The organism is Marinobacterium aestuarii (assembly GCF_001651805.1).
Lineage (GTDB): Bacteria > Pseudomonadota > Gammaproteobacteria > Pseudomonadales > Balneatricaceae > Marinobacterium_A > Marinobacterium_A aestuarii.
The window spans coordinates 1,725,677-1,783,347 of the sequence record NZ_CP015839.1 but is presented as its reverse complement, the minus strand read 5'-3'; the positions used below and the strand labels follow the sequence as shown (position 1 = coordinate 1,783,347).

Sequence of the window (57,671 nt, the reverse complement as noted above, 5' to 3'; positions counted from 1 at the left end):
CAGACGCTGCGGCGCCAGCGCCAGGCGCTCCGCCAGCGCGCGCTCAAGCTGCTGCACCAGCGGCTCGATACAGGCATCCGCCAGCGCCATGATCAGGCGTTCCTTGGAACCAAAGTGATAGTTGACTGCGGCCAGGTTGACGTCGGCGCGTGCGGTAATCTGACGCAGGGTGGTGTCGTTGAAGCCTTGCTCGGCAAACAGCGATGCTGCCGCCTGCAGTATCTTGTCCGTGGTGTCGGATTGCGGCATCCGTTTCTCTCCTGTTGAACATGCCACTCGTCCCGAGGGCACGATACAGCTTGCCAGCTCTGTTAAACGCAACCCGTTTTAGCGGGACAACAGGCGGCTTTTATACAACCGGTCCCACCAGCGCAGCATCAGGCTGTCGCCGGTATGGATGGCGAAATCGCTGAGACGCTCCTGCAGGCTCTTCTTTTCTTCATAGCGCACACAGAACACATCAGCCTCGCGCGCGGCCTGCATCAGGTAATCGTCACTGGTGCAGATTTCATCGATCAGGTGCTGCTCCAGGGCGCGCTTGCCAAACCAGATTTCGCCGGTGGCCACCTTGTGAATATCAAGCTGGGGACGATAACCGGTCACAAACTCCTTGAACAGCTCATGGGTGTCTTCCAGCTCTTCAACGAATTTTTCCCGGCCCTTGTCGGTGTTCTCGCCGAACATGGTCAGGGTGCGTTTGAATTCGCCGGCGGTAAGAATTTCCATGTCGATATCATGCTTTTTCAGCAGTTTGTGAAAGTTGGGCATCTGCGCCACCACACCGATGGAGCCCAGCACAGCAAAAGGCGCGGCCATCAGCTTGTCGGCCAGACAGGCCATCATGTAACCGCCGCTGGCGGCAACACGGTCAACACAGATGGTGAGGGGGATTTTCTGGGCCCGAATGCGCTCGAGCTGCGAGGCGGCAAGGCCGTATTCATGCACCAGACCACCGGCGCTCTCCAGCCTGAGCACGACTTCATCTTCAGGACCGGCCACAGTAAGGATCGCGGTAATCTCTTCACGCAGCGGTTCAACGTCGCTGGCCTTGATATCACCATCGAAATCGAGCACGAACAACCGACGCCCGGACGAGGTTTCGACGGCTTCACCCTTTTTCAGCGCCTTTTTGCGCGCCTTGGCCTCGGCCTTTTCCCGCTTGGCCTCGTCCTTCATCTGCTGCTTGTAGCTGTCTTTGTCCATCACCGATTGCTCGATGGCGCTTTGCATATCTTCAAGCTGGTCGTTGAGGCTTGTGACGCTGATCTCCCCATCCGAACCGCCTTTGCGATTACGCCCGGCAATCAGGACAAGCCCAAGCACAAACACCAGCACAGCAACCACCAGGGTCATTGTTTTGGCCAGAAACAGGCCGTAATCAGACAGGAACGAGAGCACGTGCTTCTCCAGAAAATCTTAGATCAATGTAAGCCGGGTAATGTACCATAAAACGCTGTCGTCACGACCAGACGGTTTACTGCCCAGGACACAGTGGAATCCCATGAGCGAACAGATCAGCGTCGACCAGGTAATCGATAAACTCCCCTCCCGCTTTTGCCCCGACCAGGCGAAGGATCTGAACTGCACCTTCCAGTTCATTATCGATGACGAAAATGCCTTTTATATCGCCATCCAGGACCAGCAGTGCCAGGTAGTACGCCAGCACCACGCCGACCCTGATATCACCCTCTATGTCGGCAGCGAGGCCTTTATTCGCGTCGTGACCGGGGAGCAGGATGGCATGAGCGCTTTTTTGAAAGGCCAGCTGCGCGCCGAAGGCAACATCATGCTGGCCACGCGCCTGGGCAAGCTCTTTTCCCGCCAGCGCCAGCGCTGATACGCAGAGTTCAGTAACCCTTGGCGATCAGCCCAGCTCGCCGCGGCGGTAGCTTTCGATCAACTGACGGGAGATCGAAAAGGACGGCGGCAGGTCCGGCAGATTATCGCGACTGAACCAGTGTGCCTCCAGAATTTCCACGCCATCGGGCATCAGCTCGCCGGCCTTGTAATCGGCAAAGAAACCCAGCATGAGCGCATGGGGAAAGGGCCAGGACTGGCTCTTGAAATAGCGTACGTTCTGGACCTCGATACTGACTTCTTCCTGAATTTCCCGTGCCACGGCGGCCTCTGCGGTTTCACCGGCTTCAATGAAGCCTGCCAGGGTACTGAAACGCCCGGCGGCATAATGGGGCGCGCGGGCCAACAGACACTGATCCCCGCGCACCACCAGTACGATAATGCACGGCGAGATGCGCGGGTACTGACTCAGGCCACAGGGCTCGCAGGTCTTGGCCAGATCCTGGGCGTGATGAATGAGCGCAGCGCCACAGCGACCGCAAAAGCGATGCTGTTCATGCCAGGTGGCCAACTGGGCCGCCCGCGAAAGCCAGCCATATTCGCTCTCGTTGCGCGCCTGGGCCAGCGCATCGCGCAGCGCCATGGCGGGCTGTCGCAGCGCAGGCTCAGTGTCGGCGTGCAGCACCAGCAGCCGACCATCCGCCGCATCGGGCCCCAGCGGGTACTGCGCTTCTATCACTTCTGAGTGCAGCGCTTCCAGTTCAGCCGGCATGGCCACCAGCCCCCCGCTCGCGCTTTGCAGCAAACGCCCACCAGCTGCCAGCAGCACCGGCTGGCAATCATCCTGTCTCATCCATTCGCCTCGTCTAGGATACACATAAAGCTTGCCTTATCTTAACAATAAGCAAACCTGATAATGACTTATAGATTAGCGCCAACACGCCTTGAACTGGTGGCCGCACAACCCGCTGCAGGCCCGATGAACCGTCGCTGGCACCGTCTTTTTATAATCTGTGGCTATTCTTATTTTTTGTTGTCGCTGCTAGGCTAGCCCCGCTTTGTCATAAAGGGTCATGATCCAAGGTTAGGCTGCCATACCTGAGCGTAGCCTGCGTCGTGACACCGTAAACATAACAGACTCTGCTGGCATAGGAATAACAGCCATGACGAACACCTTACCCCAGGCGTTCATACGCAATTTTCTGGGCAACTCACCCGTCTGGTACAAGCAGGCTATTATTGGCTTCCTTATCCTGAACCCCATCCTGTTTCAGGTTGCAGGCCCAGTGGTTACCGGCTGGCTGCTGATCTTTGAATTTATCTTCACCCTGGCGCTGGCGCTCAAATGCTATCCATTGCAGCCCGGCGGACTCCTGGCCATCGAGGCCATTATCATTGGCCTGGCCAGCCCCGAGTCGGTCGCCCACGAGGTTGAATCCAACCTCGAAGTCATACTGCTGCTGATGTTTATGGTGGCGGGTATCTACTTCATGAAAAGCATGCTGCTGTGGCTGTTCACCAAGATACTGCTCAAGGTGCACTCCAAGGTCATGCTGTCGCTGCTGTTTTCCCTGTCTTCAGCCATGCTGTCGGCATTTCTCGATGCCCTGACCGTCACGGCAGTACTCATCAGTGTCGGCGTGGGTTTCTATGCGGTCTACCACAAGGTGGCCTCGGGCAAATCAACTCAGCTGGATCACGACCACTCTGACGACGAGGACGTCGGCGACACCCACCGCAGCGAACTGGAACAGTTCCGCGCCTTCCTGCGCAGCCTGCTGATGCACGGTGCTGTTGGCACGGCACTCGGCGGCGTCTGCACCCTGGTGGGCGAGCCCCAGAACCTGCTGATCGCCCAGAAAGCCGGCTGGGATTTCGTCGAATTCTTCGTCATTATGGCGCCCATTACCATGCCGGTGCTGTTTGCCGGCCTGCTGACCTGCGTCCTGCTGGAGAAAGGCAAGCTGTTCGGCTACGGCGAACAGATTCCGCTGAACGTGCGCCAGATTCTGGAAGAGTTCGACCGCGAAGAAGACCGCAAACGCACCAAGCGCGACATCGCCATGCTGGGCGTTCAGGTCGTGGTATCGATCATCCTGGTACTGGCACTGGCCTTTCACCTGGCCGAAGTCGGCCTTATCGGCCTCTGTGTCATCATTCTGCTCACCGCCTTTAACGGCATCGTCGAAGAACACCAGATCGGCAAGGCATTTGAAGAGGCACTGCCCTTCACCGCCCTCCTGGTGGTGTTTTTCTCCATCGTTTCGGTGATCCACGAACAGCACCTGTTCCAGCCGATCATTCATGCCGTGCTGGAAATGAGCCCCAGCGTACAGCCCGCCGTGTTCTTTGTCGCCAACGGCCTGCTTTCAGCCATCAGCGACAATGTGTTTGTCGCGACCGTGTATATAAACGAAGTGGTCGAGGCGCTGAACAATGGTGACATCACCCGCGAGCATTTCAACAAGCTCGCCGTGGCCATCAACACTGGCACCAACATTCCCAGTGTTGCGACGCCTAACGGTCAGGCAGCCTTCCTCTTCCTGCTGACCTCGGCGCTGGCACCGCTGATTCGCCTGTCCTACGGACGCATGGTGATCATGGCACTGCCCTACACCATAGTGATGAGCCTGGTCGGCTTTACCGCCGTAAGTTACACACTCTAGGCCCTGCCATTACCTGCCGCCCTGTCCTTTCCCAGGGCACAAAAAAACACCCCCGCAACGGCCTGTTGCGGGGGTGTTTTACTATCGGCCTGCAACAGTGCATGACTATAACCGGCCCGTATGCTCCTTAAGCCTCAGACGGTTCCTGCGACTCCCACAGGCAGGGCTCACCGGCTTTCTTGCTCAGCAAGGCAACAAAGGCCCGGTGCGCTTCGAGCTCGTCATCGCTGGCACGCAGCACGCGCAGACTGTAGCGCCCCGCTTCCACCCGACGAATATCCCGCTCCGCACCACCGCCGTCGGAGCCGTCATCGCCGGTATCCAGCTTGAGCTGACCACCGGTCAGGCCCAGATAGACATCAGCCAGAATTTCGGAGTCAAGCAGAGCGCCGTGCAGCTCGCGGTGCGAGTTGTCGATGCCGTAGCGCTTGCACAGGGCATCCAGATTGTTCTTCTGCCCCGGGTGCTTCTGGCGCGCCAGCAGCAGGGAGTCGATTACGCTACAGATATCACCAATGCGCTCGGGATGGCGAATGCGCTCAAGCTCGGCATTGATAAAGCCAATATCGAAGGCAGCATTGTGAATGATCAGTTCGCCGCCACGGATAAACTCCAGAAACTCAGTCACCACCTCAGCAAACTTCGGCTTGTCAGCCAAAAAGTCATTGGTGATGCCGTGAATCTCAATGGCTTCCTGGTCGATGGCATGATCGGGCTTGATATAGACGTGATAGGTGCGCCCGGTAAGCTTGCGACCCACCATCTCGACACAGCCGATCTCGATAACATTGTGACCTTCCGCCGGTTCAAGACCCGTGGTTTCGGTATCCAGTACGATTTGACGCATTAACAGCCCCTAACCCTTTATTTGCTCAACGCCCTTGTTGGCCAGTTCATCAGCCAGATCGTTTTCCGGGTGCCCGCTGTGCCCTTTCACCCAGTGCCACTTGACTTCATGACGCGCCACCTCGGTATCCAGGCGCTGCCACAGGTCGGCATTCTTCACCGGCTGGCGGGCGGCGGTTTTCCAGCCATTGCGCTTCCAGTTGCGCATCCACTCGGTAATACCCTTGCGCACATACTGGGAGTCGGTGGTCAGATCCACAACGCAGGGCTTGGTGAGCGCCGCCAGAGCCTCGATCGCCGCCATCAGCTCCATACGGTTATTGGTGGTATTTTTCTCGCCGCCAAACAGCTGCTTTTCCACATCGCCATAACGCAACAGGGCCCCCCAGCCCCCCGGGCCCGGATTGCCCTTGCAGGCACCATCGGTGTAAATCTTAACGGAATTCTCGGTTTTCACGGCAATGCTTTCCTCGCGCAGACGGCTCAGGTATCGGCAGACTAATCAGTTTTCGGCGGCGCCACTCCGGCTGTATCGGGGTCATGCCAACCACATCCTTGCGCGCCACCATCAGCGAAAAAGCGCCATGATAGCTGCGACCGGGTTTGGCATAACGCTCCAGCGCAGAGAAGCGCTGGCGCCATTTACCCGCCGCCATGGGCGGCAGGAAAAAATCGGTTATCAGCTTAACTTCCACCAGCTCCACCAGACTCAGCCAGTCACTCAGACGCCAGTGGCTGATAAAGTGCCCACACCAGGGCACCTCGGTGCGCTTGCGACACAGGCGGCTATAGAGACCCCAGAGGCTGAGCGGATTAAACCCCAGCACCAGAAGGTGCCCGCCCGGGCGCAGCACCCGCGCGGCTTCGCGCAGTACCTGATGCGGGCTCTGGGCGAAATCCAGCGCATGATGCAACACAACCACATCCAGGCTGTTGCGCTCCAGCGGCAACTCCTCGTTGGCCGCAATCACGCTGTTCTGCCCCAGACCCAACTCAAGTGCCGGTGCGACTATGAACTTGTGTGACACAGGACTGCTGTCATACAGACAGATCTGGCTGTCGATGCCCAGCTGCAACAGGTGATAGCCAAAGAGTGTGGGTAAAAGCCGTTCTATCTGCGCCCGTTCGGCCGCAAGCAACTCCTGTCCAAGCTCCGTTTGAAACCAAACGCGCAGTGCCGGAATCAGTTTGTGCAAGGGGGGCTGCTGACGAAATCTCATCAAATGAAACCGGTGTTGCTGACAATGACGGTATGTTAACAGCCCCCACCGATTGAGGTAACCTGTATCGCCTCAGACGCGCCGCCGTGCAGATACCTATTCGAGAGGATTATCATGTTTCAGGTCACACCAATCCCCGCCTTTAATGACAACTACATCTGGCTGCTGGCCGACGCTCAGAGCAATCGCGTTGCGGTGGTGGATCCCGGCGATGCAGCGCCTGTACTGAAATACCTGCAACAGAACAACCTGACCCTGGCCGCAATACTCATTACACACCACCATCAGGATCATACCGGCGGTGTCGCCGACCTGCTGCAAGCCTTTAGCGTGCCGGTCTATGGTCCGCGCCCGAGCCCGTTCGGCGGCATCGACCAGCCGCTGCAGGATTCAGACAGCCTCGAGCTCTTTGGCCAGACCCTGCAGATACGGGAAATACCCGCCCACACCCTGGACCATATCAGCTACTACTGCGCACCCCGCACCGACGGCGAAACGCCGCAACTGTTCTGTGGCGACACCCTGTTTCTGGCCGGTTGCGGACGCCTGTTTGAGGGCAACGCCCACCAGCTGCAGCAGGCCATGGATTATTTCGCCTGCCTGCCCGATGCGACCGAGGTCTATTGCACCCACGAATATTCCCTCGCCAACCTGGCCTTCGCCGCCGCCGTTGAACCCGACAACGCCCATATTCAGGCCGCCATCAAAGAGTGCAAAACGCTGCGAGCCAAGGGCGAACCCACGCTGCCAAGCCATATTGGCACCGAAAAAAAGATCAATCCCTTTATGCGCACCCACACCGAGTCGGTCAGCGCCAGCGCCAGCCTGCATGCGGGTTCGACGCTTGATACACCGGTCGATATCATGGCCGCCATCCGCCAGTGGAAAAACCAATATTGATCAAAGGTTGACCAGTTCGGCATCGACCCATAAAATGCTTCGACTTTTTTAGAGACAGATTTTGGCCCATGACCTTTACACGCAACTGGATCTCCATCACAGCTGCAGGACTTCTGCTGTCCGGCTGTAGTAGCGCCCTGACGCAGAATCCCGACAGCAGCCCTGATGCACTCGGGTTGTCCAACAGCAAGGCCGGCGCCCACGCCAGCCCCTGGGACAACCGAGCGACCGGCAGTCGTGACAGCATCGGCCGCAGCAAAGCCCGTAGCAATACCCCCGCTGACACGACAGCCCCCCCTGAAGACCTGTGGCAACTAAGCCGCAACCACTTCCAGATCAACCTCGAAGCCGACAACCCCCGCGTCGCGTCCCAGATAAAGTACTACAGCAAGCACCAGGACTACCTGGACCGCGTCACCGACCGCGCCGAGCGCTACTACCACTACATCCTGCAGCAAATCATCGAACGCGGCCTGCCCGCCGAGCTTGCCCTGCTGCCGGTGGTTGAAAGCGCCTACGACCCCTTTGCCTATTCCTCTGGCCGCGCCGCTGGACCCTGGCAGTTCATCCCCGGCACCGCCAAGCATTTTGGCCTGCGCAAGAGCTGGTGGTATGACGGCCGACGCGACATTGTGGCTTCCACCGATGCCGCCCTGACCTACCTTGAACAGCTCAACAAGCGCTTTGATGGCGACTGGCTGCTGGCCCTGGCGGCCTATAATGCTGGCGGCGGCACCGTTTCCAAGGCCATCCGCAAAAACACCAAAAAAGGCCTGCCGACCGATTTCTGGTCCCTCGACCTGCCCAGTGAAACCGAAGCCTATGTCCCCAAGCTGCTGGCCATCGCCAGCCTGGTAAAGACCCCGGACAGCTACGGCGTCAGCCTGAGGCCACTGGCCATCGAGCCCTACTTCGCCATTATCGAAACAGAAGGCCAGATCGATCTGGCCCAGGCGGCCAAGATGGCCGACACCAGCAGCGAAGAAATGGCATTGCTGAACCCTGGGTTCAATCGCTGGGCCACCGACCCCGAAGGCCCGCATCGCCTGCTGATACCGATCGACAGCGCCGAGGACTTTGAGAACAGGCTCGCCAGCCTGCCCGCGGATCAGCGAGTACGCTGGAACCGCTACCGCATCCAGCGCGGCGACTCCCTGTCGGCCATAGCCGCACGCTTTAATATCAGCACCTCGGCGATCCGCAGCGCCAACAAAATCAAGGGCAACCGCATTACCGCGGGCAAAACCCTGCTGATACCGGGACCTGGCAATGCCAGCCTTGTTGCCAGCAATGATCCGAGCGACTCGGCCCAGGCCGCACGGGAACAGCTCAGCTATAAAGTCCGTGCCGGCGACAGCTTCTGGAAGATTGCCCGCAGTCACAAGGTCTCCGTCAGCGAACTGGCGGGCTGGAATCAGATGACACCGCGCAGCCCCCTGAAGACGGGCAAGGAACTGGTTATCTGGCGTGACAGCAGCAACAGCGGCAACACCCTGGCCAGCAGTGGGCGGGAAACCCTGCGCAAGGTGGGCTACAGCGTTCGCAGCGGCGACTCCCTGTCGGATATCGCCAGCCGCTTCAGCGTTAGCGTCGCGGACCTGACACGCTGGAACAAGCTGGATCAGCGCAGCTACCTGCAGCCAGGCCAGCGACTGACCCTGTTCGTCAACGTAACCGACAGCTGAACCGGCGACACCCCAACGCTCGACGTTAAACGCGCCCCGGTGCCACTGCTTTTTATAATCAAAAAGGCAGCGGCAGCGGGGCGTTTTGCCATCCAGCCTCCTGCTTCCTGCATTCTGTTCAGCGCCCAGGTACGACAAACACCGCCGCAGGAGCACTTAAGTGCTCCTGTTTCACCTGTCGATGGAATAAATCTGCAATTCACCTGTCATATAGCGCTACTCTAGGCCCATCCACGGTTCCATAAGCGACAAGTGACTGATATAACAAGTCATATTCTTGCAGAGGTGACGGAGCACTATGACCAGTACACATTTGCCCTTGCGACTGCTCGGCGCGGTAATTATCAATGTCTGCCTTTTTGCCAGCAGCAGCCTGCTCGCTGACAGCCACCCCAGCCACGGCATCGCCATGCACGGCGATCTCAAGTATCCGGCCGACTTCAGCCACTACGACTACGTGAATCCCCAGGCCCCCAAGGGCGGTACCCTGAAACAGTGGGATATGGGCACCTTTGACAGCTTCAATAGCTTTATCATCAAGGGCAATGTGGCCGCCGGCACCAACCTGATGTACGACAGCCTGATGGATCAGGCCGCTGATGAGCCCTTTTCCCAGTACGGCCTGCTGGCCGAGTCGGTCATCATGCCGGAGGACCGCCGCTGGGTAACCTTCAAGCTGCGCGAAGCCGCCCGCTTCAGCGACGGCGAGCCCGTGACCGCCGAGGACGTCATTTTCACCTTTGATATACTGCGCAGCAAAGGCAGCCCCTTTTATGGCGCCTATTACGCCGGCATAGACCGCATTGAAGCGCCCAATCCCCAGACCGTGACCTTCCACTTCAAGGGCGAAAACAACCGCGAACTGCCACTGATCGTGGGCCAGGCCAGCATTCTGCCCAAACACTACTGGCAGGATCACGCCTTCGACAGTCCCTCCCTGGATATTCCCGTGGGCTCAGGCCCCTACCGCATCGATAGCTTCGAGGCCGGCCGTTCGATCAGCTACAGCCTGCGCGATGACTACTGGGGCGCAGACTTGCCGGTACGGCGCGGCCACAATAACTTTCGCCAGATGCGCTTTGACTACTACCGCGACGCTACAGTCGCGCTGGAAGCCTTCAAGGCCGGCGAATATGATTTTCGCCTTGAAACCTCTTCCAAGGAGTGGGCTACCGCCTACACGGGTCCCGCATTCGACGATGGCCGCATCCTGAAACAGGAACTGAGCAATGGCAATCCCACCGGCATGCAGGCCTTTATCTTCAACACCAGACGCGACAAGTTCGCCGACCCCCGGGTACGTGAAGCCCTCGGCTATGCGTTTGATTTCGAGTGGACCAACCGCAATATTTTCTACAATGCCTATACCCGTACTCACAGCTTTTTCTCCAACTCTGAAATGGCCGCAACCGAGCTGCCAGGACCCGAGGAACTGGCACTGCTGGAGCCGCTGCGCGACCAGGTGCCACCTGAGGTTTTCAGCAAGGTCTACCGCGCGCCCAGCACCGATGGCAGCGGCAATATCCGCGGTGAACTGCGCCAGGGCATGCGCCTGTTGCAAAGCGCCGGCTGGGAGTTCAAGGACAACAAGCTGGTGAACAGCAAGACCGGCGAGCCATTTCGCTTCGAGATCCTGCTGGTTCAAAAAGAGTTTGAGCGCGTCATAGCACCGATGATTCGCAACCTCGAGCGCATGGGCGTGGAGGTGGATATCCGCATCATCGATGTGTCGCAGTACATCAACCGGCTGCGCAGCTTCGACTTCGACATGGTGGTGGGCTCCTTCCCGCAATCCAGCTCACCCGGCAACGAGCAGCGCGATTTCTGGCATTCGGAGCTGGCCGACATGCCCGGCACCCGCAATTTGGTGGGCATCAAGAACCCCGCCGTCGACAGCCTGGTGGATACCCTGATCGCAGCACCGGATCGTGCCAGTCTTGTCACCGCCGCCCGCGCCCTTGACCGCGTACTGCAGTGGAATCACTACGTCATACCGCAGTTCCATATCGCCACCTATCGCATCGCCTACTGGGACCGTTTTGGCATGCCCAAGGTACGCCCCGCCTACAGCCTTGGCACCGACACCTGGTGGGCATTGCCGACTGACACTGCGGCGTCCGCACACTGATGGCAGCTTATATACTGCGGCGCCTGCTGCTGATTATTCCAACGCTGCTCGGCATCCTGACCATCAATTTCTTCATTATCCAGGCCGCCCCCGGCGGCCCGGTAGAGCAAACCCTGGCGCAGCTTGAGGGGCTCAATGTCGAAGCCACCGGTCGCATTGGCAGTGCCGTGCAGAGCGATATCATTCAGAACAGCAACGGTGACAGCAGCTACCGCGGTGCCCAGGGCATGGATCCGGCTCTGGTGGCCCAGATCGAAAAGCTCTATGGCTTCGACAAGCCGGTACATGAGCGCTTTCTGCAAATGCTGCAGAACTACCTGGTGTTCGATTTTGGCCGCAGCTTCTACAGTGACAAACCGGTCACGACCCTGATCATGGAAAAAATGCCGGTATCCATCTCCCTCGGGCTCTGGACGACCCTGCTGACCTACCTGATCTCGGTGCCACTGGGCATCAAGAAGGCGGTGCGGGACGGCACCCCCTTCGATGTCTGGAGCAGCAGCGCCATTATCGTCGGCTACGCCATACCCAACTTCCTCTTTGCCATCCTGCTGATCGTGGTCTTCGCCGGCGGCACCTATTTCAACTGGTTTCCGCTGCGCGGGCTGACCTCATCGAACTTCGAGGAACTCTCGCTGCTCGGCAAGATCGGCGACTACTTCTGGCATATAGCCCTGCCGGTACTGGCATCGGTGATCAGCAGCTTTGCAACGCTTACCATGCTGACCAAGAACTCCTTCCTGGATGAAATCGGCAAGCAGTATGTGCTGACCGCCAGGGCCAAGGGCCTGAATGAAAACCAGGTCCTCTATGGCCATGTGTTTCGCAACGCCATGCTGCTGATCATTGCCGGCATGCCCGCCGCCCTGATCGGCATATTCTTCACCGGCTCCATGCTGATCGAGGTCATCTTCTCCCTCGATGGCCTGGGCCTGCTGGGGTACGAAGCCGTCATCAACCGCGACTACCCGGTGATTTTCGGCACCCTCTATATCTTCACCCTGATCGGTCTGGTGCTGAAACTGATCAGCGATATCACCTATGTGATCGTTGATCCACGGATCGATTTCGAGAGTCGGGAGGGATGATGCGACTCAATCCGATCAACCGCCGCAGACTCGATAACTTTCGCGCCAACAAGCGCGGCTACTGGTCACTCTGGCTCTTCGGGCTGCTGTTTTTTGTCAGCCTGTTTGCCGAACTGATCGCCAATGACAGGCCACTGATGGTGCAGTACCAGGGCGAGCTGTACTGGCCGGTAGCACAGGATTACAGCGAAACCCGCTTTGGCGGCGAGTTTGAGACCCTGGCCGACTTCAAGGATCCCTATATCCAGGACCTGATTAACAACCAGGGCCAGGGCTGGATCCTCTGGCCAGCGGTACGCTACAGCTTCGATACCATCAACTACGACCTGTCGGTACCGGCACCTTCTGCGCCCAGCACCGATAACTGGCTGGGTACCGATGATCAGGGCCGCGACGTGCTGGCACGGGTCATCTATGGCTTTCGCGTATCGGTGCTCTTTGCCCTGGTACTGACGCTGGCAAGCTCTGTGGTCGGCGTTGTCGCCGGTGCCATCCAGGGCTATTACGGCGGCAAGGTCGACCTGCTGTTTCAGCGCTTTATCGAGATCTGGTCCGGCCTGCCGGTGCTCTTCCTGCTGATTATCCTGTCGAGTCTGGTGCAGCCCAACTTCTGGTGGCTGCTGGGCATCATGCTGCTGTTTTCCTGGATGAACCTGGTGGATGTGGTGCGAGCCGAGTTTCTGCGCGGCCGCAACCTGGAATATGTCCGCGCCGCTAGGGCACTGGGCCTGGGCAACCGGCTGATCATGTTCCGTCATATTCTGCCCAACGCCATGGTCGCCACCCTGACCTTTATGCCCTTTATCTTCAACGGCTCGCTGGTCACCCTCACCGCGCTGGACTTTCTTGGCTTCGGCCTGCCTCCAGGTTCCGCCTCCCTTGGCGAACTGGTCGCCCAGGGCAAGTCAAACCTGCATGCGCCCTGGCTTGGCATCACGGCATTCTTTGCCCTGGCCATCATGCTGACGCTGCTGATCTTTATCGGTGAAGCGGTACGCGACGCCTTCGATGCAAGGAAACTCAAGCTGTGATGCCACCCGTTGCCTTAACCGTACACTCATTCGCAAACCGCCAGCGCGCCAGCCGCCTGCCCAGCCCGCGGAGAACGCGGCCATGAACGAGACCCTGGTCGAGGTCAGTCATCTTTCGGTCCGCTTCGAGCAGGATGGCCAGGCCATCAATGCCGTGCGTGACATCAGCTTTAACATCCCCCGCGGCCAGACCCTGGCCCTGGTGGGGGAATCGGGTTCCGGCAAATCCGTCACGGCCCTGTCCATACTGCGCCTGCTACCCTACCCGCGCGCCAGCCATCCCAGTGGCCGCATCCGCTACCAGGGCGAAGACCTGCTGCAGACCGACGAGCCGCGGCTGCGACAGATTCGCGGCGACCGTATCGGGGTCATCTTTCAGGAGCCCATGACCTCTCTCAACCCGCTGCACACACTGGAAAAGCAGATCGGCGAAACCCTGCTGCTGCACAAGGGCCTGAGCGGCATGCAGGCACGGCGGCGCATCCTGGAACTGCTGACCCTGGTGGGCCTGCCGGATCCGGCATCACGCCTTGGCAGCTACCCCCACGAACTCTCCGGCGGCCAGCGCCAGCGCGTCATGATTGCCATGGCGCTGGCCAATGAACCGGAACTGCTGATCGCCGACGAGCCCACCACGGCGCTCGATGTCACCATTCAGGAACAGATTCTGGAGCTGCTCGCCCGCCTGCAGCAGCAACTCGGCATGGCCATCCTGCTGATCACCCACGACCTCAACATAGTGCGCCGCCATGCGCACCGCGTCTGTGTCATGTACCAGGGTGAAATTGTCGAGCAAGCCAGCACCCAGGCGCTGTTCGCCGCCCCCGAACATGCCTACACCCGCCGCCTGCTCGACGCCGAGCCCTCGGGCACACCTGCTGAGCCACCCACAGAGCCGCAGGACATCATCAGCACCGACAACCTGCGGATCTGGTTCCCTGTAAAGAAAGGGCTACTGCAGCGCGTTACAGAACACATCAAGGCCGTGGATGGTGTATCGCTGCAGCTGTCCCGCGGTCAGACCCTGGGGGTTGTCGGCGAGTCCGGCAGCGGCAAAACCACCCTGGGCCTGGCCATACTGCGACTGATCCGCAGCGAGGGCGATATTATTCTTGAGGGCAAGAGCATCCAGGGACTGGCGCAAAAGCAGATAAAGCCACTGCGTCGCCAGCTGCAGGTCGTCTTCCAGGACCCCTATGGCAGCCTGAGTCCGCGCATGCCGATCAGCGATATCATCAATGAAGGCCTCGAAGTCCATGGTATTGGCGATGGCGCGGCGGCCCGCGAGCAGCTGATTATCGATGTTCTGCAGGAGGTTGGGCTGGACCCTGCAAGCCGGCACCGCTATCCCCACGAATTCTCCGGCGGCCAGCGCCAGCGTGTCGCTATCGCCCGTGCACTGGTACTCAAACCCAGGCTGATCATTCTGGATGAACCGACGTCTGCGCTCGATCGCACGGTGCAAAAACAGATTGTGGAGCTGCTGCGCGAACTGCAGCGACGTCATCGACTGAGCTACATCTTTATCAGCCACGACCTGGCCGTGGTACGTGCCCTCAGCCACCAGCTGCTGGTCATGAAACAGGGCAAGGTGGTCGAACAGGGCCCTGCTGCACGCATCTTCGAACAGCCCGCCCACGAATACACCCGCCAGCTGCTCAAGGCGGCCTTTCGCTGAGACGACGGCTTGCGGCCAGAGCCCTATTACGCTTTACAGAAAATTATCCCTAAAACCAAAAAGCCACCGGGGCGATAACCCCGGTGGCTTTTTGGCAGTGGCAGACAGGCTCTTACCTGGACTCTGCCTGCAACTGAGAAACAGGCGCCTGCGGTACAGGCGCCCGGCTCAGTTTTTCTCGATCTCGGCTGCACCTTTAAGCGTACGCACCAGATCCTGATAGTCCTGCTGACCCTGACGACCCGCCAGATATGCGCGCATGGCCTTGAGTTCATCGGCCGATACTGCATCATCCAGGTCCGGCACCGTTACTGCCTTGAGCGCCACGATAGCCCGACCGCCGTTATTCAGCTCCACCGAGGCATAGCTGCTAGTGTCGGCCTGCGGCTGCGGCATGCGAAACAGCTCGGCACGCACTTCAGTGGCCAGCTCCTGGCTGGCACGACTTACATCGACAAGCTCGGTCAGCGTCTGATTCTGAGCCGCAGCCAGTTCGGCCATATCCGCCCCCTGCTTCAGCTGCTGCAGCAGCTCGCCCGCCAGAGCATCGATACGCGCCGCAGCTTTCTCGTCCAGCAGCTCCTGACGGATCACATCGGCCACCTCATCCTGCGTCTGCTGACGCGGGCGCAGATGTTCCTGCACGCGAATAACGACGCTACGACCGGCATCCAGTTCGATGGGCGCACTGTTAACGCCATCATTGATCAGCTCAGTAGAAAAAGCCGCCGCCAGCACCCGTGGATTGGCGCTGATGGCATCGCTGCCGCCAGTGCGACCAAAGGGCTCAGTGGTCTGAATGTCCAGCTGCAGCTCCTCGGCAGGCTCTTCCAGGTTACCGGATGAGAAGGTGACGTCAGCGAGGCGCTCCAGCTGCTCAACATAGCGACTTTCGCCCTTCTGCGTCAGAATCTGCTCGCGCAGGTCGGCCTTCATTTCATCAAGGGACGGTGCTTCTGTCTGGACTATCTTGCCCAGCTTGATCAGGTGATAGCCAAACTCGGTGCGTACCGGCGCTGACACCTCACCTTCGTCCTTCATGGCAAAGAGCGCATCTTCAAAAGGACCAACAAACATGCCCCGGGCGTTCAGCCCCAGGTCACCACCGCTGGCCGCGGAGCCTGGATCGTCGGAATTGGCCTGCGCCAAAGCCGCGAAATCAGCACCTTCATCCAGCTGCTTTTTCAGCGCCTGGGCTTTGGCTTCGGCGGCCGAGGCGTCCTGATCATCAGACACTTCAATCAGGATATGGGCCGCTTCACGCTCTTCATCAGAACTGAAGCTCCCCAGCACCTGCTGATACTGCCCCTGCAGCTCGGCATCAGTGACCTCGATGTCACCCAGCAGACTCGCCTTGTCCAGCAGCAGATAGCGGATGCTGACCTGCTCTTCGGTCTGATACAGGTCGCGCCGGGCTTCATAGCGCGCAGCTATATCGGCATCGCTCACCTCAATCTGCGCCCTGACAGGCGCGGCCGGCACTTCAAACCAGGCCATGTCACGGGTCTGACGGTCCAGCGCCAGCAGGTTCTTCAGCTGGTTGTCGGTGACAAAAGCAGACAACTGATAGCCGGACTTCTCCTGCTCGATCAGGGTTTCCCTGCGCAGGTAGTCCCTATAGGTCAGCGGCGTCAGCCCGACATTGCGCAATACGGCCTCGAACTGGTCCCGATTAAAGGTGCCATCGAGCTGAAAGTCACCGGTGCTGACGATCATCTGATCAAGCATCTGCGGTGAAATCGCCATGCCCTGGTCATTGGCAGACTGCACCAGCACTGCATCATCAATCAGGCGATCCAGCACCATGGTACGAATCAGATTGTCATCCAGCGCGGCGGGGTCAGCATTTGCACCCATCTGAGCCAGCAGCTGGCGACGCTGCAACTCGACGGCACGAAACAGCTCCTGATCACCGATCTCTTCACCGTTAACGGTCGCCGGCGCCTTGGTACCTGTTGTCAGACTGACGAGCGACTCCACACCGAACAGGGCGAAGGTCACAACGATCAGACCCACGATTACTTTAGCAACGATACTTTGGGAATTGTCCCTGATGGACTGCAACATGCTGAATCCAAAAATTCAAATGTACGAGATTAAAAAAAAAGCGCATTCAAATCGAATACGCCTTTTTTGTATTAGTTGGTACAAAAACGCATTTTGTATTTCTGCACCAAAACCGGACCAGCGACTGTTCAAAAAACAACCGCTTGTTCCCCTGCGTATCCCGCAATGAAGAATCTGACTGATCGGTATTTAACCATTCAAATTCTGCATACGTACGATGAAGACTCAATTAATGCACTAAATCTCACACCGTTAAAATACTTCAGCAAAAAAGGTGACAATATTTACACCTGATTGCGCTAGAAACAGTACTGAACAAATAACTTACCGCTTCAGTATCCGGGCTGCAGAAAATGGCGCAGGACAACCCGAAGCATTTTCCAGCGGAGTTCCAGCCAGCTCACAACCCTGCCTGCGCAGAGCTTTCGCCATTGCCGGAGCCCGCCTTCGCGATCAAATCCTTACTTGTTTACCGCGTCTTTCAGAGCCTTGCCCGGCTTGAAAGTCGGCAGAGTCGCTGCAGCAATTTCGATCGGCTGACCGGTTTGCGGGTTGCGACCGGTGCGCGCTGCGCGCTCTTTGACACCGAAGGTACCAAATCCAACCAGAGCGACAGAGTCACCTTTTTGCAGAGCGCCAGAGATGCTTTCCAGAGCAGAGTCCAATGCACGGCCAGCAGCTGCTTTCGGAATGTCAGCAGAAGCTGCAATAGCATCAATCAGTTCAGACTTATTCACGATGTTCCCCTTGAATCCAATTCGTTATGTTCTTGTGTACCGTAGTCCATGCCCAGCAAGACGATCAGGCACTTTATACCAACTGGCAGAAACGGCTGTCAAGCAGACGCCACGCGGTTTCTGCCGATGTTGCCGATTAATGAGTCTTTATCTGTCCAGACTCATCCTTCACCGTTTTTTTATCTGAAGCCACCGGCTCCTTCAGATCATCTTCACGCGGTTTGGGCTGGTATTTGAGTGCAATATCCAGTACGTCGTCAATCCATTTAACGGCTTTTATTTCCAGATCCGCCTTAATGTTATCCGGTATTTCCTTCAAATCACGCTCATTTTCCTGCGGAATGATCACCGTGCGAATGCCACCACGGTGCGCCGCCAGCAGTTTTTCCTTGAGCCCGCCAATCGGCAGAACCTGCCCGCGCAGCGTGATTTCACCGGTCATGGCAACGTCCGCCCGCACCGGTATTCCGGTCAGTACCGACACCAGCGCGGTGCACATGCCAACGCCCGCACTGGGGCCATCCTTGGGTGTGGCGCCTTCCGGAACATGGATGTGGATATCGCTCTTTTCGTGGAAGTCCGCCGCAATACCCAGACTTTGGGCGCGGCTTCGCACCACGGTCAGCGCCGCCTGAATGGACTCTTTCATCACATCGCCCAGACAGCCGGTCGTCACCTGACGCCCCTTGCCAGCCACAACAGCCGCCTCAATGCTGAGAATTTCGCCACCCACCTGAGTCCAGGCCAGACCGGTCACATGACCCACCTGATCCTCTTCCTCGGCGATGCCAAAGCTGTGCCTGCGCACACCACTGTAGTGTTCCAGCTCGTCGCCACCAATGACCCGCTTCTCGCCCTTGAACTGCCCCAGGGACAGTTCCTTGACCAGCTTGCGGCAGATCTTGGCGATCTCGCGCTCCAGGCCTCGCACGCCGGCTTCGCGAGTATAGTAGCGAATCAGGTGTTTGATGGCTTCATCGCAAATTTCAATTTCGGATGTCTTGAGACCATTTTGTGCCAGCTGCTTGCTCACCAGATACTTGCGAGCGATGTTGAGCTTTTCATCCTCGGTGTAACCCGGAATGCGGATGATTTCCATGCGGTCCAGCAGCGGCCCTGGAATATTCATCGAGTTGGAGGTGCAGACGAACATTACATCGGACAGATCAAAGTCCACTTCCATGTAATGGTCGTTGAAGGTGCTGTTCTGCTCCGGATCCAGCACTTCCAGCAACGCCGACGCCGGATCTCCGCGCTGATCCATGCCCATTTTGTCGACTTCATCCAGCAGGAACAGCGGGTTCTTGACGCCCACCTTGCACATTTTCTGAATCAGCTTGCCCGGCATGGAACCGATGTAGGTGCGGCGGTGACCGCGAATCTCGGCTTCGTCACGCACACCACCCAGGGCCATGCGCACGTACTCACGGTTGGTGGCCCGCGCGATGGAACGCCCCAAGGACGTCTTGCCGACACCCGGAGGGCCGACCAGACACAGTATTGGCCCCTTGAGCTTGCGCACGCGCTTCTGCACAGCCAGGTACTCAAGAATGCGATCCTTCACTTCCGCCAGACCGTAGTGATCCTCGTTGAGAATCTTCTCGGCCCGTCTCATGTCGTGCCGCACCTTGGAGCGCTTGGCCCAGGGAACCTGCAGCATCCAGTCAATATAGCCGCGCACAACGGTGGCCTCGGCCGACATCGGCGACATCATCTTGAGCTTGTTATACTCGCCCAGCGTCTTGTCGTAGGCCTCTTTGGGCATGCCCGCGCCATCGATACGGCGCTTGAGCTCATCCATATCATTGGTGCCGGACTCATCCAGATCACCGAGTTCTTTCTGAATGGCCTTCATCTGCTCATTCAGGTAGTACTCGCGCTGGCTCTTCTCCATCTGCTTCTTGACCCGGCCACGGATGCGTTTTTCCACTTCGACCAGATCAATTTCCGACTCCATCAGCGCCATCAGATGCTCGAGACGCTTGTGGTTATCCAGCATTTCGAGAATGTGCTGTTTCTCATCCAGCTTGAGCGACATGTGCGCCGCTATAGTATCGGCCAGACGACCAATATCATCGATATTCTGCAGCGATGTCAGCACTTCGGTCGGGATCTTCTTGTTGACCTGAATAAACCGCTCGAACTGATCCAGCGCCGTGCGCTTGTAGATTTCAGCTTCGGCAGGATCGGTATCTTCGACCTTGAGCACCGAAACCCGGGCGGTAAAGCTGTCGTCTGTCTGGTGAAAGCTTTCAATATTGGCGCGGTAATCACCCTCCACCAGCACCTTGATGGTGCCATCCGGCAATTTGAGCATCTGCAGCACGGATGCAACGGTGCCGACCTCGAATAGCCCTTCGGCCACGGGCTCATCATCAGATGCATTTTTCTGTGCAACCAGCAATATTTCCTTGTTGCTGCTCATGGCCGCTTCGAGGGCCTGAATCGACTTTTCACGACCAACAAACAGCGGAATGACCATGTGCGGATAGACAACGACGTCTCGCAGCGGCAATACCGGAAGCTCGATGGTTACAGCATCCTCTTTTGCTTCAATCTGATCCATGTGGATGATGCCTCTTTGCAGAGCATCCGCCCCGAGCGCTGACGGATGCGAGAACCTTGGAAATAATGGTAATACCAATCAATGGGGCTGGAGCATGGAAATACAAGCAATACTCTGAAAAAAACCGCATATCAGTGGCCTTGAGTCGACCCCTGGCCGCCAAACCCGCGTGCTACGGAACACAACCCCGCTTGCTGCAGCACAGCACAAAGGGACAGACTCCGTTATAGCAGCAAGTCTAGGGACAGGACAACGGCCAAAAAAAACGGGGCCCTGACATGCAGGGCCCCGTTCCGGATGGCAGCTTACTTGTAGTAGGCTTTGTCGGTCTTGCTGTGATCGGTTTCGTCACGCACGGCGATCAGGCCCGGTACACGCTCAAGCAGCGTTTTCTCGACGCCGTCCTTGAGGGTCATGTCCACAGCGCTGCAGCCCTGGCAGCCACCGCCAAACTTGAGTACGGCGATATGGCCGTTTTCTTCTTCCACCAGCTCAACCAGCTTGACCTCGCCACCGTGGCTGGCCAGTCCCGGGTTCACATCGGAATACAGAATATAGTTGATCTGCTCTTCCATCGGGCTGTCGGCGGACACCTTGGGCACCTTGGCGTTAGGCGCCTTGATGGTCAGCTGCCCCCCCATGCGATCTTCGGCGAAATCGATCATGGCTTCTTCAAGGTACGGCAGGCTGTTGCGTTCCAGATAGAAGCGGAGCAGCGTCAGCTCCAGCAGCTCGTCATCCGCGATCACCTCGTCAGGACGGCAATACGCCAGACAGGTTTCAGCATAAGGCGTGCCCGGCTGGGTTACGAACATCCGTACGGACATGCCTTCAGCGTCCTGCTTTGCCAGCAGATCAGCCAGATATTTTTCAGCACTTTCGGTAACCGTGATATTCATGGGAATTACTGGACTCCTACTTCACAAACTGACAGGTGATAGCCTAATAAATCGAAGGATACACGCAATCTAATTCCGAGTAAATTGATCAGCTATTATGACCATCCCCCACCGCGGGCATAAGTCTGCTAGAATTGCCGCCTCTTTTTTCACCGCCCATACAGCCCGCAAACCACGCCCGATGAGCCAACCGCAACGTGTACGCACCATTCTGACACTGGGTCTGCCCATCATCGGCGGCATGCTGTCGCAAAGCCTGCTGAACCTGGTGGACGCCGCCATGGTCGGCCGTCTCGGGGAAACTGCGCTGGCGGGCGTTGGCATTGCCGGCTACGCCAACTTTATTGCCCTCAGCTGTATTATAGGCCTGTCCTCTGCGGTGCAGTCCCTGGTGGCGCGGCGCCATGGCGAAGGCCGCCGCGCCGAGATGGCCCGTCCGGTCAATGCAGGCATTATTCTGGCGCTGACCATAGCCCTGCCCCTGAGCCTGCTGTTTGCCACCTTCTCCGACAGCCTGCTTGGCCTTATGAGCCGCGACAGCGCGGTACTGGCCATCGCCAACGACTATTTCGACTACCGCATCCTTGCCATGAGCGCCGTGGGCATTAACTTCTCCCTGCGCGGTTGGTGGAACGGCACCTACAGACCCATGGTGCATCTGCGCCTGTTGCTGGTCATGCACCTGTTTAATGTCATTCTGAGCTACGGCCTTATTTTCGGCGCCCTCGGCCTGCCGACTCTGGGCGCAGCAGGCGCGGGCCTGGGGACCTGCATTGCACTCATAATTGGCTGCCTGCTGAACGCAGCACTGGTGTGGCGTGATGCCAGAAAACACGGCTTCCTGCGCGCCAAACGTGACCGCCGTGCACTCGCCACCGTGCTGAGCCTGTCGCTACCCCATTCGCTGCAGCAACTGCTGTTCGCCATCGCCATCGCCGTGCTGTTCTGGATCATCGGCCAGATTGGCACCCAGGAGCAGGCCATCGCCCATGTCCTGATCAATCTGGCGCTGTTCCTGATCCTGCCAGGCGTTGGCCTTGGCATGGCGTCCACCTCCCTGGTCAGCCACGCTCTGGGGCGCAACCAACCGAGTGAAGCGCAGCAATGGGGCTGGGATGTCATCAAGACGGCACTGGCGATTATCTGCCTGCTCAGTCTGCCGATGTGGCTGGCACCCGAACATATCCTCGCCCTCTTCATCACGGACCCGCAGCTTGTCGACCAGGCACGACTGCCGCTGCAGATCACAGGGCTCGCTATCTGCCTGGATGCCGCCAGCCTGGTACTGACCCAGGCACTTCTGGGTGCCGGCGCGCATCGACTGGTAATGATGGTCTCGGTGGGAGGGCAGTGGCTGTTCTATCTGCCATTGGCATGGCTGTTCGGCCCTCATCTGGGCTTCGGCCTGACCGGCATCTGGCTGGTCCAACTGGTCCATCGCAGCCTGTCGTCACTGGTCTTTATCGGCATCTGGCGACGGCGTCACTGGGCCCACATAAAGCTCGGCTAGTTTGATACACTGAACCCAGGCCAAAGCAGCCTTGCGATCGTCACAGCGCGACTATCTGCCGCGAGAGTCAGGGTATCGCCGACTGTTCAAGGTTACAGCAATACAGCAGCGGCTCTATTCTCTCAGGACCAACTGGCCACCCAGAATCACTGGCTCGCGGCGCAGCATCACAGGACCCCCATATGGCGGAACAGAGCCTCGTATTCTCATTTTTCCTGATATTCACCGGCGCCGCGATTCTCGCCACCCTGGCCCTCTATACCCGCCAACCGCTGCTGGTTGCCTACATAGTGCTTGGCGCTCTGCTCGGGCCCTACGGCCTCAGCCTGGTAACCGATACAGCCCTGCTGGCAGACATCTCCCATATCGGCATCATTTTTCTGCTCTTCCTTTTAGGGCTCGACATGCAACCGAGCCATCTGTTGCACATGCTGAAAAAAGCGACCCTGGTGGCAATTGCCAGCTCGCTGATCTTCATGGCCACTGGCTATGGCGCCAGCCTGCTGTTCGGCTTTAGTCAGATCGAAGCGCTGATTATAGGCGCGGCACTGATGTTTTCCAGCACCATCATCGGTATCAAGCTGCTGCCCACCACCGTCTTGCACCATCGCCATACGGGCGAGCTGGTCGTCGGCCTGCTGCTGTTGCAAGACGTTATTGCCATTCTGGTATTGCTGTTGCTTTACAGCGGCAATAACGAGGAGCAGAGCGGCGCCCTGGCCTTTCTGAAAACCCTCGCAGCCCTGCCATTGATGACCGCCGGGGCCTTCCTGTTCGTACGCTACGTGCTGCTGCGCCTGCTGCAAAGCTTTGACCGCTTCCACGAATATATCTTTCTGCTCGCCCTGGGCTGGTGCCTGGGGATGGCGGAACTCGCCCAGGCCATAGGCCTCTCGGCCGAGATGGGCGCCTTTGTCGCCGGCGTCACCCTGGCCACCAGCCCCATCTCCCAGTACATCGCCACCAGCCTGAAACCGCTGCGTGATTTTTTCCTTATTCTGTTCTTCTTCTCCATCGGCGCCAGTTTCAATCTCGCCCTGGTCGATGCCATTCTAGTGCCCTCCCTGGTCATGACCGCGCTGGTGCTGGCACTCAAGCCCGTGGTCTTTCGCTTCCTGCTGATTCGCATCAGCGAAAGCAAGAAACTGGCCTGGGAGATCGGCTTTCGTCTGGGTCAAATCAGCGAATTCTCGCTGCTAATCGCCTATCTGGCCACCAGTGCAGCCCTGATTGGCCAGGAAGCCTCCCATGTGATTCAGGCCACCACCATCCTGACCTTCCTGTTCTCCAGCTACCTGGTGATCTTCAACTTTCCCTCCCCCATCGCCATATCGGACCGGCTGCGCAAGGACTGAAACCCTACCACGGCCATTTTCGCCGCCAAACGCAAAAGCCGCCTTCCGTGCAGGAAGGCGGCTTTTTGCAGCAACCGCGGTACAGCTATGTCAGTACTCAGCCCCAGTGACGTACGGGCCCGACATCCACATGCAGAAAGTTGCTGCGCGAATAAAACCCCACACCGCCGGCCTTCATTTTCAGCGCCATGCGCTGCACATCCCGCAGCGCAATGCCCGGCACACGGATATCAATCGCCTTGCCCTGCATATGGTAGCTTTTTTTGGCAACGCCCTGGCCCTGCTTGCGCAGCTTCTCGTTGGTTTCGGGCGAACGGTAACCGGAGATCACCTGAAACTCCTTGTGCAGGCCGACATCGCGCTGCAGCAGGTAGAGCAGATCGAACAGCTGGCGATCCATCTGGATCGAGGTGCCGGTACGGTGGTCTCGCAGCAGATGATCCACCTCCTGCAGTACCTGGGGCATGTAATGACCGTCGGCCCAGTAGACCGCGGTCATTTTCTCACCGGTGTGCATATTGTTCAGGGTGAGCTTGCGTTCAAGCCCGGGATTCTTGATCAGCGGTGCACCTATAGCACCCGAGCCTGCCAGCCCTGCCGCGGTACCGGCCAGAGTCTTGATAAAAGTGCGACGATTCTGAAGGATTCTATGGGGCATGATTCAGCAACAGTTGGTTGAAATATTTACAGCCATTATCCACAAATAGCATCAGCTGTATATTTTTTACACGATTAATTGAGTTTCTAGTACGCATCTTTGGTGCGCGCGCGCCACAGTTCCCGCGCCTGGCGTACCGCCTCTTCAGGCTCAGATACACGCCCGAGCAGCTTCAGCACCGCCGCCAGGGTATTGATAACAGCGCCCTCGCCGTACTCATGCTCCAGCTCGCCACGCCACAATTGCAGCAGCTCCCGCGGCTGCAGACTTTCGTCGCGAACCACGCGCTGGCCCAGCAATCTTGGCCATTGCTGGGTGTGCATTTCCCCGCCAAGGATCCACTGCAGTTCGCTTTCAGAATCAGGCTTGAGCTCGGCCTCGCCGCCATCCCCCTTAACCGTTACGCTATTGCGCATCCCCAGCAGCATGCTCGTTTTCTGATGCATGGGGCCGTAGGGCGGATGAAAGACGCCGTCGATAACGCGCTCCGCCCCCAGCGGATTGAGCAACCGGCACAGCGTATGGACCGGCGAGCGCAGCCCCAGCACCGAGCGCAGTTGAATAATGTCACCCAACTGCGGTGCCAGCGCATCAATGGACATAAAGGCAAAGTTGCGCCCATCCAGCTCAGCCGCGACCTCCGCCCAGTCATTACAGGAGGGCAGGCCGAACAGGTCGAGCATGTCTTCGGTGTAAAGCCGCCCCGGCATATGGCCGCGCGCGCCGTGCATGAACACCCGTACGCCGGATTGAGCCAGCGCCAGGGACGCCAGCAGGAACCAGGGCAGGCGCCGCTTCTTGCCGGCATAGCTGGACCAGTCGAGATCGACCTGCAGATCCTGCGGTGCCTCTAGCCGCTCCCGCACCGCAGTGACAAAACCGCACAACTCTTCCGGCGCCTCTTCCTTCACCCGCAGCAGCATCAGGAAGGCCCCGAGCTGCTCGGGCCGCACCTTCCCATCGAGAATCATCCCCATAGCATCACGGGCTTCTTCGGTGGTCAGCGAGCGCGAGCCCTTCTTGCCCTTGCCGAGAATACGGACATAGACTGCAAACGGATGTTCCTGACTGCTCATAGATCTGATGCCTCTTTTGCTCTAGAGTGTGGCCGCGTCATATATACCCAAGCGCAGGCCTGAATGCGAGTCCGAATGAACGCTTTAACCCGGGAACTACATCTTTTTTTTAACGCCCTGACTTTTTTCACCCGCATCCCGGCACCCGCCTGGGTAAAGTTCGGCGCCGATGAGCTCAATCACGCCAGCCGTTACTTCCCACTGGTGGGCCTGATCGTTGGACTTGTCGCGGCAGCGCTTTACGCAATATTTGCGCTGCTGTTTCCGACGACCATCGCCGTACTGCTCAGTACCGGCTGCATCCTGCTGCTGACCGGTGGCTTTCATGAAGACGGCCTGGCAGATCTGTGCGATGGTTTTGGCGGCGGCTGGACTCCGCAGCAAACGCTGGACATCATGAAAGACTCAAGGCTTGGCAGCTACGGCGCCCTGGGCCTGATAGTAGTGCTGGGCCTGAAGTTCGCCAGCCTGATCAGTGTCAGCGATATACTGATTGCCCTGATCGCAGGTCACACCCTCAGCCGTTTCGTTGCCGTCAGTCTGATCCACACCGATCGCTATGTACAGCTCGACCAGCTCAGCAAGGTACGCCCGCTGGCAAGCAATACGAGCCGAGCCGAACTACTGATTGCCGCCATCCCGGCACTGGCCTGCCTGCTTATGCTGCCAGTCTACAGCGCAGTTGCCGTCATAGCCGCGCTGCTGCTGATACGACTCTATCTTTGCCGCCTGTTCAGACACAGGCTCGGCGGCTATACCGGCGATTGCCTGGGCGCGACCCAGCAGCTGGCGGAGGTCGCGGTCTATCTGGTGCTGTGCCTGCCTCTAGGCCTGCTCTGAGACCCAGCATAAGCCACGCCACGTTTTCACCCCGGGCCATAGACTGCTAGAATGCGCGCCATTCACTAGCGAGAGTTGTCATGAGCCGCAGCAAACCGATCCGTTTTGGGGGCCCCGCCCGCAAGAGTGCCAGCCGCAGTCCACAAACCCTGGACATTGAAGGCCTGAGCCATGAAGGCCGTGGGGTTGCGCGCCTTGAGGGCAAGACCGTATTTGTGACCGGCGCCCTGCCCGGCGAACAGGTAAAGGCGCGCATCGACAACGACCGCAACCGCTACGCCGAAGCCCAGACCCTGGAAGTACTGAGCGCCAGCCCTGATCGCTGCGACCCCGGCTGCCAGCATTACGGCCAGTGTGGCGGCTGCGACCTGCAGCACCTGCGCCACGACCAGCAAATCCGCTTCAAGCAGGACCAGGCGCTGGACCAGCTCAAGCGCATTGGCAACCTGGTACCTGAACAGATCGAGACACCCCTGGTCTCGCAGCCCTGGCACTATCGTCGCAGCGCCCGCGTCGGCATCAACCAGCTGCAGCGTAACGGCGAGCCCCTGATCGGCTTTCGCCGCCGCGCCAGCAACAAGCTGCTGCAGATCGAGCAGTGCAACGTGCTTGATGTACGCGCCCAGGATCTGTTCCGCGGACTGCGCGATACCCTCAGGGGGCTGGACGACCTGAAATCCATCACCCACGCCCAGGTTCAGTATGGTGACAGCCGGGGCGCCCTGACCCTGCGCACCAAGAAGCCACTGCGTGCCGATACTCAGGCACGCCTGCAGCCCCTGGCCCAACAGTTCGACCTGCAGCTCTACCTTGAAGACGCACAGGGTACTCAGTACGCCGGCAAGGACGCCGAGCAGCCGCTGACCTATAGCCTGCCGGCATTCAAGCTGGAACTGGGATTTGCCCCCGGCGACTTCCTGCAGGTGAACCCGGATCTGAACCGCCAAATGGTGTCCCGCGCGATCGAATGGCTCGATCCGCAGCCCCAGGACCGCGTGCTGGATCTGTTCTGCGGCCTTGGCAACTTTACCCTGCCCCTGGCGACGCGCTGTGGCGAAGTCATAGGCATAGAAGGCAGCGAAGCCATGGCCGAGCGGGCAACCCTCAATGCAAAGGCCAACGGCATCGAGAACGCCACCTTCTTTCGCAACGACCTCAGCCAGGACTTCCGCCATCAGAAATGGTATCGCACAGGCTTTGACCTGATCCTGCTGGACCCCCCGCGTACCGGTGCCCGCGAAGCCATACTGCAGCTGATCGGCTACAAGGCCAAACGCATCCTGTATGTCTCATGTAATCCGGCCATGCTGGCCCGGGACGGCGCCGAACTGGCCCAGGCCGGTTATCGCCTGAGCCGCTTCTGTGCCATGGACATGTTCCCCCATACCGCCCACGTCGAGGCACTGGCGCTGTTTGAGCTGACCCCATGAACTACAGCCTGACCTGGGCTGACGCAGAGCTGGTGGTGGTGGTCAAACCCGCCGGCCTGCTGTCGGTGCCGGGCCGCGGCCCGGACAAGCAGGACTGCCTCTGGCATCGGGTACAGGCGGATTTCCCCACCGCCCGCATCGTGCATCGGCTCGATTGCGCCACGTCCGGCCTCATGGTGCTGGCGCTCAATGCCGCCAGCCACCGCGAGCTGAGCCGTCAGTTTCAGATGCGTGAAACTCGCAAGCGCTATCAGGCACTGGTGGCCGGCCGCCCTACCGAGAACAGCGGCGTGATGGATTGGCCATTGCGCTGTCACTGGGAGCGTCGCCCGCTGCAGATCGTCGACCCTGTTGAGGGCAAGTCCGCCCGCACCGAATGGTGGCTACTGGAGACTGATGGGATCCAGAGTCGCATTCAGCTGCACCCCATTACCGGTCGCTCGCACCAGCTGCGGGTGCATCTGCACACCCTGGGACACCCCATTCTGGGGGACAACTTCTACGCTCCGCCCGAGATCATTGCCCGGGCGCCACGCCTGATGCTGCACGCCGAGCAGCTCGGCTTGCAGCATCCGGTCAGCGGTGAGGCGCTGGACTTTGAGGCACCGGTACCCTTTTAGCCGGGCGTCAGCAAACGGCCCGCAGCGCCTCCCCGCGCTTGAAGGCCTGCACCGTGTCCAGCGTCTGGCCGATGATGCGCTGCCGGGCTTCGCGGCTGCCCCAGGCATTGTGCGGCGTCACGATCAGGTTGGGGATACCACTGTCCAGCAGCGGATTACCCTCCCTGGGCGGCTCCACGCTGAGCACATCGGTGGCCGCCCCCGCGATCTCCCCAGTGCGCAGGGCTTCTGCCAGCGCCGCCTCATCAACGATGCCCCCGCGGGCCACATTGATCAGCAACGCCGAGTTTTTCATGCGTCTGAAGGCCGCGGCATCAAGCAGGTTGCGAGTATGTTCGGTCAGCGGACAGTGCAGCGTCAGCACATCCACCTGGGGCAAAAGTTCATCCAGCGGCGCACGACCCGCTTCAGCGGGCCCACCCGGGCGCTGTGCGATCATGACCTTCATGCCAAACGCCTCGGCAATGCGCCCGACACCCTGGCCCAGATTGCCATAACCAACAATGCCCAGCGTCTTGCCAGCGAGCTCTGCGATGGGAAAATCCAGAAAGCAGAACTGCCCGGCCTGCTGCCAGCGCCCGGTCTGCACTGCCTGGTGGTAATCCAGCAGGCGCGTACTGAGCGCCAGCAGCAGCGCGAAGACGTGCTGAATCACGGAATCATTGCCGTAGGCGCGACAATTCGACACCTGAATACCCAGGCGCTGCGCCGCCTCAAGGTCCACATTGTTGGTGCCCGTCGCAACCACGCAAATCAGCTTGAGTCTTGGCGCCTGCTGCAGCGCTGCTGCATCAAGGCGCACCTTGTTGACCAGCACCACCTCGGCATCCCGAATGCGCGCTGCCACCTCTGCAGGCGCTGTAGCCATGTGAGTTTCGAAGCTATCAAACTCAGCCGCCAGCGCGGCCAGGTCGATGTCTTCCAGGCTTTCGAGATCAAGAAACACTGCCTTTTCCATAGAATCCCACTCCTGTTCTTAAATGCACTCTTTGGCTCAGATACGACAAAGGGGCCGCAGCCCCTTTGTCGTTAATCGGTCATCAATTATCGCTCAGGCTTAGGCCTGAGTCGTCACCGAGAGCGCCCCCTGAAGGCACCAAGATTCAGCCTGCGGGCAGGTGATCCTTGACGCTCCACAGAATTTCTTCTGCTACCAGAGCGGGCGCCGCTATGCCTTCAGCCGTGTTGACACTCAAATAGCTGCCGCTGCGTGTACGGTTCATGCGCAGCTGATAGCGGCCCACGAATTCATAGTTGCCGGTTTCACGGTTCAGACCACCATCCTTGCCATCATCACCAAAGACATAGATGACCTTGCCGGCAAACCAGATTTTGTAGCCTTCACGGTTGGCCAGGTTGTCGGGATCCGCCAGATCGCTCTGATCCACCACGCCCTCAACCAGACGGTCGGTCGTCTTGGCGCTGTAGCTGATACCATTATCGGCATCGGTCTCGCCAAGGCCCAGGGTGCGCTCAAGCAAGCCGGTATCAAACTTGATATCGTCACGCTCGCCGTGCAGCCACTCGAAGAAACCAGCCTTTTTGGGATCGTCCACCGGCGTTGTGGTGGTATAGGTCAGATAGAAAATGCCGCGCTCCTGATCCCGCGTACCTACGTCCAGCTCCGCCGCCGTAAGTGCACCATCAATCAGTTTCCAGGCATTATCAATCGGGGTTTCGATCTTCAGCGTCGGATTACCACGCGAATCACGCCCCAGCAGCGGGCGCCCCGTCTCGCGTTGCTGCAGTGCCAGCAGGCTCTGGGCGCTGGAGTCGGCCGTGGCCTTGCTGAGATAGCGCAGCATGTCGAACATCATGTCGCTCTTGTAGCCGACATCGCTGGCCTGAGCACTCCAGTCGATAGAATCGACCTGCTGACTGAACGGAAACGCCACATGATCGATACGGATGGAGGTACGGGCGTAGTTTTCCGGATCCGGTTTCAGGCTGATGCGCAGCTTGTTGCGGGTATCGGTTTCGATGTCCTGGAAAGACAGCTTCTTGATCCAGCGGTCGGCAAAACTGTATTCCTTGCCATCGACACGAATCCAGCCGGATTCCATCTGCCCCTGGCGCGGATCGGACTTGGCCAGTTCGATGCCATTGAAACGCCAGAAATCCTGCAGTTTGAGCCAGACATCGGCGATGGGCTCATCGACGACGATAATTTTTTCGTCACCCAGGCGTGACAGGTTCACACGCTCGGAGCCGGTGTCGGCATAGAAGAACTCAGGCCGTGGCACCTTGAAATCATTCTGGCGCAGGGTCGCGGTATCACCCACCACCGGCACCACCAGCTGTTCGTTCAGCTCACGGGTCTGCAGATGCGGCGGAATCTCCAACCGTGCCTGCGCCTGGGCGGCTTCGTAATCCTGGGAGCGGTTGCGTACCAGACCCTCTTCACCGTACAGCGGGTTGCTGGACAGGTAGCTGCAACCTGACAGCCCCGCGACGGCAACCAGTAGCGCACCGGTCAGCGTTTGACTCTTCATCATGATGGGTTCAGCCCTGAATGATGCCGCTCTCGCGCAGCGCATTGCGAACGATCGGCTGACAGCTCTCGGCCAGCAGCGTCAGTGGTAAACGAATACCGGGACCAATCAGACCCATTTCGTACAGGGCCCATTTCACCGGAATCGGGTTGGACTCTACAAACAACTGAGTGTTCAGTGGCATCAGCTTTTTCTGCATCGCACGGGCGCCATCGGCATCGCCAGCCAGTGCCAGACGGCACAGCTCGGCCATCTCGGCCGGCGCCACATTGGCGGTCACCGAGATATTGCCATGACCACCGGCCAGAATCAGCTCGACCGCCGTGGCATCGTCACCGGAGTAGATCGCAAAATCCTTGGGCGCACGGGCCACCAGATCACGGGCACGCTCGACGCTGCCGGTCGCATCCTTGATACCGATAATGTTATCGATCTCGGCCAGACGCAGTGTAGTGTCGTTGCTCATGTCACAGGCGGTACGGCCCGGCACGTTGTAGAGAATCTGTGGCACGGCCACGGCCTCAGCGACGGCCTTGAAGTGCTGGTACAGACCTTCCTGGGTCGGCTTGTTGTAATACGGCGTTACCAACAAACATGCCGCAGCACCCAGTTCCGCCGCACGGCGCGTCAGGGAGATGGCCTCACGGGTGGAGTTGGCACCGGTGCCAGCAATCACCGGCAGGCGCCCGGCGACCCGCTTGATGATGTACTTGATCACCTGGCAATGCTCGTCACAGTCCAGGGTTGCGGACTCGCCGCTGGTCCCGACGGCCACGATCGAATCGGTGCCGTTATCCAGATGCAGGTCGATAACCTTGTCCAGAGCGTCCCAGTCGACATCTCCGTTGATCTGCATCGGCGTAACGAGCGCAACAATACTGCCAGTAATCATTACTTTCTCCATCTGACAAATTCGGGTCTATGGTACTGTGCGCACCAGACTCGTACAACGAGACCGGATTCCCCCAGAGGCTCAGCCACCGGTGGGTTTGATCTCGCAGAAAGGCCCAGTATTCTATACGATTTACACGCCCGAAGCGTACCCGTTTTTTGACCCATAAAGGAATCCCCATGAGCCAAGTATCACTTGACCTGCCCGTACCGGACTTCAGCGCCCAGGCCACCAGCGGCCTGACCGTCGACTCCAGCACCCTGCGCGGTCGCAACCTGGTGATCTATTTCTACCCCAAGGACAGCACTCCCGGCTGCACCACCGAAGGCCAGAACTTTCGCGATCTGTATGCTGAATTTCAGGCACTGGATACCGATATTTTCGGCGTGTCGCGCGACGGCCTGCGTGCCCATGAGAACTTCAAGGCCAAACAGTCATTTCCGTTCGAGCTGATCAGCGACAGTGATGAAAGCCTGTGCGGCCTGTTTGACGTTATCAAGCTCAAGAAACTCTACGGCAAAGAGCACATGGGCATTGAGCGCAGCACCTTTGTGATCGACAAGACCGGCACGCTGCGCCACGAATGGCGCAAGGTTAAAGTCGCCGGCCACGCCGACGCCGTGCTCGAGGCCGTCAAGGCGCTCTGATTCACAGACGCGGGCTGCCCGACAGGGCGCCCGCGCAGGCGCCCTGTCCCAGCCAGGACTGCTTCTCTAAGGCTGTGGCTGACCATCACCGGGCAGCGTCGCCACCTGATTCTGACTGCCCGGCCAGGCATTCAGAATAGCCTTCACCAGCGTCGCCAGCGGAATGGCGAAGAACACGCCCCAGAAACCCCACAAACTGCCAAATATCAGCACCGCGACTATGATCGACACCGGGTGCAGATTCACCGCTTCCGAAAACAGCAGCGGCACCAGCACGTTGCCATCCAGCGCCTGAATGATGCCGTAGGCCACCATCAGCCACATGAACTCAGGGCCCCAGCCAAACTGGAAGAAGCCAATCAGCGCTACCGGCAGGGTCACCAGTGCGGCACCTATATAGGGCACCAGCACCGAGAAGCCGACAATAATGCCCAGCAGCGCCGCGTAATTCACCCCAAGAAACGCCAGCGCCACAAAAGTCACAGTGCCAACGATAAGGATTTCCAGCGCCTTGCCACGAATGTAGTTGGCGATCTGATCATCCATTTCGCGCCACACCTTGGTCATCATGTAACGGCGCTCCGGCAGGAATGACGCCCACCAACCCACCAGCTTGCGACCATCCTTGAGAAAGAAAAACACCAGGATAGGCACCAGCACCACGTAAATCAGCAGCGCCACCAGATTACCCAGGGAGTTGAGCGAGAAGGTCAGCACCCACTGTCCGGCCTGGCTGAGCTCAGTGGTCGCCAGCTGGATCAGCTCACGCACCTGGGACTCGGAAATAAAGTCGGGGTATTTCTGCGGTAACAGCAACAACAACGACTGCACATGGGACACCATGCGCGGCAACTCGTTAAACAGGGTGACGAGCTGCTTCCAGGCCAGCGGCATGACAAACAACAGCAACGCCAGAAAGAAACCGACAAAGGCCGCAAACACCAACACCACCGCCGGCAGATGACTCAGCCCTCGGGAGACCAGCCAGTCCACCGAGCCCTGCATCAGAAACGCCAGCACTATGCCGGCAAACACCGGCGCCAGCGGCTGCCCCAGGGTAATAATGACCGTCAGGCCCACCGCCAGCAGCACAAACAGCAACAGGGCCTCTTCGTCAGAGAAATACCGATCAATCCATTTACCGAAAATCTTGCGCATATAGAATCTCTGCAGGCTAGGAGCGCCGGATAATGTAAATGTAACGCTCGTCCTCGGTGAACGATTGCAACAGCTCATGGTCACACTGATCGGTGTATGCCTTGAAGTCCCGCACCGATCCCGCATCGGTCGCAATGACCTTTAACACAGCACCGCTTTGCAGCCGGTTCAGTGCCTGCTTGGCCTTGAGCAACGGCAGCGGGCAATTCAGCCCACTGGCATCAAGTACCTGATCGAATTCACCGCTTACCATGATTACCCCTCTTGCCGGGTCGCTTGGGAAGCTGGATATTAGCATAAAGCTCTGTACGATAATCGTCAGCGATTGATGATAAGGAAACCCATGCTAGCGCCCAAAAAACTGCCCCCTCTGCTGCTGGGGCTACTGCTGTCCCTGCCGCCGCTAACCCAGGCTGCGCAGAACCTGCCAACCATCGGCGACACCTCTTCATCCATCGTTTCACTGTCGCAGGAGGCACGCCTGGGCGACACCTGGGGACGGATGCTGCGCGGGCGCGCCAAGCTGCTCGAAGACCCTGTCGTCTACAGCTATCTGGAAGACCTGCTGTGGAAGCTGGCCGCCAACAGCGCACTGCAACAGCCGCAGCTTGAGCTGATCACCGTCGACAACCCGACACTCAACGCCTTTGCAGTGCCAGGCGGCATCGTCGGCGTGCATGGCGGCCTGCTGCTGTCGGCCGAGGCGGAAGACGAACTCGCTTCCGTGCTGGCGCACGAACTGGCGCATCTCAGCCAACGCCATTTTGCCCAGCAACTGGAAGAAGAGCGCCGCAATCGCCCCTTCATGATGGCTGCAGTGCTGGGCAGCATCCTGGTCGCTGCGGCCGACGCCCAGGCGGGCGCCGCAGCGCTGAGCTCAACCCTGGGTGCCAGCGAGCTGGCACGACTCTCATTCAGCCGCCAGAACGAGCAGGAAGCCGATCGCCTTGGCATGGCCACACTGGCAGCATCCGACATAGACCCCGGCGCCATGCCGCGCATGTTTGAGCGCATGCAACGTTCGATGCGCTTTTACGGCGACCGTCCACCTGAGTTTCTGCTCACCCACCCGGTGACCCAGTCCCGCATCGCCGACTCCCTCAACCGCGCCGCCCAGCTGCCGATGCCGAGTACGCAGCGTCAGAGCCCCGAATTTGATATCGCCCGCACCCGCCTGCAGGTGCATTACGCCGACCGCCCGGGCGCCATCCTGGCCAGTTTCGAAGCGGCGGCACAGAACAGCGGCAGCAGCCGCGACTACTACGGCATGGCAATGGCCGCGAGCGCTAACGGCGATCACGCCAAAGCCCTCAAGGCACTCGACAGCCTGGATAGTAGCTGGCAACAGCATCTTTATGTGCGCATCAGCCGCGCCGAAATCCTGCACGCAGCCAAGCGCGACAGTGAAGCCGAGCAGATCCTCAGCGAACTGAATCAGCTCTATCCCAACAACCTGCCGGTGCAGAAAACCTACGCCCGCCTGCTGCAGGACATGGAGCAGCCCGCCCGGGCTGCCCAGCTGTACGAGTCGCTGCTCAGGCGCCACCCCAACGATATCGACAGCCGCTTCAACCTCGCCGAGACCTATGGCCTGGAACAGCAGATTCTGCGCGTACACGAAGCCCGCATTGAATATTTTCTGCGCACGGCAGACGTCGACAAGGCGCTACGCCAGGTGGATTTTGCCTTGAAGGAAAAGATGCTGTCCGAGTCAGACCGCGCGCGACTGCAAGCCTACAAGACGGATGCCGAGCAGCTGCGTGAAAACCTGAAAATGGATTTTTGATACCAAGGAAAGGCAGACACTAAAAATCCCGGCGGGCGCCGGGATCAGAGAAAGTGCCGAACCACCCTGAGGGGACAGTTTCTGGCCTATAGCTTGCCTGTGAAAGGGGTGACAGGCGACCGGGGCGCAGGCCCCGGCAAAACGCTCTACCCCTTGAGCGCAGCGGAGAAATCCAGCATGCGCTGCAGCGGTCGGCGCGCCGCAGCAATCAGAGATGCATCGACCAGCACTTCATCACGACCCTCTTCCAGCGCCGTCACCATATTCTCAAGACCGTTCAGCGCCATCCAGGGACAGTGCGCACAGCTGCGACAGGTCGCGCCACTGCCGCCGGTCGGCGCTTCGATAAACACCTTGTCCGGTGCTGCCTGCTGCATCTTGTAGAAGATACCGCGGTCGGTCGCCACTATCAGCTCACGGTTTGGCAGCTCGGCTGCCGCCTTGATCAGCTGGGAGGTTGACCCCACCGCATCAGCCAGCTCGATCACTGACGCCGGCGATTCCGGGTGCACCAGAATGGCGGCATCGGGGTACACCTGCTTCAGATCCAGCAGCCCCTTGGCCTTGAACTCTTCGTGCACGATGCAGGCGCCATCCCACATCAGCATTTCGATGCCCGTCTGCTTCTGTACATAGGCGCCCAAATGCTTGTCCGGCGCCCAGATAATTTTCTTGCCCTGATCCGCCAGATGCTCAACCACATCCAGCGCAATGCTGGAGGTCACGACCCAGTCGGCCCGCGCCTTGACCGCAGCGGAGGTGTTGGCATACACCACAACCTCGTAGTCCGGATGCGCATCACAGAAGGCGGTGAACTCAGGCGCTGGACAACCAATATCCAGCGAACAGGTCGCCTCAAGGGTCGGCATAAGAATGCGCTTTTCCGGGCTCAGGATCTTCGCCGTTTCACCCATGAAACGCACACCGGCTACCAGCAGCGTGGTTTCCGGGCGGGCATTGCCAAAGCGCGCCATTTCCAGCGAGTCAGCGACACAGCCGCCGGTTTCTTCGGCCAGCTCCTGGATAATCGCTTCGGTATAATAGTGCGCCACCAGGCAGGCATTCTTTTCTTTCAGCAATGCCTTGATACGCGCTTTATAGCGCTCGACATCCGCCCGACTCATGTCGTCCGGCAGATGTTCTTTGGCTAAGTGCTCCTGCACCAGGATGCGCTCGGAGATGTCCTGCTTGCTCAACATAGGCGTCATGTCAGTCTGTCAAAATTGGGGCAACAAACCCGATGTGAATTTCGAGGCGCAGAATAATACCACAGTTCTGCGCCAGCGGTCGCCGTCACTGTCTTTGACCCGATTACCTATTCATTGTGCCGAGCTTGCGCGACTGCAAGCCCTGACACACTGATAACGGCCAAAATATACGCGAACGCGCCCAACTGACATAAAACCAACGCGCACAAAGCAAACCGACAAAAAAAGAGGGAGCAACAAGTGCTCCCTCTTTTTTCGAATGTGGTGGGTCGTATAGGATTCGAACCTATGACCAATTGGTTAAAAGCCAACTGCTCTACCAACTGAGCTAACGACCCGATGGGCTGCGCATTCTAAAGACTTTCAGCGTCGATGCAACCCCTGAACCCACTTTTATGCCTGATAGCGGGTCGGATCCTCAACACCGGCATCGGCAAAGCCTTTGGCACGCAAACGGCAGCTGTCACAGACGCCACAGGCCCGCCCCTGATCATCGGCCTGATAGCAGGACACCGTCAAACCGTAGTCCAGCCCCAGCCGCTGACCTTCGACAATGATATCCGACTTGGTCAGACTCATCAGCGGTGTCTCGATACGAAATGGCTGACCGCTGACACCCGCCTTGGTGGCGAGGTTGGCCATGGATTCAAAAGCCGCGATGAACTCCGGCCGGCAGTCGGGGTAACCGGAGTAATCCACCGCGTTCACGCCGATAAACAACGCCCTGGCACCCAGCACTTCAGCCCAGCCCAGCGCCAGGGAGAGAAACACCGTATTGCGCGCCGGCACATAGGTCACCGGAATCTCACCCTCAGCGTCCTGCTCCGGCACATCGATCGAATGATCGGTCAGCGCGGAGCCGCCAAAGTCCTCCAGATGCAAACGAACAACCTTGTGCTTGTGCGCGCTTACACCCAGAGCACTGACAACAGCACGGGCGGCATTCAGTTCGGTCTGCGAACGCTGACCATAGTCAAAACTCAGCACATGGCAGTCGTAACCCTGATCGAGCGCCATCGCCAGCACTGTGGCCGAATCAAGACCGCCGGACAGCAACACCACGGCTTTGGGGGAGGATTGAGTCATCAAAACAGCTTCCGCTTTAAAAATGTGAGCAATACAACAAATAACTGAGCCCGGACAGGCCGGGCTCAAACGAACACCAAGCGCCTAGACGCCTAGCGCTTAAAATTTTGCGCCAAGCGCGCGGCAGAACTTTGCGGGAAATCACGTATCACCCGCTCCAGATAACGCGCAGACTCAGCTGTGTTGCCTCGCTGATAATTCAGCACACCCAGCTTGTAGAGCGCATCGGGCAGTTTGGTGCTGCCGGGAAAGTCATCCACTACACGGGAAAAGGCTGTCTGGGCAAGGTCCAGCTGCTGCTGGGCCAGGTAAATTTCACCGAGCCAGTAGTGCGCATTCGCCAGCCGGGCACTCGCCGGATAGTCCTGCACAAAACGCTCAAAGGCACCGGCCGCTTCGTTGAACTTGCGCTCTCGCACCAGCGCAAAGGCATCCTGATAGGCCTGATCGTCGCCGCCTGATCCAGCAGAAGCCGAGGGCGCATTATAAGCAGGCGCAATCGGGGCACCTTCAGGCCCAGGGGCTGCTGCATCCGGCAAGGCCGCATCAGAATTAAGTTCAGGAACCACAGGGGCTGCGGCGGCACCGGTGATCAACGCGCCCATGCGGCGGTCGAGATCACGGTATCGCTCCAGCTGATCCTTCTGCATACGATCGAACGCGTATTGCTGCGATTCCACCTGGCCGCGCAGGCTGCGCACCTCATCCTGCAGCTGTTGCAGCATCATCATGAGCTGCGCCTCCTGCGTGCCGAAGGACTGCCCTGAGCCGCCACTGGAGTAGCTCTGCCCTGGCCCCGGCGCGATCTCAATGACCGGCACGGGATCCGCAGCCAGAACCGCTACTGGCGCAAGCGCCAGCAGCAATCCCAGAAACCTGAGTCTGAATACAGTCATGGGCACTTAGCGGCCAGCGTATTTCAGCTCAACGCGACGGTTCTGCGCCCAGGAATCCGAGCCATGACCCATCACTGCCGGCTTTTCTTCGCCGTAGCTGATCACTTCAACCTGACCGGCGTTGGCGCCGTTCACCATCAGGAAACGCGCAACAGCGTTACCACGACGTTCGCCCAGGGCGATGTTGTATTCGCGAGTACCGCGCTCATCAGCGTGACCTTCAAGACGAACACCTGCCTGCGGGTTGGACGACAGGTAGCGTGCATGCGCTTCCAGATCAGCGAAAGATTCGCCCTTGACGGTAGACTGATCAAAATCGAAGTAGAAAACCGTCTGCAGGTTTGCAACTTCAGCCGGCAGGTCGGAACCCGACAGTCCGCCCATACCCGCAGAACCTGAAGTCATGGCTCCGCTGTCAGAGCCCATGCTACCGCCCATATCAGCGCTGTCAGTCTGAGTACTGGTGGAGCTGCAACCTGCAACCCATGCGAATGTAAGAGCCAGAGCAGCAACCTTGGTAACGTTCAACGCACGCATCTTTCTATTGCTCCTTGCAGCGACCATCATGGTCGCTAACGTGTAGAGTAAAGTAATGTTAGCCCGGTCCTATTGCAAGTAGGGGGACCAGGCCGGCTCCCTAACATCGCCCGATGACGAGGGCATGCGAAAGCGCACCCGGCCATCGAGAGAAACTGCCGCCAGTACACCGGTGTTACCCTGCTGGGTCGCGTACAGCACAATACTGCCGTTCGGTGCTATGGTTGGCGATTCGTCCAGAGACGTCTGGGTCAGTATATCCAGACGCCCTGTTTTAAGATCCTGTACCGCAATATTGAAGGCAGCTCCGGCACCTGCGCTGCGATGCACCATGGCCAGGAAACGGCCATCCTGCGTCAGCTTGCCACTGCTATTGTAGTTGCCCTCAAAGGTCACACGCTCAATTCGCCGATCAGACAGATAGACACGGTAGATCTGTGGCTGACCACCCCGATCCGAAGTAAACAGTATAGACTGCCCGTCCGGCGACCAGGTCGGCTCGGTGTCGATGCCGTAATGGTGCGTCACGCGGGTCAGCTGACGGCGCGCCAGATCCAGCGTATAGATTTCCGGATTGCCGTCCTTGGACAGCGTCAACGCCAGGCGCTGGCCGTCCGGCGCCCAGGCCGGCGCACCGTTAAGGCCGGCAAATGACTGAATCTTTTCGCGCTTGCCGCTGGCCAGGTGCTGCACATAGATACCCGGGCGCGAACTTTCAAAGGATACGTACGCCAGCTTGCTGCCATCCTTGGACCAGGACGGCGACATGATAGGCTCACGGGACTCCAGAATGGTACGCGCCCGAGCCCCGTCAGCATCCGCCAGCTGCAGACTGTAACGGTGCTGGCCACCGCCCTGATTCTGGGCGGTCACATAGGCGATACGGGTAGAAAAGGCGCCGCGCAAACCCGTGAGCTTTTCGAATACCGCATCGGCGATGTAGTGCGCCATATCACGCATATTGCGTGTCGAACCGCTGATCTGTTCGCCGAACACCCGCGCTTCCTTAAGCACATCATAGAGCTCATAGGTTACCTGCAGCTGCTCACCACCGGTCGAGGTCACACGACCAATCAGCAGGTAATTCTGACCCGACACACGCCAGTCCCGAAAGAACACCTGCGCCTGCTGCTGCGGAAAGCCCAGCATGTCGCTGCGCTTCATGGCACTAAAAAAGCCACTGCGATGCAGATCCGTGGAGACGATCTCGCCGATATCCTCCGGCAATGGCGTGGCGCCACTCCAGCCAAAGGGGACCACAGCGATGGGCGTCGGCGCATCCACGCCCTGGGTCACTTCAATCACCAGTTCGGCGCGCACACCAAATGCCAACAGCATCAATACGCAGCACGCCAGCACTCTTTGCTTCATCGCTATTACCACCTCAATCCCTCCGGTCGGAACTTAACTCTGAATTTTCTGAGATTACGCTCAAACGTCAACGGATCAACTTCCGCAACCCGCACAAAGCGATCAACCTTGAACACCGCCTGCACCGCTGCATTGTCAAACCCCGAATCGCCACTGCTCTTCACCAGGTTGGCACTGTCCACCTCACCCGACGGGAAAAGGCGGATCTCTACCACCGCTTCCATACCGTCGCGAAACGCACTCGAAATCCGCCAGTTGCGACTCAGCTCGCCGTTGATGTAATCCGTCATCGACACCATCAACTGCTGCGAGGCGCGATCCGCCGCCATGCGTTGCTGCTCCTGAGCCAGCTCTTTTTCGAACTGCGCCAGTTCACGCGCCTTGTCGGCGTCCTTGCGCTGCTGCTCTTCCTGCTTGCGCTTGGCCTCAGCAACACGCTTGGCTTCGGTTTCCGCCTTGGCCTTGGCAGCGACGTCCGCCTGTTTTTTCTTCTCGGCAGCGGCTTTGGCCTGATCGTCAGCCTGTTTTTTCTTCTCGGCAGCAACCTTGGCCTGGTCATCAGCCAGCTTTTTTTTGCCCGCCGCAGCCTTCGCCAGATCCTCGACCTGCTTTTTCTTCTCGGCGGCGAGCTTCGCCTGCTCCTGAGCTTTCTGTTTCGATTCAGCCACAGCCTTAGCCTCAGCGGCCTTCGCCTTCGCCAGAACTTCAGCCTGTTCCTTTTGCTGACGCTGGGTTTCAGCTTTCTGCTCAGCCTCTTTTATCGACTTTTCCTTTGCCGCCTGCTCATCCCGGACTTTCTGCTCCTGAGCCTGCTCTGCCTTTTTAGCCTTGTCCTGCGCCGCCAGCTCCTGCTGACGCTGCTTTTCCTGCGCCTGCTCACGTTCGTTCAGTTTGCGCTGCTCGGCTTTCTTGCGCGCCTCTTCTGCACGACGTGCCTGCTCGGTCTGCTTCTCCAGCGCCTGACTCACCGCGCCCAGATCCACCATCTGCGCCTGAATATGGCGCGGCTTCAATTCCCGCGGATCAGCCTGATCGAACCAGTGACCGGCAAGCAGCAACACCACAGCCACATGCACCAGAAACGCAAGCAGGCTGGGTACCAGATAACTGCGCTTATCCACCGTCCACACCTACTCTGTTACCAGCCCGACACTGGGTGCGCCGGCCTGTTGCAACAGCACCATCAGCCCGACCACCTTGTCATATTCAACGCGCTTGTCGCCTTTGACCAGCAGCATCTTGTCCGGATTCGCCGCCAGCACCTTCTGCACGCGCTCACCGACATCCTCAGCACTGACCACCGACTGGTCGGCACCACCGATGTTGATGTAGTACTGACCCTCAGCATCCACCGTGACGATCAGCGGCTCGCTGTCCTTGCTGTCCACCGGGTCAGCGGAGGCCTTGGGCAACTGCACATCCACACCCTGGGTCAGCATGGGGGCGGTGACCATGAAGATCACCAGCAGCACCATCATGACGTCGATATAGGGTACAACGTTGATCTCGGCGTTGAGTTTGCGCTTGCGCTTCTGTCGTCTAATCATGAGATTGCCTGATCAGTCCGCTGAATGAATGCGACGGTGCAAAATGCTGGAAAACTCATCGGCGAAGGTCTCGTAACGATTAAGCAGTCCTTCGGATTTGGACGAAAAGCGGTTATAGGCAATGACCGCCGGAATCGCCGCAAAAAGTCCGATCGCCGTCGCCACCAGTGCCTCGGAAATCCCCGGCGCCACGGATGCCAGCGTCGCCTGATGCATATTGGCCAGCCCGCGGAACGAGTTCATGATGCCCCATACAGTGCCAAACAGGCCGATATAAGGGCTGGTCGAACCGACGGTGGCCAGAAACGGCAGGTGCTGATCCAGTTTTTCCTCTTCACGGGCCAGCGCAACACGCATGCTGCGCTGAATGCCTTCCATAACCGCATCGGGATCGTAATTGCGCTGCTGGGTCAGGCGGGTAAACTCCTTGATGCCGGAGCGAAAAATATTCTCGGCGCCATTACCCGGATCCGGCGACTGATTCACTTCGCGGAACAGGTGCCCCAGGTCAACGCCCGACCAAAAGCGTTCTTCAAACACCGCCAGGCCTTTGCTGGCGTCACTGAAGACGCGACGACGCTGAAAAATCATGATCCATGACAGGAAGGACGCCAACAGCAATATCAGCATAACCAGCTGTACAACCAGACTTGCGTTGAGCACCAGACTCCAGATCGACATTTCCTCGACCACAACAAATTCCTCTCAGGCGCCAGATCACAATAAGTGCCGGCTGACTCGGTTGAAAGATCGGACTACCCGGTGCAGAAAGCAACGAACAGACCACAACAGGTTAATAGGCTACAAACGCCTGCCGACACCTCTGACGACCCTACCACAGACTTGCCTGTGAACGCTGTATGATAGCGCTCATGCTGTTTGGTTCAGCCATATCCACGAGCGCCGCATCATAGCGGTTACAAGCTTGCTGCAGAATGAACAAACCCACTGCTCGAACCCCGCCCCACGCGCACCGTCGCACAACCTTAACAGGCGCACGCAGCAGAGGTGAAGAAGGGTAAGCTGACAAAGTCGTTTGCGCGATGGGCAGGGACCAGGGACCTGGGCCTTTAGGCAGTCGGGCGAATTCTGCGCCCACAATAGCAGGCGCAAAGATTTATTCAAGCAGCTTGTGCAGCACCAACGCAAAAAGAATTTCAGCCACCATAAGCGCCCTGAAATAGTGCGCGCAAACGGCCAGAAACAGGCAAAGTCCGCCCGACGATTTGTGCTCAGGAGGTGCGCTCAGGCACCTCAAGGCCAAAGTGCAGATACGCATGATCCGTGACGATGCGCCCCCTGGGCGTGCGCATGATATAGCCCTGCTGAATGAGATAGGGCTCAAGCACATCCTCGATGGTATCGCGTTCCTCCGAGATCGCCGCCGCCAGGTTATCCACCCCGACAGGCCCGCCGCCAAACTTCTCGATCATCGCCAGCAACAGGCGCCGGTCCATATGATCAAAGCCGCGCTCGTCGACGCTGAGCATGTTGAGCGCCAGATCCGCCGTCTGCCGGTCAATCTCGCCATTACCCTTAACCTCGGCGTAATCCCGTGCGCGTCGCAACAAACGATTGGCGATACGTGGCGTACCCCGCGCCCGCCGGGCGACTTCCAGCGCACCCTCAGGCGCAATACTGGTACCCGACAGACGCGCCGAGCGCTCCACGATGTGCGCCAAATCATCAACGCCATAGAACTCCAGCCGCTGCACTATGCCAAAGCGGTCCCGCAGCGGGGATGTCAGCAGCCCGGCACGGGTCGTGGCGCCTACCAGGGTAAAGGGTGGCAACTCGATCTTGATCGAGCGCGCCGCCGGCCCCTCACCGATCATGATATCGAGCTGATAGTCCTCCATGGCCGGATAGAGAATCTCCTCGACATTGGGGCTTAGACGGTGGATTTCGTCGATAAAGAGAATGTCTCCGGGCTCAAGACTGGTCAGCATGGCGGCCACATCACCGGCCTTTTCCAGCACCGGACCCGAGGTCGTCTTGATGGCGCCCTTCATCTCGTTGGCAATGATATTGGCAAGTGTGGTCTTGCCAAGGCCGGGCGGTCCAAATATCAGGGTGTGATCCAGGGCTTCGCCACGCTTGCGTGCCGCCTCAATGAAAATTTCCATCTGCTCGCGCACCCGCGGCTGGCCTTCGTAGTCCGCCAGCGTCTTGGGGCGTATTGCCCTGTCCAGCACATCCTCCGTCGGGCTCGCCTGGGGCGCAATAAAACGGTCCGCTTCGATCATACAACCTTACTCCACAGCGCCAGGTCCGACATCTGTCACCCCCCGACCATTGACTTGAGCGCCTGACGAATCAACGCCTCACAGGGCGCATTGGCATCCAGTAGCCGCGCCGCCTGACTCACAGCCTTGGTGGCTTCAGCCGGCTTGTAGCCCAGCGCCACCAGCGCACTCTCCGCCTCGGAGGCCGCATCAGGGCCTGCTACTGGCGCCTGCTCGCCGGGCGCGGACAACTGAAACTCGCCGGCGCCGGACACCTGCAGCTCCTTGAGCTTGTCTTTCATCTCGACGATCAGCCGCTCGGCGGTCTTTTTGCCAATACCAGGCAAACGTACCAGCGATGCGGTATCGCCCTGATGCACCGCCCGCACAAAGCTGTCGGCATCAATACCCGATAGAATGGTCAGCGCGAGCTTGGGACCGACGCCATTCACCTTGATCAGGGCACGGAACAGACTGCGCTCGCCCCGGTCGGCAAAGCCGTAAAGCAACTGTGCATCTTCACGCACCACAAAGTGGGTATAGAGCACCACCTGCTTGCCGCGCTCGGGCAGGCGATAGAAGGTATTCATCGAGGCCTCGAGCTCGTAACCAACGCCACCCACCTCAACCAGCAACTGCGGCGGATGCTTTTCCAGCAACTCCCCTCTCAGACGTCCTATCACGGCTCTTTTCTCTCCAGATTACGGGCTTCTTCAGGTGATTCCAGCCTGTGTCCCGCCACTATAAACTCGGGCAGCCGCAGGCCCGCCACAATAGAGGCCATGCGAAACACAAACACTATGGTCATGGCACTGAGCTCCAGCCAGCGCGTGGGCTCGGTCATGACATGGCTGAACACCACATACACCAGCGCGCCCACCAGCGCACAGCTGGCGTACATTTCACCGTTCCATTGCAGAATCAGCGGCACTTGACCTGTGAGGAGATCGCGAATCATGCCGCCGGCCACGCCGGTAATGACCGCCATCATGACCACCACCACATCCGGCATTCCCAGGGCGACGGCCTTCTGCGCCCCCAGAATGGCGAACAGCGACAACCCCAGCGCATCCAGAATCAGCAACATGCGCCTGGGGTACTGGATATAGCGCGACAGCACAAAGGCGACAACCGCACTCAGAATGGCCACCCACAAATAGAGGGTATCGCCGATCCAGAGTACAGGATGAGCATTCAGGGTGATGTCCCGCAGCGTACCGCCACCCAGGGCCGTCACAATGCCCAGCACCACCACACCCAGAATATCCAGTCGCTTGCCCTGGGCTGCGAGCGCCCCGGTGGTGGCAAACACGGCGACACCGGCAAGGTCCGCCGCGTAGACAAACTCAAGGTAGGTCATTTGCGCCAGCGTCCGTTGCGACTGGCGCAGACACCCAGGGTGCGCACCATGCTGCTGCGGGTATGGGCATGACAGATGGCAATGGCCAGGGCATCGGCGGCATCAGCCTGGGGCAGACCCGGCAATTTCAACAAATAGGACACCATGTGCTGCACCTGCGTCTTGTCGGCGCCGCCATTGCCCACCACCGCCTGCTTGACCTTGCGGGCGGCGTACTCATACACCGGCAGATCCCGATTACTGCAGGCGACGATGGCCACACCGCGCGCCTGCCCAAGCTTTAAGGCCGAGTCCGGATTGCGTGCCATGAAAACCTGCTCGATCGCCATTTCCTGCGGGCAATAGGTCTCGACGATCTCACTGACGCCGGCGTAAACCTGCCGCAGCCGTTCGGGCAGTTCATCGCCCTTGATGCGAATACAGCCACTGGCAACATATTCGTTGCGCCCGTCGACATGGTTGATCACCCCGTACCCGGTAATCCGAGAGCCGGGGTCAATTCCTAGAATCAGCATACAGATTCGCTTATCCCTGAGTGCGCCCGGGCCATGATACCGACTCAGGCGTACCGCTGCGCAAAATAAAAGGCCGGAGCCCGGATTTTACAGCCCCATCCGTGCAAGCCCGCAATGGCTTCACTGACGACGACTAAAATCCTGACCCCGGCCTGGTGTGCCCCGGCGGGATGCCCGTGACGCGAAACGACTCAGTCGCCGTCCATCGCCTCGTCGGGAATATCCGCATTGTGGAAAACATTCTGCGAATCATCCAGGTCATCCAGCGCATCGATCAGCTTCATGACCCTGCGGGCGGTCTCGACATCCAGCTCCACCGTAGTGGCCGGAATCATCGAGACCTCGGCAAAATCGGACTCAAAACCGGCGTCTGCCAGACCCTGTTTGACGGTCATGAAATCCGCCGGCGCCGTGAACACATCCACAGAACCGTCGTCATTGCCGACCACATCCTCAGCCCCCACGTCCAGCGCCGCTTCCATGATGGCATCTTCGTCCGCGCCCTCACCAAAGCTGAGCTGGCCTTTTTTCTCGAACAGGTAGGACACCGAACCGTTGGTACCCAGATTGCCACCAAACTTGTTGAAGGCGGCACGCACCTGGGACACGGTACGGTTGACGTTATCGGTCATGCACTCGACCAGAATCGCCACGCCGTTGATGCCGTAGCCTTCGTAGGTCAGCTCGTCGTAGCTTTCACCGTCCATGCCGCCGGCACCGCGCGCAACCGCCTTGTCGATGGTATCGCGCTTCATGTTGGCACCCAGCGCCTTGTCCACCGCCGCACGCAGGCGCGGGTTGTCGTCCGGATTAGGCCCGCCTTCCTTGGATGCCACGGTCAGTTCGCGAATCAGCTTGGTGAAAACCTTGCCGCGCTTCGCATCCTGGGCCGCCTTGCGGTGCTTGATGTTGGCGAATTTCGAATGACCTGCCATAGATATACCTCTATCTGCAGAGCCGCCGCAGCGGCCCCGCCACTACTTTTTATCAGGGGGTCTTGCGCAGACGAATGTTCAGTTCGTGCAACTGAGCCGCACTCACTTCGCCCGGCGCATCGGTCAGCATGCAGGACGCGCTCTGGGTTTTCGGGAAGGCAATAACTTCACGAATCGAGTCGGAGCCGGTCATCAGCATCACCAGACGATCAAGGCCGAATGCCAGACCACCGTGGGGCGGCGCACCGTATTTAAGGGCATTGAGCAGGAAGCCAAATTTTTCCTGCGCTTCCTCGTCCTCGATACCCAGAATCTTGAACACCACCTTCTGCATGGCCTGATCGTGGATACGGATGGAGCCGCCCCCCAGCTCAGTACCATTGAGCACCATGTCATAGGCGCGGGACAGTGCGGTTTCAGGGCTGGATTTCAGCTCGTCGACGCTGCAGCTCGGTGCCGTGAACGGATGGTGCAGCGCGGTAAGGCCGCCCTTGCCGGTTTCCTCGAACATCGGGAAGTCCACGACCCACAGCGGTGCCCACTCGCGCTCGATCAGACCCAGATCTTCCGCCACCTTGATGCGCAGTGCACCAATGGCTTCGCTGACGATCTTGGCGCTGTCGGCGCCAAAGAATACGATATCACCGTTCTTGGCGCCCAGACGCTGCATGATCTGCAGGGAGACATCTTCACCCAGGAACTTGACGATGGGCGACTGCAGCCCCTCAACACCGTCTTCCAGCGCATTGACCTTGATCCAGGCCAGACCGCGGGCACCATAGATGCTGACAAACTTGGTGTAGTCGTCAATCTGCTTGCGGGTCAGCACGGCGCCGCCCGGAACCTTCAGTGCCGCAACACGGCCCTTGGGATCCTTGGCCGGGCCTGCGAAGACCTTGAAGTCGACCGTTGCCATCAGGTCGGCAACATCGACCAGCTCCATGGAGATACGCAGATCCGGCTTGTCCGAACCGAAGCGACGCATGGCTTCGGCGTAGGGCATGCGGGGGAATTCGCCCAGATCCACATTCATCAGATTCTGGAAAACACCGCGGATCATTTCCTCGGCCATGCCCATGATCTCTTCCTCATTCATGAACGAGGCTTCGATATCCACCTGGGTAAATTCAGGCTGGCGGTCGGCACGCAGGTCTTCATCACGGAAGCACTTGGCAATCTGGTAGTAGCGGTCAAAGCCGGACACCATCAGCAGCTGCTTGAACAGCTGGGGCGACTGCGGCAGCGCAAAGAAGGACCCTTCATGGGTACGGCTTGGCACCAGATAGTCGCGCGCGCCTTCAGGCGTGGCACGGGTCAGGATAGGGGTTTCGATATCCAGGAAGCCATGGCCATCCAGGTAGGTGCGCAGCGCACTGGTCACCTTGGAGCGAAAGCGCAGCTTGTTCTGGATTTCAGGACGGCGCAGGTCGATGTAACGGTGACGCAGACGCACGTCCTCGCCCACCTGCTGATGGTCGTCCAGCTGGAACGGCGGCGTTTCCGCCTTGTTCAGGATAATCAGTTCCTTGCCCAGCACTTCAATGCCGCCGGTGGACATATCCTTGTTCAGAGTGCCATCAGGACGGGCTCGCACTGTACCGCGCAGTTCGATAACAAACTCGCTGCGCACGCTGTCCGCGAGCTTGAAGCTTTCTTCACGGTCCGGATCAAATACAACCTGGGAAATGCCTTCACGATCACGCACGTCGAGGAAGATAACCCCGCCGTGGTCGCGGCGACGGTGAACCCAACCCATCAGCGTCACATCTTCGCCGATATGTTCTTCTCTCAGCTCACCGCAATAATGGCTGCGCATAGTTTCCAATTCCTGTCGATTAACCATAGGGGGACGCGCCCCGAAATCTTGTATAGCGCCGCCTGAAGCGGCCATTAGCTGTGTGCCTGTCGCCTGCCGGATATCACAGCAGCAAACCACTCACGGGCAAGCGGTAATCCAGACCTCACCCGGGACCCAACATTTCTGGGCGGCACGACGCAGGGTTCAAGGCCAAAACCGGCTCTTGGCAGCATAACAACTGAGCACATGACGCAAAAACGCCGCCTTTGCACCACAACAGGCGTCACAAAGCGGCGAATTATACCTGATTTGAAAGGCGCTTACAGACCCGCGCAGGCTAATTTTACCTGCACCTTAGCCTCTGCATGTACCGACACAGCGGCCGTCGGCCGACGCCTATCAGGCGGGCTGCGGCACGAAGTCCAGCTCACCGGACATCAGCGCCTGCAGTTTCTTGCGGATACCCGCAACCTGCTCCGCAGTGTAAGTGCGCGCAGGCAGCTTGCCCCATACAGGCCCAGGCCAGGCCGGGTCTTTTTCGAACCGCACGATGTGATGCAGGTGCAGCTGTGGCACCATATTGCCCAGAGAGGCAACATTCATCTTGCGGGCGACAAAGGCGTCAGCCAGATTTTCGGCCAGAAAGCAGGATTCGCGCATCAGCTGCACCTGATCCTCTGACGACAGATGGTAAATTTCACTGACACCGCTGCGCCGCGGCACCAGCACAAACCAGGGATAGTTGGCATCATTGATCAGCAGCAAACGACAGAGCGCAAAGTCCCCCAACGGGATACAGTCCTGTGCCAGCTGCGGGTGGAGTTCAAATTCGAGTTCCAGCTCATCCATCTAGGGGCTCCTGTTCGCCACGCCAAAACCGGATATTCTGCACCCGGGCATTAACGGAAGTATAGGTAAAAATGCTTGAACTCAAGATTCACACCGACATCGGCGCTATAGGCCCAGACACCTGGAACCGACTCTGTGGCATCGACTACCCCTTTCTGCGCTATGAGTTTCTCGCCGCTCTGGAAGACAGCCATAGCGTCAGCCCGCAAACCGGCTGGCAGTCCCTGCATATCGCTGTCGAACAGGACGGCGACACCATCGCCGTCATGCCGCTGTACCTTAAAACCCACTCCTATGGCGAATATGTGTTCGACTGGGCCTGGGCGGATGCCTACCAGCGCCACGGGCTGGATTACTACCCCAAACTTGTCACTGCCATTCCGTTTACTCCCGCCGCCGGACCGCGCATTGGCAGCAGCCAACCGACAGCAACCCTGATGCCCGCCCTGCTGGATGCCATCAGACAGCTGGCTGAGCGCTTTGGGGCCTCATCCTGGCACGGCCTCTTTGTGGAACCCGGACTGCGACAGAGCATGGAAGCATCCAATCTCACGCTGCGTCTGGGCACCCAGTATCACTGGCTCAACGAGGGCTTTCGCAACTTCGACCATTTCCTGGAAAAATTTGCCTCACGCAAGCGCAAAAATATCCGCCGCGAACGCCAAAAGGTACTCGACCAGCAGATCAGCCTGCGCCGCATTCAAGGCACCGAACTTAGCCCCGAGCTACTCGACATTTTCTACGCCTTTTACCAGAACACCTATTTGAAACGCGGGCGCACAGGCTACCTGACACCCGAATTCTTCCAGCTGCTGCACCGGACCATGCCCGAACAACTGCTGCTGGTGATCGCCGAAAAAGGCGGCCAGCCCGTTGCGGGGGCACTATCCCTCAAGAGCAGCTCCACCCTGTACGGCCGCTACTGGGGCTGCCGGGATGACTACGACAGCCTGCATTTCGAAACCTGCTACTACCAGGGCATCGAATACTGCATCGAGCAGGGCCTGACCCGCTTCGACCCCGGCGCTCAGGGCGAACACAAGATCCAGCGCGGCTTCCAGCCGATCGAAACCTGGTCCGGCCACTGGATCAGGCACCCGGGCTTCGCCGACGCCATCAACAAGGCCATGAGCACCGAGCGCGATGCCATGCGGGCTCAAATCGAAGAATTGACGACCTGGCTGCCGTTTCGAAAGGACTGAGACGACAATCAAATCCATGCCTTTGCAAACGCACAATCGCCCCAGACGCAGCAGCACGGGGCACAACGAGAAACACCGCAGTTTCACTTTGCAGCCGCAGCATGAACCGCAATAAACAAGCGATTCAGACGCATGAATTTAAATACGAAAACTGCCATAGCGACCACCGCCAAGCCCTTCTACACTCATGAGTGCTCTCAGGGAAGGCAAAGAAAATAATGATGAACTCCCCCAAACAATGGAGATATCACGGTATGTTGACGTATGAAGAATGCTTGGCAATGTGCGATTTGACGGAGGCTGAAATCGAGGCAATCGCGGAACATGAACACATGGACCCCATGATCGCGATGGCGCTGGGGCAGTACCTGACATCCCACCACGGCGACCAGCGAATCAAGAGCATCATTCTTGATGATATAAAACGCGCCGAACGGTGCGGCAATACAGGCCATGCCGAGGTTTTGCGCAAGGTACTGCAACACTTTCTGGCAACCCACCCGGAACACGGCAACAGCGCTGCCGCGTGACAACCGAACTTGCCATAAACCACTTGATCAAACTTTCAACCGGAGCAGAGACACTTCCCCTTCTGTCTCTGCTGCATTGCGGGCAGGAGTCGGCACCAAGGCGCCGACTCCTGCCCGCACTTTTATCTGCTCTCCCCCTGATACCCGCAACGATATCAGACGCAAACGGCCAGGCTGCTATAGCATGGCATCTGCGATTGCCAGCACCGCCACATAACCCACACTGTAGGCCAGCAACAAACGCGGCAGAAATCGCAGATAGGTCGCAAAGCTGAGGGCTTCAATCTTGCTCATGGCAATAACACCCGCCGCCGAGCCGATGATCAGCAGAGAACCACCCACACCCGTGGCATAGGTCAGCCCCATCCAGTCTGCGCGATCCATGTCGATACCAGACTTGAGGATGGCTGCAGTCAAAGGCACGTTGTCCACCAGCGCAGACAGCAGACCGACCACATAGTTGGCCGCGTAGACCGGCATCACCTGGTACAGCGCCGGCAGCTGCTCCAGCACCGACAGCTCCTTGAGCATACCCACCAGCAGCAATACGCCGAGGAAGAACAGCAGGGTGTCGAACTCGATCTCGCGAATATACTCCAGCACACTCTGGCTTGAGGGCGTATTGCGGTTGAGAAACTGATACATCAGGAACATCACCGAGAGCCCAAACAGGAAACTCAATACCGGTGGCACACTGAAATACACGCTCATGAAAAGTGTCGAGCCGATGGTCAGCACGAACAGCAGCGCAATGACCTTGTCGCGCCCGCCAATGGGGCGCCGAAAATGTGGAATATCCAGCTCGCCCGTGGTGCCGCCGAGCATCGTCAACAACAGCACAATAACCCCGAGGATCGCCGCAGGAATCAGCATGAACAGATTGCTGATACTCACCTTGCCGGCGAGGAAGATCATCAGGGTCGTTACGTCACCGGTAATCAGCGATACGCCACCGGAGTTCACGGCGAACACCAGCAATGCCGCAAACTTCAGCACGGTTTCGGTCTTAAGCTTGAGCGAAGACAGCAGTGATAGCATGATCAGGGATGCGGTGATGTTGTCTGCCAGAGACGAAAACGCCAGTGCCAGCAGCGCCATCAGGAGCATCAACTGACGCTGACCGATACGCGCCGGCAGAATGCGGTACACCATCTGGGTAATCAGACCCTGCTGGTTGAGGTAGGCCACGAAGGTCATTGCCGCCATCAGAAAGAGCCACAGGGTGGCGATGTCCAGCAGGTTTTCGTTCAGTTGCGCCTGAATGGTCGCGGCATCGACACCGGGTTCAGGAAAGATAAACGCCAGCAGCCAGACGAGGGTTCCCAAAAACAGGCTCGACTTGGCTTTATTGATATGGACAAAGTCTTCGGCCACGATCAATACAAACGCCAGCACAATAAGGCATAGCAGTATCCAATGCATGGAGTGGTTCACTCCCCAGGTTTGGGTTGTCCCGCAGGGGGACAAAAAATTGGCAGTTCACTGGCCCCGTATCAAACGGGCCGGATTGCCAACACTGGGCATGATGAACAGCCAATCGCTTCCTGGCACAGAACCAGGAGGCCGGCATCAACTGAATACCACCGCTGCAGAGACATCTGGCAGACACGGTCGCGGATAAAGGAGCAAGCACCTCAAAACGCGCCCAATATGCCCAATTGCGACACTCAGGTCGAGCCCCTCCTGCATAAAATATCTTTCGGCCCTGCCCCACCATGCGCTTGCAGCACCTCAAGCACCCTGCCGCCCAAACACCAGAGCGCCCGGTAGAGCGCCGCCTGGCCTGCCAAGCGGATTCACCGCCAGCGGCATCAAATCAGGATAATCATCCATTGGGCTTGGGACTAAAGACAGGAGGCCGCGCAGCTCCACAGTACGGAAACAACGCTGCATTACTTATAAAGGTAAAATTCTGGACTACAAATGCAACGGGCCACCCTGAGGTGGCCCGTGATCAGCTGTAAACGGCTAATACTAGTGAAGCGCTTCGTACTTTCTTTGAATCGCTGCAAGTTTGGGTTGAATATCCAGTGGAGCATAACGGATCGCCTGATCAAACAATGCCCTGTTCTCTTCAGACAGACGCTCCTCTTCGGTCATCACAGACAGCTTCTGCATGGCTTCAACGAATTTAGGATGGGTTTTAAGCTTGGTTTCCATAATGGTGACTCCCATTCTAGGCAGCATTTCTGGCTCACGCTGTTTATTGTGCCGCAGGTGCACAAAACTTCAAAGCAAATATTCACCCTCCATGCAGCGTCCGCCGGGAGCGTTACCCCCGGCGACTCAAATTTCAGTTACAGGGTGGCGACTGCAGGATCATCAGCGCCGACTGGGCATGTTCAGCCGCTTCGCGACCGAGATCGGTCAGGTAACCGCCATCAGCCTGGGTGATCAGGCCTTTTTCAAACAGCCGAGCGGTGGCAGAAACCACCGCGACTTCAGCATCGTGGTGTACCTTGAGACCTTCCTGGGTTGTCATCAGATTGAAGCGACTCAGCATGTTCAGCTCTTCAATCATTTCAGGCGAATATGGCATAGGCAACTCTCGCATTAGGATTATTCTTTGAAAATGGGTGCAGCTCAGCATAGAACGATTCACCTATTCCCGTACAGTAGGCAATGCAGCAAAAGCAAACCGCACCTGCTACCACGGGCGCAACACCCGCGCGGGCCCCACGTCACAAACCGACACCCCTCGCCAAGAAACTAGATGACTTTTGCATCACTGGCAACCACCGCCAGGCGGCTTTGAGACTCAACGGGACAAAGACATTAACGCTTCACCCCGGTGGCGCTATACTGGGGCTCGATATTCGCGCCTTGAGCGCGACCTGACAGGGAGAGATACCATCCGTCGTCTGCCACCACTCAATGCACTGCGCAGCTTTGAAGCCGCTGCGCGCCACGGCAGCTTCAACAAGGCGGCCGATGAACTCTATGTCACCCCCTCCGCCGTCAGTCACCAGGTCAAAACGCTGGAGGACTTTCTGGAGGTACGCCTGTTCCTGCGCGAGAAACGCAGAGTCAGCCTTACCAGTGCAGGCGAGCGCTACCTGGCCTCGGTGCAGCTGGCGCTGGATGAAATCGACAGTGCCACCCGGCGCCTGATGGCCTCGCCCAACTCGGTAGCGGTCACCATCAGCGTGGCTCCCGCCTTTCTGACCCGCTGGCTGGTGCCCCGCATTGGTCAGTTTCAAACCGAATACCCCGATGTCGAGCTGCGCCTGAGCGCAGCCTACGGCCCGATCGACTTTGATCACTCCGATACCGACATGGCGGTCAACTTTGGCCGTGGCGGCTGGCGCGATGTCGAAAGCACCCACCTGCTCAATGTCCGTCTGGTACCGGTCTGCAGCCCTGCGCTGCTCACCGGCGCCAAGCCCCTCAACACCCCCGAAGACCTCAAGCGCCACACCCTGATCAGAGTCGCCGACAGGCCCGACGAATGGCCGCGCATTCTGCGCCAGGCCGGCGTCAGCAGCACCGACATTGGCCGTGTCATGACATTCTCAAGCACATCCCTGGCCATGTCGGCCGCGATGGAGGGCGTGGGCATTGCCCTGGGTGATGAAAAACTGGTGGAGCGAGAAGTACGCTACGGCCAGCTGGCCAAGCCTTTCGACCTGGTGCTGGACAGCGGCAATGCCTTTTTCCTGGTGTACCCCAAGGGCCGCGCGCTGAGTTACGGCATGAAAGCGTTCCACGACTGGGTGATCGAAGCGATCACCCATGACGCGCCCATGTCAGGCATCAATGCCTGAATCAGGGCGGGTTGTGTGCGGCGACACAGCCGCCTCCGGCAGAGGAATCATGCGACTGAGGCCCCGCTCGCGGGCCGACTCCAGAATCAGCTCATCCGCCAGCAGATAGACACGCTCGGCACCGCGCAGCACGCGCAGTAACGCCTCTTCCTGGTACATGATGGCAGAGAAACAGAGTTTGCGGGTCGTGGCCAGACGCTCGACCCGCAAGCCACCGCTGTCCAGCGCATAGGTACCGGTGAACCGGTTGCAGCCGGCAGAGCCGAAGACATGCCCCTGATCATCAAACTGAACGGTGGAATTGATCGATGCGGGTACCGGCTGATCAGCCACCCGCCTTACCTGCCAGCGGGTGCCGGCAAGGCTGGGTACCGCCACTCTTGCATCAGAAGCCGCAGCGCTGACCTCAGCCATATGCTGCTTGCCACCCGGCGCGCCGTCCTGCGCCGACCCGACACCCTGATGCTGCACCCCTGAACAGCCCGCCAGCAGCAACCCTGCTGCGACCAGGATACATTGGCTCAGACGAGTACCAGCAAAGATCCGCTTCATCCTGAAAGTCCCTTTAAATTCACTGCCTACGCAGAATAGCAGGCGCACTCCAATGGTGCGCCCAACGGTGGCATCCCTGCCATCTTACATTCGTATCACTGCTTAGCACACCAGACTGCAAGGCCTGGTGTGTGAAGCAATCTCAGACGTTATCGTTCAGATATCGATAACGTCGAAGGGAACCTGAGGGTCCACATCGGCGGTGTAATCCACCGCATCCAAACCGAAGCCGAACAGTTTCAGGAACTCGGCCTTGTAGGCGGCGTAGTCGGTGAGATCAAACAGGTTCTCGGTGGTGACCTGGGGCCAGAGGGCGCGGCATTCGCTCTGAATATCATCGCGCAGCTCCCAGTCATCCAGGCGGAAACGGTTGCCCTCATCCATCTTGGCACTGCCACCGCACAGACCCGTAGTGAACAGACGCGCTACCTGCTCCATGCAGCCTTCGTGGACGCCATGTGCCTTCATGATGCGGAACACCATGGACAGGTACAGCGGCATGACCGGAATGGCAGAACTGGCCTGAGTCACGACGGACTTAAGCACCGCCACATTGGCCTGACCGCCTTTGGCTGCCAGCAGGCCGTTGAGTGCCGTTGCGGCGCGATCAAGATCCTGCTTGGCCTTGCCCAGGGCGCCATCCCAATATATCGGCCAGGTGATATCGGTACCTATATAACTGTACGCTACCGACTTGCAGCCTTCTGCCAGCACGCCGGCATCGCTCAGCGCATGCAGCCAGAGTTCCCAGTCTTCACCGCCCATGACGGTGACGGTGTTGGCCACTTCTTCCTCTGTCGCAGGCTCAACTTCAGCCTCGATGATGCAGTCGCGGTTGGTATCGATAGCGGTTGAACGGTAGGTCTCGCCGATGGGCTTGAGCACCGAGCGCACCACTTCACCGCTATCCGGCATTTTGCGCACAGGCGATGCCAGGGAGTAAACCACCAGATCAATCTGCCCCAGATCCTGCTGAATCAGCTCCACAACCTTCTGCTTGGCGTCATGGGAGAAGGCATCACCGTTCAGGCTCTTGGCGTAAAGGCCGGCAGCATGCGCCTCTTGCTCGAAAGCAGCCGAATTGTACCAGCCGGCTGTGCCGGTCTTGCGTTCTGTCGCCGGCTTTTCAAAAAATACACCAATGGTGGCGGCGCCCGAACCAAAGGCCGCCGCGATACGGGATGACAGTCCATAACCGCTGGACGCGCCTATCACCAGCACACGTTTGGGACCATTTTCAACAGTGCCCTGCTGGCGGGTATATTCGATCTGCTCGCGCACGTTCTGGGCACATCCTGTGGGATGGGTGGTAGTACAGATGAAGCCGCGGATTTTCGGTTGGATGATCATGCTTTTTTCAGTCTCAGGCCATTCAATTCGATGCACAAAGTGTGCGGCAACGATACCGGAAACTCCCGCCTGATAACAGCCCGCTGCCGGGCAGGCCCAAAGCGGGCAACTAAAAGCCTGCACTACATTCGGCACGGCTTAATAGAATCGTGCTCAATGCAGGCGCCCTGGCCC

55 protein-coding genes and 1 tRNA gene (1 of these 56 cut by a window edge) are annotated in these 57,671 nt (G+C 58.7%); 18 read left to right on the top strand and 38 right to left on the bottom strand.

Annotated elements, in window-relative coordinates; all coding sequences use genetic code 11:
• Both A8C75_RS07975 and sohB read right to left on the bottom strand, forming a co-directional pair.
• Positions 1–249, bottom strand: the start of a protein-coding gene (locus A8C75_RS07975) for a TetR/AcrR family transcriptional regulator (RefSeq protein WP_067380437.1). Its footprint begins 408 nt before the window's first position; only the first 249 of its 657 coding nucleotides appear in the window; it begins with the start codon at positions 247–249; its stop codon lies off the left edge, out of view.
• A 78-nt stretch (positions 250–327) separates the two neighbouring features.
• Positions 328–1,398, bottom strand: a complete 1,071-nt coding sequence (gene sohB, locus A8C75_RS07970; protein WP_084783859.1) for a protease SohB — start codon at positions 1,396–1,398, stop codon at positions 328–330.
• Between the two features lie 103 nt (positions 1,399–1,501).
• Between sohB and A8C75_RS07965 the strand changes: the two genes are divergently transcribed.
• Positions 1,502–1,837 (top strand): SCP2 sterol-binding domain-containing protein, encoded by a 336-nt coding sequence (locus tag A8C75_RS07965; protein ID WP_084783858.1) that lies wholly within the window; start codon positions 1,502–1,504, stop codon positions 1,835–1,837.
• 27 nt (positions 1,838–1,864) lie between these two features.
• Here the strand turns inward: A8C75_RS07965 and nudC are convergent, their stop codons facing one another.
• A complete protein-coding gene (gene nudC / locus A8C75_RS07960) occupies positions 1,865–2,650 on the bottom strand; it encodes an NAD(+) diphosphatase (RefSeq protein ID WP_067380434.1) in 786 nt (261 codons plus the stop codon).
• A gap of 310 nt (positions 2,651–2,960) precedes the next feature.
• Between nudC and nhaB the strand changes: the two genes are divergently transcribed.
• Positions 2,961–4,463: a sodium/proton antiporter NhaB gene (gene nhaB / locus A8C75_RS07955; RefSeq protein ID WP_067380431.1), complete on the top strand. Its 1,503-nt coding sequence runs from the start codon at positions 2,961–2,963 to the stop codon at positions 4,461–4,463.
• 127 nt (positions 4,464–4,590) lie between these two features.
• On the opposite strand, the gene dnaQ is transcribed toward nhaB, so the two are convergent.
• The 3 genes from dnaQ to A8C75_RS07940 are packed head-to-tail and all read right to left on the bottom strand — an operon-like array spanning position 4,591 to position 6,505.
• Entirely contained in the window at positions 4,591–5,310 is a 720-nt protein-coding gene (gene dnaQ, locus A8C75_RS07950; protein WP_067380428.1) for a DNA polymerase III subunit epsilon, read from the bottom strand.
• Positions 5,311–5,319: 9 nt separating this feature from the next.
• Positions 5,320–5,766, bottom strand: coding sequence for a ribonuclease HI (gene rnhA, locus A8C75_RS07945; RefSeq protein WP_067380425.1), 447 nt, complete (start codon positions 5,764–5,766; stop codon positions 5,320–5,322).
• Entirely contained in the window at positions 5,744–6,505 is a 762-nt protein-coding gene (locus A8C75_RS07940; RefSeq protein ID WP_084783856.1) for a class I SAM-dependent methyltransferase, read from the bottom strand. The genes rnhA and A8C75_RS07940 overlap by 23 nt, the downstream gene beginning before the upstream one ends.
• A 138-nt stretch (positions 6,506–6,643) precedes the next feature.
• Here A8C75_RS07940 and gloB point away from each other — a divergent pair, with 138 nt between their 5' ends.
• From gloB to A8C75_RS07910, 6 genes are all read left to right on the top strand, one after another.
• Positions 6,644–7,429: a hydroxyacylglutathione hydrolase gene (gene gloB / locus A8C75_RS07935; protein WP_067380418.1), complete on the top strand. Its 786-nt coding sequence runs from the start codon at positions 6,644–6,646 to the stop codon at positions 7,427–7,429.
• A 68-nt stretch (positions 7,430–7,497) separates the two neighbouring features.
• The gene (locus A8C75_RS07930; RefSeq protein ID WP_067380416.1) at positions 7,498–9,114 is read left to right on the top strand and encodes a lytic transglycosylase; all 1,617 of its coding nucleotides are present in this window, start codon (positions 7,498–7,500) and stop codon (positions 9,112–9,114) included.
• A 298-nt stretch (positions 9,115–9,412) separates the two neighbouring features.
• A complete protein-coding gene (locus tag A8C75_RS07925; protein WP_227819859.1) occupies positions 9,413–11,242 on the top strand; it encodes an extracellular solute-binding protein in 1,830 nt (609 codons plus the stop codon).
• Complete coding sequence (locus tag A8C75_RS07920; RefSeq protein WP_067380413.1) at positions 11,242–12,330, top strand: microcin C ABC transporter permease YejB; 1,089 nt, start codon at positions 11,242–11,244, stop codon at positions 12,328–12,330. The genes A8C75_RS07925 and A8C75_RS07920 overlap by 1 nt, the downstream gene beginning before the upstream one ends.
• Positions 12,330–13,361 (top strand): ABC transporter permease, encoded by a 1,032-nt coding sequence (locus A8C75_RS07915; RefSeq protein WP_067387086.1) that lies wholly within the window; start codon positions 12,330–12,332, stop codon positions 13,359–13,361. The genes A8C75_RS07920 and A8C75_RS07915 overlap by 1 nt, the downstream gene beginning before the upstream one ends.
• Before the next feature lie 82 nt (positions 13,362–13,443).
• The gene (locus A8C75_RS07910; RefSeq protein ID WP_067380410.1) at positions 13,444–15,039 is read left to right on the top strand and encodes an ABC transporter ATP-binding protein; all 1,596 of its coding nucleotides are present in this window, start codon (positions 13,444–13,446) and stop codon (positions 15,037–15,039) included.
• A 168-nt stretch (positions 15,040–15,207) separates the two neighbouring features.
• Here A8C75_RS07910 and A8C75_RS07905 read toward each other — a convergent pair whose 3' ends face one another.
• From A8C75_RS07905 to nfuA, 4 genes are all read right to left on the bottom strand, one after another.
• Positions 15,208–17,106: a SurA N-terminal domain-containing protein gene (locus tag A8C75_RS07905; RefSeq protein ID WP_067380407.1), complete on the bottom strand. Its 1,899-nt coding sequence runs from the start codon at positions 17,104–17,106 to the stop codon at positions 15,208–15,210.
• Between the two features lie 461 nt (positions 17,107–17,567).
• Positions 17,568–17,843 carry an HU family DNA-binding protein gene (locus A8C75_RS07900; protein ID WP_020679779.1) on the bottom strand — a complete coding sequence of 92 codons (276 nt, stop codon included), beginning with the start codon at positions 17,841–17,843 and terminating at the stop codon, positions 17,568–17,570.
• A 136-nt stretch (positions 17,844–17,979) separates the two neighbouring features.
• A complete protein-coding gene (lon, locus tag A8C75_RS07895) occupies positions 17,980–20,409 on the bottom strand; it encodes an endopeptidase La (protein ID WP_067380404.1) in 2,430 nt (809 codons plus the stop codon).
• 305 nt (positions 20,410–20,714) lie between these two features.
• Positions 20,715–21,308 carry a Fe-S biogenesis protein NfuA gene (gene nfuA, locus A8C75_RS07890; RefSeq protein ID WP_067380401.1) on the bottom strand — a complete coding sequence of 198 codons (594 nt, stop codon included), beginning with the start codon at positions 21,306–21,308 and terminating at the stop codon, positions 20,715–20,717.
• A gap of 181 nt (positions 21,309–21,489) precedes the next feature.
• On the opposite strand from nfuA, the gene A8C75_RS07885 reads away from it, so the two are divergent.
• Both A8C75_RS07885 and A8C75_RS07880 read left to right on the top strand, forming a co-directional pair.
• Positions 21,490–22,818, top strand: a complete 1,329-nt coding sequence (locus A8C75_RS07885) for an MATE family efflux transporter (RefSeq protein ID WP_067380398.1) — start codon at positions 21,490–21,492, stop codon at positions 22,816–22,818.
• Positions 22,819–23,000: 182 nt separating this feature from the next.
• Positions 23,001–24,173, top strand: a complete 1,173-nt coding sequence (locus tag A8C75_RS07880) for a cation:proton antiporter domain-containing protein (protein WP_067380395.1) — start codon at positions 23,001–23,003, stop codon at positions 24,171–24,173.
• A 97-nt stretch (positions 24,174–24,270) separates the two neighbouring features.
• On the opposite strand, the gene mepK is transcribed toward A8C75_RS07880, so the two are convergent.
• Positions 24,271–24,831, bottom strand: a complete 561-nt coding sequence (gene mepK, locus A8C75_RS07875; protein ID WP_067294925.1) for a peptidoglycan L,D-endopeptidase MepK — start codon at positions 24,829–24,831, stop codon at positions 24,271–24,273.
• An 86-nt stretch (positions 24,832–24,917) separates the two neighbouring features.
• Positions 24,918–25,907 carry a glycosyl transferase family protein gene (locus A8C75_RS07870; RefSeq protein WP_067380392.1) on the bottom strand — a complete coding sequence of 330 codons (990 nt, stop codon included), beginning with the start codon at positions 25,905–25,907 and terminating at the stop codon, positions 24,918–24,920.
• 75 nt (positions 25,908–25,982) lie between these two features.
• On the opposite strand from A8C75_RS07870, the gene A8C75_RS07865 reads away from it, so the two are divergent.
• The 3 genes from A8C75_RS07865 to A8C75_RS07855 all read left to right on the top strand — a co-directional run bounded on the left by A8C75_RS07865 (position 25,983) and on the right by A8C75_RS07855 (position 28,797).
• On the top strand, positions 25,983–26,747 hold the full coding sequence (locus A8C75_RS07865) for an adenosylcobinamide-GDP ribazoletransferase (RefSeq protein ID WP_067380390.1): 765 nt from the start codon (positions 25,983–25,985) through the stop codon (positions 26,745–26,747).
• 80 nt (positions 26,748–26,827) lie between these two features.
• Positions 26,828–28,177 (top strand): 23S rRNA (uracil(1939)-C(5))-methyltransferase RlmD, encoded by a 1,350-nt coding sequence (rlmD, locus tag A8C75_RS07860; protein WP_084783854.1) that lies wholly within the window; start codon positions 26,828–26,830, stop codon positions 28,175–28,177.
• Entirely contained in the window at positions 28,174–28,797 is a 624-nt protein-coding gene (locus A8C75_RS07855; RefSeq protein WP_067380387.1) for a pseudouridine synthase, read from the top strand. Before rlmD ends, A8C75_RS07855 begins: the two co-directional genes overlap by 4 nt.
• A gap of 7 nt (positions 28,798–28,804) precedes the next feature.
• Here the strand turns inward: A8C75_RS07855 and A8C75_RS07850 are convergent, their stop codons facing one another.
• The 3 genes from A8C75_RS07850 to dapA form a co-directional block, all read right to left on the bottom strand.
• A complete protein-coding gene (locus tag A8C75_RS07850) occupies positions 28,805–29,755 on the bottom strand; it encodes a 2-hydroxyacid dehydrogenase (RefSeq protein ID WP_067380384.1) in 951 nt (316 codons plus the stop codon).
• A 145-nt stretch (positions 29,756–29,900) separates the two neighbouring features.
• On the bottom strand, positions 29,901–31,292 hold the full coding sequence (bamC, locus tag A8C75_RS07845) for an outer membrane protein assembly factor BamC (protein WP_067380380.1): 1,392 nt from the start codon (positions 31,290–31,292) through the stop codon (positions 29,901–29,903).
• Between the two features lie 7 nt (positions 31,293–31,299).
• Entirely contained in the window at positions 31,300–32,181 is an 882-nt protein-coding gene (gene dapA / locus A8C75_RS07840) for a 4-hydroxy-tetrahydrodipicolinate synthase (protein ID WP_067380378.1), read from the bottom strand.
• Between the two features lie 179 nt (positions 32,182–32,360).
• On the opposite strand from dapA, the gene A8C75_RS07835 reads away from it, so the two are divergent.
• Entirely contained in the window at positions 32,361–32,828 is a 468-nt protein-coding gene (locus A8C75_RS07835) for a peroxiredoxin (RefSeq protein ID WP_067380375.1), read from the top strand.
• 66 nt (positions 32,829–32,894) lie between these two features.
• On the opposite strand, the gene A8C75_RS07830 is transcribed toward A8C75_RS07835, so the two are convergent.
• Positions 32,895–33,986: an AI-2E family transporter gene (locus A8C75_RS07830; protein ID WP_067380373.1), complete on the bottom strand. Its 1,092-nt coding sequence runs from the start codon at positions 33,984–33,986 to the stop codon at positions 32,895–32,897.
• Positions 33,987–34,002: 16 nt separating this feature from the next.
• A complete protein-coding gene (locus A8C75_RS07825) occupies positions 34,003–34,239 on the bottom strand; it encodes a sulfurtransferase TusA family protein (RefSeq protein WP_067380370.1) in 237 nt (78 codons plus the stop codon).
• A gap of 90 nt (positions 34,240–34,329) precedes the next feature.
• Here A8C75_RS07825 and A8C75_RS07820 point away from each other — a divergent pair, with 90 nt between their 5' ends.
• Complete coding sequence (locus A8C75_RS07820; RefSeq protein WP_067380367.1) at positions 34,330–35,772, top strand: M48 family metalloprotease; 1,443 nt, start codon at positions 34,330–34,332, stop codon at positions 35,770–35,772.
• Positions 35,773–35,918: 146 nt separating this feature from the next.
• Here A8C75_RS07820 and nadA read toward each other — a convergent pair whose 3' ends face one another.
• The 16 genes from nadA to A8C75_RS07740 all read right to left on the bottom strand — a co-directional run bounded on the left by nadA (position 35,919) and on the right by A8C75_RS07740 (position 50,099).
• Positions 35,919–36,971, bottom strand: coding sequence for a quinolinate synthase NadA (nadA, locus tag A8C75_RS07815; RefSeq protein ID WP_067380363.1), 1,053 nt, complete (start codon positions 36,969–36,971; stop codon positions 35,919–35,921).
• 271 nt (positions 36,972–37,242) lie between these two features.
• Positions 37,243–37,318, bottom strand: a tRNA-Lys gene (locus A8C75_RS07810).
• A 55-nt stretch (positions 37,319–37,373) separates the two neighbouring features.
• Positions 37,374–38,066, bottom strand: a complete 693-nt coding sequence (gene queC / locus A8C75_RS07805; protein WP_067380360.1) for a 7-cyano-7-deazaguanine synthase QueC — start codon at positions 38,064–38,066, stop codon at positions 37,374–37,376.
• A 92-nt stretch (positions 38,067–38,158) separates the two neighbouring features.
• Complete coding sequence (gene ybgF / locus A8C75_RS07800) at positions 38,159–38,962, bottom strand: tol-pal system protein YbgF (RefSeq protein WP_067380357.1); 804 nt, start codon at positions 38,960–38,962, stop codon at positions 38,159–38,161.
• Positions 38,963–38,968: 6 nt separating this feature from the next.
• The gene (gene pal, locus A8C75_RS07795; RefSeq protein ID WP_335622951.1) at positions 38,969–39,367 is read right to left on the bottom strand and encodes a peptidoglycan-associated lipoprotein Pal; all 399 of its coding nucleotides are present in this window, start codon (positions 39,365–39,367) and stop codon (positions 38,969–38,971) included.
• Between the two features lie 201 nt (positions 39,368–39,568).
• Entirely contained in the window at positions 39,569–40,870 is a 1,302-nt protein-coding gene (gene tolB / locus A8C75_RS07790; RefSeq protein ID WP_067380351.1) for a Tol-Pal system beta propeller repeat protein TolB, read from the bottom strand.
• Between the two features lie 5 nt (positions 40,871–40,875).
• Positions 40,876–41,991 (bottom strand): cell envelope integrity protein TolA, encoded by a 1,116-nt coding sequence (gene tolA, locus A8C75_RS07785; RefSeq protein ID WP_157890237.1) that lies wholly within the window; start codon positions 41,989–41,991, stop codon positions 40,876–40,878.
• A gap of 9 nt (positions 41,992–42,000) precedes the next feature.
• Positions 42,001–42,417, bottom strand: coding sequence for a protein TolR (tolR, locus tag A8C75_RS07780; protein WP_067380345.1), 417 nt, complete (start codon positions 42,415–42,417; stop codon positions 42,001–42,003).
• Between the two features lie 12 nt (positions 42,418–42,429).
• Positions 42,430–43,110 (bottom strand): protein TolQ, encoded by a 681-nt coding sequence (tolQ, locus tag A8C75_RS07775; RefSeq protein ID WP_120785173.1) that lies wholly within the window; start codon positions 43,108–43,110, stop codon positions 42,430–42,432.
• Positions 43,111–43,649: 539 nt separating this feature from the next.
• The gene (ruvB, locus tag A8C75_RS07770; protein ID WP_067380342.1) at positions 43,650–44,663 is read right to left on the bottom strand and encodes a Holliday junction branch migration DNA helicase RuvB; all 1,014 of its coding nucleotides are present in this window, start codon (positions 44,661–44,663) and stop codon (positions 43,650–43,652) included.
• A gap of 35 nt (positions 44,664–44,698) precedes the next feature.
• The gene (gene ruvA, locus A8C75_RS07765) at positions 44,699–45,325 is read right to left on the bottom strand and encodes a Holliday junction branch migration protein RuvA (RefSeq protein ID WP_067380339.1); all 627 of its coding nucleotides are present in this window, start codon (positions 45,323–45,325) and stop codon (positions 44,699–44,701) included.
• On the bottom strand, positions 45,322–46,002 hold the full coding sequence (locus tag A8C75_RS07760) for a trimeric intracellular cation channel family protein (protein ID WP_067380335.1): 681 nt from the start codon (positions 46,000–46,002) through the stop codon (positions 45,322–45,324). Before A8C75_RS07760 ends, ruvA begins: the two co-directional genes overlap by 4 nt.
• Positions 45,999–46,517 carry a crossover junction endodeoxyribonuclease RuvC gene (gene ruvC, locus A8C75_RS07755; RefSeq protein ID WP_067380332.1) on the bottom strand — a complete coding sequence of 173 codons (519 nt, stop codon included), beginning with the start codon at positions 46,515–46,517 and terminating at the stop codon, positions 45,999–46,001. Before ruvC ends, A8C75_RS07760 begins: the two co-directional genes overlap by 4 nt.
• Before the next feature lie 191 nt (positions 46,518–46,708).
• Positions 46,709–47,452: a YebC/PmpR family DNA-binding transcriptional regulator gene (locus A8C75_RS07750; RefSeq protein WP_067380329.1), complete on the bottom strand. Its 744-nt coding sequence runs from the start codon at positions 47,450–47,452 to the stop codon at positions 46,709–46,711.
• Between the two features lie 52 nt (positions 47,453–47,504).
• Positions 47,505–49,268 carry an aspartate--tRNA ligase gene (gene aspS / locus A8C75_RS07745; protein WP_067380325.1) on the bottom strand — a complete coding sequence of 588 codons (1,764 nt, stop codon included), beginning with the start codon at positions 49,266–49,268 and terminating at the stop codon, positions 47,505–47,507.
• 381 nt (positions 49,269–49,649) lie between these two features.
• The gene (locus A8C75_RS07740; protein WP_067380322.1) at positions 49,650–50,099 is read right to left on the bottom strand and encodes an HIT domain-containing protein; all 450 of its coding nucleotides are present in this window, start codon (positions 50,097–50,099) and stop codon (positions 49,650–49,652) included.
• Between the two features lie 71 nt (positions 50,100–50,170).
• Here A8C75_RS07740 and A8C75_RS07735 point away from each other — a divergent pair, with 71 nt between their 5' ends.
• On the top strand, positions 50,171–51,301 hold the full coding sequence (locus tag A8C75_RS07735) for a GNAT family N-acetyltransferase (protein ID WP_067380319.1): 1,131 nt from the start codon (positions 50,171–50,173) through the stop codon (positions 51,299–51,301).
• 281 nt (positions 51,302–51,582) lie between these two features.
• Positions 51,583–51,831 carry a hypothetical protein gene (locus A8C75_RS07730; RefSeq protein WP_335622941.1) on the top strand — a complete coding sequence of 83 codons (249 nt, stop codon included), beginning with the start codon at positions 51,583–51,585 and terminating at the stop codon, positions 51,829–51,831.
• Between the two features lie 177 nt (positions 51,832–52,008).
• Here A8C75_RS07730 and nhaD read toward each other — a convergent pair whose 3' ends face one another.
• The 3 genes from nhaD to A8C75_RS07715 form a co-directional block, all read right to left on the bottom strand.
• Entirely contained in the window at positions 52,009–53,253 is a 1,245-nt protein-coding gene (gene nhaD, locus A8C75_RS07725) for a sodium:proton antiporter NhaD (protein WP_067380314.1), read from the bottom strand.
• Positions 53,254–53,805: 552 nt separating this feature from the next.
• Positions 53,806–53,991: a hypothetical protein gene (locus tag A8C75_RS07720; protein WP_067387080.1), complete on the bottom strand. Its 186-nt coding sequence runs from the start codon at positions 53,989–53,991 to the stop codon at positions 53,806–53,808.
• Between the two features lie 133 nt (positions 53,992–54,124).
• A complete protein-coding gene (locus A8C75_RS07715; RefSeq protein ID WP_067380303.1) occupies positions 54,125–54,370 on the bottom strand; it encodes a TIGR02647 family protein in 246 nt (81 codons plus the stop codon).
• A gap of 181 nt (positions 54,371–54,551) precedes the next feature.
• Between A8C75_RS07715 and gcvA the strand changes: the two genes are divergently transcribed.
• Positions 54,552–55,595, top strand: a complete 1,044-nt coding sequence (gcvA, locus tag A8C75_RS07710; protein WP_227819858.1) for a transcriptional regulator GcvA — start codon at positions 54,552–54,554, stop codon at positions 55,593–55,595.
• Here gcvA and A8C75_RS07705 read toward each other — a convergent pair.
• Complete coding sequence (locus A8C75_RS07705; RefSeq protein WP_067380300.1) at positions 55,578–56,147, bottom strand: META domain-containing protein; 570 nt, start codon at positions 56,145–56,147, stop codon at positions 55,578–55,580. The two genes, gcvA and A8C75_RS07705, sit on opposite strands and share 18 nt — an antisense overlap.
• Positions 56,148–56,303: 156 nt before the next feature.
• Positions 56,304–57,497, bottom strand: a complete 1,194-nt coding sequence (gene fabV, locus A8C75_RS07700) for an enoyl-ACP reductase FabV (RefSeq protein ID WP_067380297.1) — start codon at positions 57,495–57,497, stop codon at positions 56,304–56,306.
• Positions 57,498–57,671 lie beyond the last annotated feature (174 nt).

Bases quoted from the DNA above. Each gene is read 5' to 3' on its own strand.
- A8C75_RS07965 (WP_084783858.1), top strand. From the start codon at position 1,502: ATGAGCGAACAGATCAGCGTCGACCAGGTAATCGATAAACTCCCCTCC.
- nudC (WP_067380434.1), bottom strand. From the start codon at position 2,650: ATGAGACAGGATGATTGCCAGCCGGTGCTGCTGGCAGCTGGTGGGCGT.
- nhaB (WP_067380431.1), top strand. From the start codon at position 2,961: ATGACGAACACCTTACCCCAGGCGTTCATACGCAATTTTCTGGGCAAC.
- dnaQ (WP_067380428.1), bottom strand. From the start codon at position 5,310: ATGCGTCAAATCGTACTGGATACCGAAACCACGGGTCTTGAACCGGCG.
- gloB (WP_067380418.1), top strand. From the start codon at position 6,644: ATGTTTCAGGTCACACCAATCCCCGCCTTTAATGACAACTACATCTGG.
- A8C75_RS07930 (WP_067380416.1), top strand. From the start codon at position 7,498: ATGACCTTTACACGCAACTGGATCTCCATCACAGCTGCAGGACTTCTG.
- A8C75_RS07925 (WP_227819859.1), top strand. From the start codon at position 9,413: ATGACCAGTACACATTTGCCCTTGCGACTGCTCGGCGCGGTAATTATC.
- A8C75_RS07920 (WP_067380413.1), top strand. From the start codon at position 11,242: ATGGCAGCTTATATACTGCGGCGCCTGCTGCTGATTATTCCAACGCTG.
- A8C75_RS07915 (WP_067387086.1), top strand. From the start codon at position 12,330: ATGCGACTCAATCCGATCAACCGCCGCAGACTCGATAACTTTCGCGCC.
- A8C75_RS07910 (WP_067380410.1), top strand. From the start codon at position 13,444: ATGAACGAGACCCTGGTCGAGGTCAGTCATCTTTCGGTCCGCTTCGAG.
- A8C75_RS07905 (WP_067380407.1), bottom strand. From the start codon at position 17,106: ATGTTGCAGTCCATCAGGGACAATTCCCAAAGTATCGTTGCTAAAGTA.
- lon (WP_067380404.1), bottom strand. From the start codon at position 20,409: ATGGATCAGATTGAAGCAAAAGAGGATGCTGTAACCATCGAGCTTCCG.
- nfuA (WP_067380401.1), bottom strand. From the start codon at position 21,308: ATGAATATCACGGTTACCGAAAGTGCTGAAAAATATCTGGCTGATCTG.
- A8C75_RS07885 (WP_067380398.1), top strand. From the start codon at position 21,490: ATGAGCCAACCGCAACGTGTACGCACCATTCTGACACTGGGTCTGCCC.
- A8C75_RS07880 (WP_067380395.1), top strand. From the start codon at position 23,001: ATGGCGGAACAGAGCCTCGTATTCTCATTTTTCCTGATATTCACCGGC.
- mepK (WP_067294925.1), bottom strand. From the start codon at position 24,831: ATGCCCCATAGAATCCTTCAGAATCGTCGCACTTTTATCAAGACTCTG.
- A8C75_RS07870 (WP_067380392.1), bottom strand. From the start codon at position 25,907: ATGAGCAGTCAGGAACATCCGTTTGCAGTCTATGTCCGTATTCTCGGC.
- A8C75_RS07865 (WP_067380390.1), top strand. From the start codon at position 25,983: ATGAACGCTTTAACCCGGGAACTACATCTTTTTTTTAACGCCCTGACT.
- rlmD (WP_084783854.1), top strand. From the start codon at position 26,828: ATGAGCCGCAGCAAACCGATCCGTTTTGGGGGCCCCGCCCGCAAGAGT.
- A8C75_RS07855 (WP_067380387.1), top strand. From the start codon at position 28,174: ATGAACTACAGCCTGACCTGGGCTGACGCAGAGCTGGTGGTGGTGGTC.
- A8C75_RS07850 (WP_067380384.1), bottom strand. From the start codon at position 29,755: ATGGAAAAGGCAGTGTTTCTTGATCTCGAAAGCCTGGAAGACATCGAC.
- bamC (WP_067380380.1), bottom strand. From the start codon at position 31,292: ATGATGAAGAGTCAAACGCTGACCGGTGCGCTACTGGTTGCCGTCGCG.
- dapA (WP_067380378.1), bottom strand. From the start codon at position 32,181: ATGATTACTGGCAGTATTGTTGCGCTCGTTACGCCGATGCAGATCAAC.
- A8C75_RS07835 (WP_067380375.1), top strand. From the start codon at position 32,361: ATGAGCCAAGTATCACTTGACCTGCCCGTACCGGACTTCAGCGCCCAG.
- A8C75_RS07830 (WP_067380373.1), bottom strand. From the start codon at position 33,986: ATGCGCAAGATTTTCGGTAAATGGATTGATCGGTATTTCTCTGACGAA.
- A8C75_RS07825 (WP_067380370.1), bottom strand. From the start codon at position 34,239: ATGGTAAGCGGTGAATTCGATCAGGTACTTGATGCCAGTGGGCTGAAT.
- A8C75_RS07820 (WP_067380367.1), top strand. From the start codon at position 34,330: ATGCTAGCGCCCAAAAAACTGCCCCCTCTGCTGCTGGGGCTACTGCTG.
- nadA (WP_067380363.1), bottom strand. From the start codon at position 36,971: ATGTTGAGCAAGCAGGACATCTCCGAGCGCATCCTGGTGCAGGAGCAC.
- queC (WP_067380360.1), bottom strand. From the start codon at position 38,066: ATGACTCAATCCTCCCCCAAAGCCGTGGTGTTGCTGTCCGGCGGTCTT.
- ybgF (WP_067380357.1), bottom strand. From the start codon at position 38,962: ATGACTGTATTCAGACTCAGGTTTCTGGGATTGCTGCTGGCGCTTGCG.
- pal (WP_335622951.1), bottom strand. From the start codon at position 39,367: ATGACTTCAGGTTCTGCGGGTATGGGCGGACTGTCGGGTTCCGACCTG.
- tolB (WP_067380351.1), bottom strand. From the start codon at position 40,870: ATGAAGCAAAGAGTGCTGGCGTGCTGCGTATTGATGCTGTTGGCATTT.
- tolR (WP_067380345.1), bottom strand. From the start codon at position 42,417: ATGATTAGACGACAGAAGCGCAAGCGCAAACTCAACGCCGAGATCAAC.
- ruvB (WP_067380342.1), bottom strand. From the start codon at position 44,663: ATGATCGAAGCGGACCGTTTTATTGCGCCCCAGGCGAGCCCGACGGAG.
- A8C75_RS07760 (WP_067380335.1), bottom strand. From the start codon at position 46,002: ATGACCTACCTTGAGTTTGTCTACGCGGCGGACCTTGCCGGTGTCGCC.
- ruvC (WP_067380332.1), bottom strand. From the start codon at position 46,517: ATGCTGATTCTAGGAATTGACCCCGGCTCTCGGATTACCGGGTACGGG.
- A8C75_RS07750 (WP_067380329.1), bottom strand. From the start codon at position 47,452: ATGGCAGGTCATTCGAAATTCGCCAACATCAAGCACCGCAAGGCGGCC.
- aspS (WP_067380325.1), bottom strand. From the start codon at position 49,268: ATGCGCAGCCATTATTGCGGTGAGCTGAGAGAAGAACATATCGGCGAA.
- A8C75_RS07740 (WP_067380322.1), bottom strand. From the start codon at position 50,099: ATGGATGAGCTGGAACTCGAATTTGAACTCCACCCGCAGCTGGCACAG.
- A8C75_RS07735 (WP_067380319.1), top strand. From the start codon at position 50,171: ATGCTTGAACTCAAGATTCACACCGACATCGGCGCTATAGGCCCAGAC.
- A8C75_RS07730 (WP_335622941.1), top strand. From the start codon at position 51,583: ATGTGCGATTTGACGGAGGCTGAAATCGAGGCAATCGCGGAACATGAA.
- nhaD (WP_067380314.1), bottom strand. From the start codon at position 53,253: ATGCATTGGATACTGCTATGCCTTATTGTGCTGGCGTTTGTATTGATC.
- A8C75_RS07720 (WP_067387080.1), bottom strand. From the start codon at position 53,991: ATGGAAACCAAGCTTAAAACCCATCCTAAATTCGTTGAAGCCATGCAG.
- A8C75_RS07715 (WP_067380303.1), bottom strand. From the start codon at position 54,370: ATGCCATATTCGCCTGAAATGATTGAAGAGCTGAACATGCTGAGTCGC.
- A8C75_RS07705 (WP_067380300.1), bottom strand. From the start codon at position 56,147: ATGAAGCGGATCTTTGCTGGTACTCGTCTGAGCCAATGTATCCTGGTC.
- fabV (WP_067380297.1), bottom strand. From the start codon at position 57,497: ATGATCATCCAACCGAAAATCCGCGGCTTCATCTGTACTACCACCCAT.